The sequence below is a fragment of the Corynebacterium sp. AOP40-9SA-29 genome (assembly GCF_052377405.1).
Taxonomy (GTDB): Bacteria; Actinomycetota; Actinomycetes; order Mycobacteriales; family Mycobacteriaceae; genus Corynebacterium.
The window spans coordinates 114,031-169,226 of sequence record NZ_JBQSWR010000007.1; the positions used below are offsets into that span (position 1 = coordinate 114,031).

At 68.6% G+C, this 55,196-nt stretch carries 55 protein-coding genes and 1 tRNA gene (2 of these 56 only partly in view); 26 read left to right on the top strand and 30 right to left on the bottom strand.

Annotated features, from left to right (window positions below):
• The 9 genes from ACT3SZ_RS12915 to ACT3SZ_RS12955 all read left to right on the top strand — a co-directional run.
• Positions 1-271, top strand: the 3' end of a protein-coding gene (locus ACT3SZ_RS12915; protein ID WP_444619224.1) for a CarD family transcriptional regulator. 320 nt of this gene lie to the left of the window's left edge; 271 of the gene's 591 nt are visible here — the last part of the coding sequence; the start codon falls outside the window, past its left edge; its stop codon occupies positions 269-271.
• 5 nt (positions 272-276) lie between these two features.
• Positions 277-1,248, top strand: coding sequence for an IspD/TarI family cytidylyltransferase (locus ACT3SZ_RS12920; RefSeq protein ID WP_444619226.1), 972 nt, complete (start codon positions 277-279; stop codon positions 1,246-1,248).
• Positions 1,245-1,736, top strand: coding sequence for a 2-C-methyl-D-erythritol 2,4-cyclodiphosphate synthase (ispF, locus tag ACT3SZ_RS12925; protein ID WP_444619228.1), 492 nt, complete (start codon positions 1,245-1,247; stop codon positions 1,734-1,736). The genes ACT3SZ_RS12920 and ispF overlap by 4 nt, the downstream gene beginning before the upstream one ends.
• Positions 1,737-1,994: 258 nt before the next feature.
• The gene (locus ACT3SZ_RS12930; RefSeq protein WP_444619230.1) at positions 1,995-3,047 is read left to right on the top strand and encodes an intradiol ring-cleavage dioxygenase; all 1,053 of its coding nucleotides are present in this window, start codon (positions 1,995-1,997) and stop codon (positions 3,045-3,047) included.
• Positions 3,048-3,110: 63 nt separating this feature from the next.
• The gene (locus ACT3SZ_RS12935) at positions 3,111-3,392 is read left to right on the top strand and encodes a twin-arginine translocase TatA/TatE family subunit (protein ID WP_444619232.1); all 282 of its coding nucleotides are present in this window, start codon (positions 3,111-3,113) and stop codon (positions 3,390-3,392) included.
• On the top strand, positions 3,389-4,210 hold the full coding sequence (gene tatC, locus ACT3SZ_RS12940) for a twin-arginine translocase subunit TatC (RefSeq protein WP_444619233.1): 822 nt from the start codon (positions 3,389-3,391) through the stop codon (positions 4,208-4,210). Before ACT3SZ_RS12935 ends, tatC begins: the two co-directional genes overlap by 4 nt.
• A 1-nt stretch (position 4,211) precedes the next feature.
• Positions 4,212-4,778 carry a Sec-independent protein translocase subunit TatA/TatB gene (locus ACT3SZ_RS12945; RefSeq protein ID WP_444619235.1) on the top strand — a complete coding sequence of 189 codons (567 nt, stop codon included), beginning with the start codon at positions 4,212-4,214 and terminating at the stop codon, positions 4,776-4,778.
• 36 nt (positions 4,779-4,814) lie between these two features.
• Positions 4,815-6,074, top strand: a complete 1,260-nt coding sequence (locus ACT3SZ_RS12950) for a sensor histidine kinase (protein WP_444619237.1) — start codon at positions 4,815-4,817, stop codon at positions 6,072-6,074.
• Entirely contained in the window at positions 6,071-6,745 is a 675-nt protein-coding gene (locus ACT3SZ_RS12955) for a response regulator (RefSeq protein ID WP_444619239.1), read from the top strand. Before ACT3SZ_RS12950 ends, ACT3SZ_RS12955 begins: the two co-directional genes overlap by 4 nt.
• 36 nt (positions 6,746-6,781) lie before the next feature.
• Here the strand turns inward: ACT3SZ_RS12955 and ACT3SZ_RS12960 are convergent, their stop codons facing one another.
• Complete coding sequence (locus ACT3SZ_RS12960) at positions 6,782-7,348, bottom strand: neocarzinostatin apoprotein domain-containing protein (RefSeq protein WP_444619241.1); 567 nt, start codon at positions 7,346-7,348, stop codon at positions 6,782-6,784.
• A gap of 97 nt (positions 7,349-7,445) precedes the next feature.
• Entirely contained in the window at positions 7,446-8,333 is an 888-nt protein-coding gene (locus ACT3SZ_RS12965) for a fumarylacetoacetate hydrolase family protein (RefSeq protein ID WP_444619243.1), read from the bottom strand.
• A 28-nt stretch (positions 8,334-8,361) separates the two neighbouring features.
• On the opposite strand from ACT3SZ_RS12965, the gene cysS reads away from it, so the two are divergent.
• Positions 8,362-9,780, top strand: coding sequence for a cysteine--tRNA ligase (cysS, locus tag ACT3SZ_RS12970; RefSeq protein ID WP_444619245.1), 1,419 nt, complete (start codon positions 8,362-8,364; stop codon positions 9,778-9,780).
• A 143-nt stretch (positions 9,781-9,923) separates the two neighbouring features.
• Here the strand turns inward: cysS and ACT3SZ_RS12975 are convergent, their stop codons facing one another.
• Complete coding sequence (locus ACT3SZ_RS12975; protein ID WP_444619247.1) at positions 9,924-11,324, bottom strand: MFS transporter; 1,401 nt, start codon at positions 11,322-11,324, stop codon at positions 9,924-9,926.
• Between the two features lie 69 nt (positions 11,325-11,393).
• Between ACT3SZ_RS12975 and rlmB the strand changes: the two genes are divergently transcribed.
• Positions 11,394-12,344 (top strand): 23S rRNA (guanosine(2251)-2'-O)-methyltransferase RlmB, encoded by a 951-nt coding sequence (gene rlmB, locus ACT3SZ_RS12980; protein ID WP_444619249.1) that lies wholly within the window; start codon positions 11,394-11,396, stop codon positions 12,342-12,344.
• Positions 12,345-12,451: 107 nt separating this feature from the next.
• Here the strand turns inward: rlmB and ACT3SZ_RS12985 are convergent, their stop codons facing one another.
• Genes ACT3SZ_RS12985 through ACT3SZ_RS12995 form a run of 3 tightly spaced genes read right to left on the bottom strand, consistent with a single transcriptional unit; the run spans position 12,452 to position 15,105 of the window.
• Complete coding sequence (locus ACT3SZ_RS12985; protein ID WP_444619251.1) at positions 12,452-13,351, bottom strand: metal ABC transporter permease; 900 nt, start codon at positions 13,349-13,351, stop codon at positions 12,452-12,454.
• Positions 13,348-14,052, bottom strand: a complete 705-nt coding sequence (locus tag ACT3SZ_RS12990; protein WP_444619253.1) for a metal ABC transporter ATP-binding protein — start codon at positions 14,050-14,052, stop codon at positions 13,348-13,350. The genes ACT3SZ_RS12985 and ACT3SZ_RS12990 overlap by 4 nt, the downstream gene beginning before the upstream one ends.
• Positions 14,053-15,105: a metal ABC transporter solute-binding protein, Zn/Mn family gene (locus ACT3SZ_RS12995; protein WP_444619255.1), complete on the bottom strand. Its 1,053-nt coding sequence runs from the start codon at positions 15,103-15,105 to the stop codon at positions 14,053-14,055. It lies immediately after the preceding gene.
• A gap of 76 nt (positions 15,106-15,181) precedes the next feature.
• On the opposite strand from ACT3SZ_RS12995, the gene ACT3SZ_RS13000 reads away from it, so the two are divergent.
• The gene (locus ACT3SZ_RS13000) at positions 15,182-16,336 is read left to right on the top strand and encodes a LacI family DNA-binding transcriptional regulator (protein ID WP_444619257.1); all 1,155 of its coding nucleotides are present in this window, start codon (positions 15,182-15,184) and stop codon (positions 16,334-16,336) included.
• On the opposite strand, the gene otsB is transcribed toward ACT3SZ_RS13000, so the two are convergent.
• From otsB to thrE, 5 genes are all read right to left on the bottom strand, one after another.
• Entirely contained in the window at positions 16,311-17,219 is a 909-nt protein-coding gene (gene otsB / locus ACT3SZ_RS13005) for a trehalose-phosphatase (protein ID WP_444619259.1), read from the bottom strand. The two genes, ACT3SZ_RS13000 and otsB, sit on opposite strands and share 26 nt — an antisense overlap.
• Positions 17,220-17,244: 25 nt before the next feature.
• Positions 17,245-17,841 (bottom strand): hypothetical protein, encoded by a 597-nt coding sequence (locus ACT3SZ_RS13010; protein ID WP_444619261.1) that lies wholly within the window; start codon positions 17,839-17,841, stop codon positions 17,245-17,247.
• The gene (locus ACT3SZ_RS13015; RefSeq protein WP_444619362.1) at positions 17,838-19,427 is read right to left on the bottom strand and encodes an alpha,alpha-trehalose-phosphate synthase (UDP-forming); all 1,590 of its coding nucleotides are present in this window, start codon (positions 19,425-19,427) and stop codon (positions 17,838-17,840) included. Before ACT3SZ_RS13015 ends, ACT3SZ_RS13010 begins: the two co-directional genes overlap by 4 nt.
• A gap of 123 nt (positions 19,428-19,550) precedes the next feature.
• The gene (locus ACT3SZ_RS13020) at positions 19,551-19,907 is read right to left on the bottom strand and encodes a hypothetical protein (RefSeq protein ID WP_444619263.1); all 357 of its coding nucleotides are present in this window, start codon (positions 19,905-19,907) and stop codon (positions 19,551-19,553) included.
• Positions 19,908-19,959: 52 nt separating this feature from the next.
• On the bottom strand, positions 19,960-21,498 hold the full coding sequence (gene thrE / locus ACT3SZ_RS13025) for a threonine/serine exporter ThrE (RefSeq protein ID WP_444619364.1): 1,539 nt from the start codon (positions 21,496-21,498) through the stop codon (positions 19,960-19,962).
• A gap of 274 nt (positions 21,499-21,772) precedes the next feature.
• Here thrE and ACT3SZ_RS13030 point away from each other — a divergent pair.
• Together ACT3SZ_RS13030 and ACT3SZ_RS13035 are read left to right on the top strand one after the other, a co-directional pair.
• Positions 21,773-21,845 (top strand) — tRNA-Thr (locus ACT3SZ_RS13030).
• Between the two features lie 99 nt (positions 21,846-21,944).
• Positions 21,945-22,646 (top strand): hypothetical protein, encoded by a 702-nt coding sequence (locus ACT3SZ_RS13035; RefSeq protein ID WP_444619265.1) that lies wholly within the window; start codon positions 21,945-21,947, stop codon positions 22,644-22,646.
• Positions 22,647-22,826: 180 nt separating this feature from the next.
• Here the strand turns inward: ACT3SZ_RS13035 and ACT3SZ_RS13040 are convergent, their stop codons facing one another.
• The 3 genes from ACT3SZ_RS13040 to ACT3SZ_RS13050 all read right to left on the bottom strand — a co-directional run bounded on the left by ACT3SZ_RS13040 (position 22,827) and on the right by ACT3SZ_RS13050 (position 24,097).
• Entirely contained in the window at positions 22,827-23,126 is a 300-nt protein-coding gene (locus tag ACT3SZ_RS13040) for a hypothetical protein (RefSeq protein WP_444619267.1), read from the bottom strand.
• A 126-nt stretch (positions 23,127-23,252) separates the two neighbouring features.
• Entirely contained in the window at positions 23,253-23,678 is a 426-nt protein-coding gene (locus ACT3SZ_RS13045; RefSeq protein WP_444619269.1) for an ImmA/IrrE family metallo-endopeptidase, read from the bottom strand.
• Entirely contained in the window at positions 23,651-24,097 is a 447-nt protein-coding gene (locus ACT3SZ_RS13050; RefSeq protein WP_444619271.1) for a helix-turn-helix domain-containing protein, read from the bottom strand. The genes ACT3SZ_RS13045 and ACT3SZ_RS13050 overlap by 28 nt, the downstream gene beginning before the upstream one ends.
• Between ACT3SZ_RS13050 and ACT3SZ_RS13055 the strand changes: the two genes are divergently transcribed.
• Complete coding sequence (locus ACT3SZ_RS13055) at positions 24,044-24,229, top strand: hypothetical protein (protein ID WP_444619372.1); 186 nt, start codon at positions 24,044-24,046, stop codon at positions 24,227-24,229. The genes ACT3SZ_RS13050 and ACT3SZ_RS13055 overlap by 54 nt on opposite strands.
• Positions 24,230-24,329: 100 nt before the next feature.
• Here the strand turns inward: ACT3SZ_RS13055 and ACT3SZ_RS13060 are convergent, their stop codons facing one another.
• The 3 genes from ACT3SZ_RS13060 to ACT3SZ_RS13070 all read right to left on the bottom strand — a co-directional run bounded on the left by ACT3SZ_RS13060 (position 24,330) and on the right by ACT3SZ_RS13070 (position 27,768).
• Positions 24,330-25,553, bottom strand: coding sequence for an oxygenase MpaB family protein (locus ACT3SZ_RS13060; RefSeq protein WP_444619273.1), 1,224 nt, complete (start codon positions 25,551-25,553; stop codon positions 24,330-24,332).
• Between the two features lie 243 nt (positions 25,554-25,796).
• The gene (locus ACT3SZ_RS13065; protein WP_444619275.1) at positions 25,797-27,017 is read right to left on the bottom strand and encodes an MFS transporter; all 1,221 of its coding nucleotides are present in this window, start codon (positions 27,015-27,017) and stop codon (positions 25,797-25,799) included.
• 34 nt (positions 27,018-27,051) lie between these two features.
• Entirely contained in the window at positions 27,052-27,768 is a 717-nt protein-coding gene (locus tag ACT3SZ_RS13070; RefSeq protein ID WP_444619277.1) for an LppP/LprE family lipoprotein, read from the bottom strand.
• Positions 27,769-27,919: 151 nt separating this feature from the next.
• On the opposite strand from ACT3SZ_RS13070, the gene ACT3SZ_RS13075 reads away from it, so the two are divergent.
• Positions 27,920-29,020, top strand: a complete 1,101-nt coding sequence (locus ACT3SZ_RS13075; RefSeq protein WP_444619278.1) for a DUF418 domain-containing protein — start codon at positions 27,920-27,922, stop codon at positions 29,018-29,020.
• Here ACT3SZ_RS13075 and ACT3SZ_RS13080 read toward each other — a convergent pair.
• A complete protein-coding gene (locus ACT3SZ_RS13080; protein ID WP_444619280.1) occupies positions 28,981-30,111 on the bottom strand; it encodes a glycerol dehydrogenase in 1,131 nt (376 codons plus the stop codon). The two genes, ACT3SZ_RS13075 and ACT3SZ_RS13080, sit on opposite strands and share 40 nt — an antisense overlap.
• A 98-nt stretch (positions 30,112-30,209) precedes the next feature.
• Here ACT3SZ_RS13080 and ACT3SZ_RS13085 point away from each other — a divergent pair, with 98 nt between their 5' ends.
• The 3 genes from ACT3SZ_RS13085 (at position 30,210) to ACT3SZ_RS13095 (ending at position 32,975) form a co-directional block, all read left to right on the top strand.
• Positions 30,210-31,955, top strand: a complete 1,746-nt coding sequence (locus tag ACT3SZ_RS13085) for a dihydroxyacetone kinase family protein (RefSeq protein WP_444619282.1) — start codon at positions 30,210-30,212, stop codon at positions 31,953-31,955.
• A 92-nt stretch (positions 31,956-32,047) separates the two neighbouring features.
• Positions 32,048-32,455, top strand: coding sequence for a hypothetical protein (locus ACT3SZ_RS13090; RefSeq protein WP_444619284.1), 408 nt, complete (start codon positions 32,048-32,050; stop codon positions 32,453-32,455).
• Positions 32,456-32,465: 10 nt separating this feature from the next.
• Positions 32,466-32,975, top strand: a complete 510-nt coding sequence (locus tag ACT3SZ_RS13095; protein WP_444619286.1) for a GNAT family N-acetyltransferase — start codon at positions 32,466-32,468, stop codon at positions 32,973-32,975.
• Here the strand turns inward: ACT3SZ_RS13095 and ACT3SZ_RS13100 are convergent.
• Genes ACT3SZ_RS13100 through ACT3SZ_RS13110 form a run of 3 tightly spaced genes read right to left on the bottom strand, consistent with a single transcriptional unit; the run spans position 32,972 to position 38,655 of the window.
• Positions 32,972-34,678, bottom strand: a complete 1,707-nt coding sequence (locus ACT3SZ_RS13100; protein WP_444619288.1) for an ABC transporter ATP-binding protein — start codon at positions 34,676-34,678, stop codon at positions 32,972-32,974. The genes ACT3SZ_RS13095 and ACT3SZ_RS13100 overlap by 4 nt on opposite strands.
• Positions 34,678-37,227 (bottom strand): ABC transporter ATP-binding protein/permease, encoded by a 2,550-nt coding sequence (locus ACT3SZ_RS13105; RefSeq protein ID WP_444619290.1) that lies wholly within the window; start codon positions 37,225-37,227, stop codon positions 34,678-34,680. Before ACT3SZ_RS13105 ends, ACT3SZ_RS13100 begins: the two co-directional genes overlap by 1 nt.
• A 39-nt stretch (positions 37,228-37,266) precedes the next feature.
• Complete coding sequence (locus ACT3SZ_RS13110; protein WP_444619292.1) at positions 37,267-38,655, bottom strand: MFS transporter; 1,389 nt, start codon at positions 38,653-38,655, stop codon at positions 37,267-37,269.
• A 67-nt stretch (positions 38,656-38,722) separates the two neighbouring features.
• Here ACT3SZ_RS13110 and ACT3SZ_RS13115 point away from each other — a divergent pair, with 67 nt between their 5' ends.
• A complete protein-coding gene (locus ACT3SZ_RS13115) occupies positions 38,723-39,649 on the top strand; it encodes a phytoene/squalene synthase family protein (protein ID WP_444619294.1) in 927 nt (308 codons plus the stop codon).
• Positions 39,646-41,253 carry a phytoene desaturase family protein gene (gene crtI, locus ACT3SZ_RS13120; RefSeq protein ID WP_444619296.1) on the top strand — a complete coding sequence of 536 codons (1,608 nt, stop codon included), beginning with the start codon at positions 39,646-39,648 and terminating at the stop codon, positions 41,251-41,253. The genes ACT3SZ_RS13115 and crtI overlap by 4 nt, the downstream gene beginning before the upstream one ends.
• Here the strand turns inward: crtI and ACT3SZ_RS13125 are convergent.
• Both ACT3SZ_RS13125 and ACT3SZ_RS13130 read right to left on the bottom strand, forming a co-directional pair.
• The gene (locus tag ACT3SZ_RS13125; protein WP_444619298.1) at positions 41,198-41,719 is read right to left on the bottom strand and encodes a GNAT family N-acetyltransferase; all 522 of its coding nucleotides are present in this window, start codon (positions 41,717-41,719) and stop codon (positions 41,198-41,200) included. The two genes, crtI and ACT3SZ_RS13125, sit on opposite strands and share 56 nt — an antisense overlap.
• On the bottom strand, positions 41,719-42,516 hold the full coding sequence (locus ACT3SZ_RS13130; protein ID WP_444619300.1) for a L,D-transpeptidase: 798 nt from the start codon (positions 42,514-42,516) through the stop codon (positions 41,719-41,721). Before ACT3SZ_RS13130 ends, ACT3SZ_RS13125 begins: the two co-directional genes overlap by 1 nt.
• 251 nt (positions 42,517-42,767) lie before the next feature.
• On the opposite strand from ACT3SZ_RS13130, the gene ACT3SZ_RS13135 reads away from it, so the two are divergent.
• Complete coding sequence (locus tag ACT3SZ_RS13135; protein ID WP_444619366.1) at positions 42,768-43,451, top strand: response regulator transcription factor; 684 nt, start codon at positions 42,768-42,770, stop codon at positions 43,449-43,451.
• 5 nt (positions 43,452-43,456) lie between these two features.
• Complete coding sequence (locus tag ACT3SZ_RS13140) at positions 43,457-45,070, top strand: sensor histidine kinase (RefSeq protein ID WP_444619302.1); 1,614 nt, start codon at positions 43,457-43,459, stop codon at positions 45,068-45,070.
• A 10-nt stretch (positions 45,071-45,080) separates the two neighbouring features.
• Here the strand turns inward: ACT3SZ_RS13140 and ACT3SZ_RS13145 are convergent, their stop codons facing one another.
• The 6 genes from ACT3SZ_RS13145 to ACT3SZ_RS13170 form a co-directional block, all read right to left on the bottom strand.
• Positions 45,081-45,911, bottom strand: a complete 831-nt coding sequence (locus tag ACT3SZ_RS13145) for an esterase/lipase family protein (protein ID WP_444619304.1) — start codon at positions 45,909-45,911, stop codon at positions 45,081-45,083.
• 47 nt (positions 45,912-45,958) lie between these two features.
• Positions 45,959-48,469 carry an FtsX-like permease family protein gene (locus tag ACT3SZ_RS13150; protein ID WP_444619306.1) on the bottom strand — a complete coding sequence of 837 codons (2,511 nt, stop codon included), beginning with the start codon at positions 48,467-48,469 and terminating at the stop codon, positions 45,959-45,961.
• Positions 48,470-48,474: 5 nt separating this feature from the next.
• On the bottom strand, positions 48,475-49,221 hold the full coding sequence (locus ACT3SZ_RS13155) for an ABC transporter ATP-binding protein (RefSeq protein WP_444619308.1): 747 nt from the start codon (positions 49,219-49,221) through the stop codon (positions 48,475-48,477).
• Positions 49,222-49,225: 4 nt separating this feature from the next.
• A complete protein-coding gene (locus ACT3SZ_RS13160) occupies positions 49,226-49,777 on the bottom strand; it encodes a helix-turn-helix transcriptional regulator (protein WP_444619310.1) in 552 nt (183 codons plus the stop codon).
• Positions 49,778-49,937: 160 nt separating this feature from the next.
• Entirely contained in the window at positions 49,938-50,921 is a 984-nt protein-coding gene (locus ACT3SZ_RS13165) for an esterase/lipase family protein (RefSeq protein WP_444619312.1), read from the bottom strand.
• Entirely contained in the window at positions 50,921-51,361 is a 441-nt protein-coding gene (locus ACT3SZ_RS13170) for an HIT family protein (protein ID WP_444619313.1), read from the bottom strand. Before ACT3SZ_RS13170 ends, ACT3SZ_RS13165 begins: the two co-directional genes overlap by 1 nt.
• 32 nt (positions 51,362-51,393) lie before the next feature.
• On the opposite strand from ACT3SZ_RS13170, the gene purD reads away from it, so the two are divergent.
• Genes purD through ACT3SZ_RS13185 form a run of 3 tightly spaced genes read left to right on the top strand, consistent with a single transcriptional unit; the run spans position 51,394 to position 54,322 of the window.
• Positions 51,394-52,680 (top strand): phosphoribosylamine--glycine ligase, encoded by a 1,287-nt coding sequence (gene purD, locus ACT3SZ_RS13175; protein WP_444619315.1) that lies wholly within the window; start codon positions 51,394-51,396, stop codon positions 52,678-52,680.
• A gap of 52 nt (positions 52,681-52,732) precedes the next feature.
• Positions 52,733-53,464 (top strand): hypothetical protein, encoded by a 732-nt coding sequence (locus tag ACT3SZ_RS13180; RefSeq protein ID WP_444619317.1) that lies wholly within the window; start codon positions 52,733-52,735, stop codon positions 53,462-53,464.
• A 3-nt stretch (positions 53,465-53,467) separates the two neighbouring features.
• A complete protein-coding gene (locus ACT3SZ_RS13185) occupies positions 53,468-54,322 on the top strand; it encodes an Fpg/Nei family DNA glycosylase (protein WP_444619319.1) in 855 nt (284 codons plus the stop codon).
• A gap of 19 nt (positions 54,323-54,341) precedes the next feature.
• On the opposite strand, the gene ACT3SZ_RS13190 is transcribed toward ACT3SZ_RS13185, so the two are convergent.
• On the bottom strand, positions 54,342-55,196 hold the 3' portion of the coding sequence (locus ACT3SZ_RS13190) for an ABC transporter substrate-binding protein (protein ID WP_444619321.1). Its footprint extends 183 nt past the window's final position; 855 of the gene's 1,038 nt are visible here — the last part of the coding sequence; its start codon lies off the right edge, out of view; it ends in the stop codon at positions 54,342-54,344.

Here is a 55,196-nt window from a genome sequence, read left to right on the forward strand (position 1 = left end):
CGTGCGCGACCTGTGGCGTCGTGACCAGGACCGCGGCCTGTCCGCCGGCGAGAAGCGCATGCTGGCCAAGGCCCGCCTGGTGCTCGTCGGCGAGCTCGCCCTCGCCGAGGGTGTCGACAACAAGAAGGCGGATGACACGGTGCGTCGGATGGAAGAGACCATCGTGCGCCACCGTGAGGAGTCTGCCGCCCGCCGTGCCGCCGGCGTCGGGGAGGACGAGGCACCGCAGTCCGTCGACCTCGACGACGAGCTCGGCGAAGACGAGGACTGACACCGGTGACGGGAGCAGCGGGAGCCCCCGGGGGACGCAACGACGGCGGTGCCAACGGCGCCGACGGTATTGACGGTACCGACGGTGTCGGTAGCGTCGAGCGGGTTTTTGCCGTGGTCGCTGCCGCGGGCAGCGGCAACCGGTTGGGGGAGGTGCTGCCCAAAGCATTCGTCGAAGTTGACGGACGCTCGATCTTGGAGCGTTGTCTGGACGGGCTGGCCGCCTCACAGGCCGTGGGTCACACCGTGGTGACGGTGTCCAGCGACATGCTCGACCACACCCGCGACCTGGTCGCCTCCCAGTCCGGACTATGGGGCCCGATGGCGGTCTCCGTGGTCCTCGGTGGTGCCGACCGCGCCGACTCCGTGCGCGCCGGACTGGAGTCCGTCCACGCCCTGGTGGGCGATGCGGTTCAGGACCCAGCACAAGAGACCGGTCTCGACGGTGGCTCCGCCTGCGCCGAGCTCGGTGAGGTTCCTACAGGGTTCCTCGTCGCCGTTCACGACGCCGCCCGGTGCCTCACCCCGCCGGAGATGATCCGCGCCACCGTCGCCGCCGCCGCTGAAGGTGTGGAGGACGGCACGTGGGCCGGCGTGGTCCCCGTCCTGCCCGTGACAGACACGATCAAGGTGGTGGAGACCGTCTCCGGTGGGGCCGTGGACGGTGCGGAGGTCATCCGCTCTACCCCGGAGCGTCGCGTGCTGCGCGCCGCTCAGACCCCGCAGGTCTTCGCCTTCGACCGGCTGATGGCGGCGAATCGCATGCAACAGGCCCGGGAGGAACTGGACTCGGCGCATCCGACGGGCAACCCGCCGTCCGATCTCGCGCCGGCGGCGGTAACCGACGACTCCTCGCTGATGGAGATGGCCGGTGAGACCGTCGCCGCCGTGGCCGGGGATGAGCGCGCCTTCAAGATCACCCTGCCGGAGGACCTGGAACGCGCCCACCGTGCAGTCGGAAACGGGGGAGTGGCGTGATCGTCCCGCGGGTCGGTGTGGCCACCGACGCCCACCAGGTGGAGGCCGGCAAACCCTGCTGGATGGCGGGCCTGCTGTTCGAGGGTGCTGACGGGTGCGAGGGGCACTCCGACGGCGACGTGGTCGCCCACGCCGTCGTCGACGCGCTGCTGTCGGCGTCCGGCCTCGGCGACCTCGGCTCCTTCGTGGGGGTAGGACGCCAGGAGTACGCCGGGGTCACCGGCGCCCGTCTGCTCACCGAGTGCCGGGAGCTGCTGGCGTCCCACGGGTTCACGATCGGCAACGCCGCGGTGCAGATGATCGGCAACCGTCCGAAAATGGGTCCGCGCCGGCTTGAGGCGCAGAAGGTGCTCTCCGACCTCCTCGGCGCACCGGTGAGCGTGTCCGCCACCACCACCGACCACCTGGGGTTCACCGGTCGTGGCGAGGGCGTCGCGGCCGTGGCGACCGCCGTGGTGTGGCAGGACGCGGCGACGGCCGAGGCCTAAAACGGCGCTTTGACCGGGGGAAATGCTGGCTATTGGGGACCGGCACACATCCGCTGACGGTAGGCGGGGATACCGCCGATGGGGTACGCGAGTGACTGCGTAGGAGGGATTCGGCACGGGCCTGCGTCGACGAGACTTGGGAGCACGTTGTTGAACGGCAGACGCCCCGGATGACCCCGGGGAGCAGGACCGCCGTGAACACCGCGACACCGCAACTGTTCCCAGTCCCCGGGAAGCACCCCGGGAAAGGAGACCATCATGGCCACCCGAGTTCCCGACCCCATCTCCACCCCCGACGGCCCCGCCTACGAAGGCCGCCTGCTCGACCGCCCCGACGAGGAGGTCGTCGACCAGGGCGTCGGATTCGACCTGCGCACCCTGATGAGCCGTCGAGTGTTTATCGGAGCCGGCGTCGCCGGCGCCGGTGCCGTCGCACTCGCCGCCTGCTCGGACGGCTCCGGTTCGTCCTCCAGCGGGGTCACCACCACCGCGAACAGCGTCGACACCGCCGACCTGCCGGACGCCGAGATCCCCGACGAGACCGCCGGGCCCTACCCGGCCGACGGCTCCAACGGCCCGGACGTCCTGCAGGAGTCCGGCATCGTGCGCAGCGATATCCGCTCCAGCATCGGCGCCGACGACCCGGTGGACGGTGTGCCGCTGGAATTCACCTTCACCATCACCGACATGGACAACGACGACGCACCCTTCGCCGACGTCGCCGTCTACGCCTGGCATTGCGACGCCCAGGGGCAGTACTCGATGTACTCCGAGGGCGTGGAGGACGAGACGTGGCTGCGCGGCGTGCAGGTCGCCGACGCCGACGGCACGGTGACCTTCACCTCCGTGATGCCCGGCTGCTACACCGGCCGCTGGACCCACATCCACTTCGAGGTCTACCCGGACGTCGACTCCATCGACGACTCCGCCAACGCGATCGCCACCTCCCAGATGGCCTTCCCGGAGGACGTCCTCTCTGACGTCTACGAGCTGGACACCTACGACGGATCGTCGAGCAACCTCTCGCAGATCACCCTGGACTCCGACAACGTCTTCGGGGAGGACAGCGCCGCCCTGCAGATGGCGACGATCTCCGGCGACGTGGACTCCGGCTACATCTCCTCGCTCACCGTGCGCGTGGACACCACCACCGAACCGACCGGCGGCGACGCACCCGGCGGCGGTGGCGGCGAGGGTGGCCCCGGCGGCGAGGGCGGCGAGCCGCCCAGCGGCGGCATGCCGGACGGCGAAATGCCCGACGGCGCCCCCGACGCTGCCCCCGACGCCGCGTCCGACGCCACAGCGTCCTGACGCCCGAAACACCCCAAACCACACCCCAGAATTCACCGCTAGAACTCACCTAAGGAGTACGTCATGCTACAGAACCTCACCGGAATGCACGCCCTGGTCATCCTGGCCGTTGTCCTACTGCTCTTCGGGGCAGCGAAGCTCCCCGCTCTGGCCAAGAGCCTCGGCCAGTCCGTCCGGATCTTGAAGACCGAAGCGTCCGACCCCGCGCCCGCGGCGCCGGCCGCAGCGCCGGTCACCGAGGACGTTGCCGCAGCGACCACAGCGCAGGCACCCACGATCCACACCGTGAACACCGTCGACGACCTGAACGGCGTGAACGGTGCCGAGAGGAAGCTCACGTCATGACATCCGCGACCGCAGGACCGGCCGGCATGCCGCTGTCCGGCCACCTGCTCGAAGGACGCAGGAGGCTCACCCGCGTCGCGGCGGCCCTCGTGGTCGCAGCCGTCATCGCCTACCTGCTCTCTGACCAGGTGCTGGAGGTGCTGCGCGCGCCAGTCGTCGACATCGCGCAGACTCGTGCCGCCGCCATCAACTACGACAGCATCACCGGCGCCTTCGACCTGAAACTCCGCATCGCCCTGTTCGGCGGTATCGCCCTGTCGAGCCCGGTCTGGCTCTACCAGATCCTGGCCTACGTGGCCCCCGCGCTGACCCGCCGGGAGAAGCGCTACGCCTTCGGTTTCCTCGGCGCGGTGATCCCCCTGTTCGTCGCCGGGTGCGCCGCCGGTGTGGCGGTGTTCCCCCGCATCGTCGAACTGCTCGCCAGCTTCGCCTCGGCCGACGACAGCACTCTGCTGCAGGCGTCCTACTACTTCGACTTCGTTCTCAAACTCGTCCTGGCCGCCGGTGTGGCGTTCACGTTCCCCGCCTTCATCGTGGTCCTCAACTTCATGGGCGTGCTGTCGGCCCGCACGATCGCCCGCAGTTGGCGGGGGATCACCATCAGCATCGTGGTCTTCAGCGCCCTGGTCACTCCGGCGGCTGACCTGCTGTCGATGTTCCTGATCGCCGTCCCGATGGCGGTACTGTTCGGGATCTCGCTGGCCATCGCCTGGATCCACGACCGCCGGCACCGTACCGACGCTCCCGACTGGGCCGATCTTGCAGAGCAGGACGACCAGACAAGCACCCGGACGAGCACCCTGGAAGGAGTGTCCTGACATGTTCGGTCTCACCATCGAGAAGATCATCGTGATCGGCGTCGTCGCCGCGATCATCATCGGCCCGCAGCGGCTGCCGCTCTACGCGGAGAAACTCGCCACCTTCATCAGGAACTTCCGTAATTTCACCGACTCGACGCGACGCCGCGCGGAGGAGGAGTTGGGCGTCCCCGTCGCCGCGATGGACCCGAAGACGTGGAACACCCAGTTCCGTGCCTACGATCCGCGCAGGATCGTGCGCGACGCCCTGAACAGTGACGGCACCGCGAGCGCCGGCGCAGCACCGGACGCCGCAGTACCGGACGCTGCGTCCGACGTCGCAGCGTCCTCCCCGGAGACCGGGCGCGAGCCCGAACAGGAGCCGGTGCAGGAGTACCGGGAGCGCTGGGTCGTGGTTGGCGGCTCCTCCGGGCACCCGATCCGCCGCCGGATCGTCGAACCGGTCCCGCCCGTCGTCGATGTGCAGGACGCGCAGGACGTGCAGGACGAGACGCAGGACGCTCCGGCCGCCGCGGCGGCCCCCGAGCCAGCCGCCGCTGCTCCGGCTCCCGAGCCGGCCGCACCCTGAGCGTCGCCCCTCGCCCCGATACTGCACAATGGCCTCATGACCCAGGCAGAACCCCAGCCCCCGACCCCCACCGAGCGTCCGGCATGGATCCCGGTGTGGGTCGGGGATCTGGCGGTCATCGCGCTGATCCTCGCCTCCGTCGCCGTACCCGGCCCGGGCCCCGGACCTGCCGGGCCGGGTGGGGGGATGCCGGATCACCGCCTCGATCTCATCGTCACCGGGGCCGCGGTGCTGGCGGCGGCCTTGATGCCGCTGCGTCGACGGTGGCCGCTGCCGGTACTCGCCATCTGCCTGGCCGTGTACGTGGGAACCGTCCTGCTCGGTGTTCCCGCGCTGGGCCCCGGGATCGCCGCGATCGTCGCCGCCTTCGCCGCGGCGACCAGCGTCTCGCGTCCGGTGGCCCTGGGCTGCGGGGCGACGGGCGCGATCCTGGTGGCCGTGCTGAGCCTGTTCACCAATGATCGATTGACCCTGGACCCGCAGGTTTTCCAGATCGCCGCGGGCATCGCCATCGCCACTGCACTGGGGGACAGCGCGCGCTCCCGGCGGGAGTACGCTCGGGCGGCCACCGAGCGCGCTGAGCGCGCCGAGCAAACCCGCGAGGCCGAGGCCCGGCGCAGGGTGGCCGAGGAGCGGCTGCGCATCGCCCAGGACCTGCACGATACGGTGGCGCACCGGATCTCGGTGATCAGCCTGAACGCCGGGGTGGCGTCCAGTTCGCTGGACACCCGGCCCGACAAGGCGCGTGAGTCGCTCGGCACGATCCGTGAGGCCGCCCGCGAGGTGCTTGGCGATATCGGTGTGCTGCTGCGCTACCTGCGCGCCGGGGATAGTGGCGGGGCCGGTGCAGGGGATACCGGCGGCGGGTCCGTCCAACTCCCGCAGCCGGGCGTGGCGGACCTGGACGACCTGATCGCCTCCATCACCGGGGCGGGGCTCACGGTGCACCGCTCCACCGACGGCGACCTGGCCGGACTCGACGACACCACCGGACGCGTGGTCTACCGGGTGGTGCAGGAGGGCCTGACCAATGCGCACAAGCACGGTTCGGGCAACACCGCCGACCTTGCGACCAGCATCGCGAGTGTCCAGGACCGTCGCGTGGTGTCGGTGCGGGTCAGCAACCCGGTCTCCGAGGAAGGACGCAACCAGCCGGACGCCCCGCACGGCTTCCTGGGCCTCACCGGGCTGCGCGAGCGTGTGGCCGCCGTGGGCGGGGCGGTCACCGCCGTAGAATCGGACGGGACATTCACGCTCACCGCCGAACTACCACTTCCCCGGGAGGAACATCCGTGACCACCGTGCTCGTCGTCGACGACCAGGTCCTGATCCGTCAGGCCGTCGTCGACATCCTGTCCAGCGCACCGGACACCGACGTGGTCGGTGCCGCGTCCGACGGTCTGGAAGCGGTGTCCATGACCGCCGAACTGCACCCGGACGTGGTGCTGATGGACATCCGCATGCCCCGCCTCGACGGCATTGAGGCCACCGGGCGGATCTGCTCGGAGCCGGGCAACGCCGACAGCCGCGTGCTGATCCTCACCACCTTCGAAGAGGACGAGTACGTGGTCGCTGCCCTGCGCGCCGGGGCCAGCGGGTTCATCGGCAAGGGGGCCGAACCCGACGAGATCATCCGCGCGGTGCACTCCGTGGCGGACGGGGACGCGTTGCTGTCGCCCACGGCGACGCGCAGCCTGATCGCCCGCTACGTCCAGTCCCCGGAACCGCGTCCGGCGGTCTCCGAGGAGGCCGCCGGACGCCTGGGGCTGCTCACCGAGCGCGAGCGTGAGGTGCTGCAGCTGGTGGGCAGGGGGTTGTCGAACCAGCAGATCGCCGAGGAGTTCTTCATCTCCCCGCACACGGCGAAGACCCACGTGAACCGGATCATGACCAAGATCCACGCCCACGATCGGGCGCAGCTGGTGATCCTCGCCTACGAGGGTGGGTTGCTGGTCCCCGGGGAGTAGGACGCCCGGGGGACTGTTCGCGGCTTAGCTCGCGGCTTAGCTCGCGAAGGTCACCGGGACCGCAGCGACGTCCTCGAAGGGCGGCTGCGAGGAGTGGTCGGTGATCAGCTTCAGCGAGCAGGAGTCCGTGGTGCAGTCCACGGAACCGTCCTCGTTGGTGGCCTGGACGGTGAGATCGAACTCGGCGTTGCCCTCGGCATCGTAGGTGGCGGTGCCGCCTTCCTCGCCCTCGGGGACCACCCGTGCCCACTCCTGCATGGAGCCGGCGTAGGTCGCCGGGTCGGCGCTGGAACCGTCGGTGGTGCCGATGGCCACGTAGTAGCTGTTGGCGGTGTCGAGCCCCTCCAGGGTGACGGTGATCGAGTCGCCGTCGGAGAGGTCATCGGCCTTGTCTACGGTCAGCGCGCCGTCCGAGGCGCCTGAATCTTCGGCCTCATCTGCGCTATCCGTGCTGTCTGCGCCATCCGCGGCGCTGGCGTCCGTGGTGCTCGAGCTATCAGAGCTGTCAGAGTCATCGGAGCAGGCCGTGACGCCGAGGACGAGGGTAGCTGCGGCGGCCAGGGCGGCCGCACCCCGCAGCGAACGGGTGGTGCGAAGGGACATGGGGAGTCTCCGAAACGTGTAGGGCGGCATAAGTGTACTGAGCCGACCCTAGCAAAAGGCCCGCACGCGGGGCCGGCACTCGGGGACCCCCACGCGCTCACATCCGGATGGCGGACTCCACCGCGCCGAGACCGTCGACCTCGATGCGCACCACATCGCCGTCGGCCAGGAACCGTCCGGAACCTGCACCCACACCCTCCGGCGTGCCCGTGACGATCACGTCGCCGGGCTCCAAGGTGGCGAAGTTGGAGATGTAGCGCACCAGATCCACCGGAGGGAACACCAGGTCCGCGGTGGAGTGCTCCTGGCGCAGGTCGCCGTTGACCCAGGTACGCAGCACCGCGCCCTCGGCCACCGGGTCGTAGTCGTCAGCGACGGTCAGCCACGGGCCGAAAGCGGAGGAGCGGTCGAGGTTCTTGCCCTGCAACCACTGCTGGGTGCGGTACTGCCAGTCGCGCTGGGAGAAGTCGTTCATCACCGCATAGCCGCCGATCGCGGCTCGGGCCTGTGCCGCGCTCGCCCCACCCTGGGCACCGGGCAGTCGCGAGCCGATGATCACGGCGAGCTCGCCCTCGTAGTCGGCCTTCTGCGTCATGCCCTCCGGCACGGTGACCTCGGCGTACGGGGCAGCCAGCGCCGAGGGGTACTTCACAAACAAGGTGGGATGATCGGGGATGGGGTGGCCCATCTCCTCGATGTGCTCGCGGTAGTTCAGGCCCACACAGAAAATCTTCGAGGGGGAGGGGACGACGGGGAGCAGGTCGGCGAAGGGGACGGTGACCTCGTCGCCGTCGCGGCGCAGCCCGGCCTCCACCGCACCTCTGATGCCGGAGGAACTACCCGTGGCGCTGCCGGTGAGCAGCGCGCCGAGTCCGCGGCGGTCCACGATGCGTCCGGTCACTTCACCCCCATCCGGTGCGTCGTCGACCCCGTCGACCTGGATGGTGCATCGCGAACCGTCGATCTGGACCGTCGCAAGTTTCATGGGGCCTCTCCCGTCTAGACTGTCTGTTGTGACTCTGCGAATCTTCGATACCGCGACCCGTGAACTCCACGACTTCGTTCCTCTGCAGGAGGGGCATGCCTCGGTGTACCTGTGTGGTGCGACCGTGCAGTCCGTCCCGCACATCGGTCATGTGCGCTCCGGCGTGGCATTCGACGTCCTGCGCAATTGGCTTGAAGCCAAGGGGCTGGACGTTGCGTTCGTTCGCAATGTTACAGACATCGATGACAAGATCCTCAGCAAGTCCGCCGAGAACGGTCGTCCCTGGTGGGAGTGGGCCGCGACCCACGAGCGCGAGTTCTCCCGCGCCTACGACCTGCTCGGCGTGGCCGCCCCGTCCGTCGAACCCCGCGCGACCGGGCATATTCCGGAGATGATCGCCTACATCCAGCGCATCATCGACGCCGGGCTGGCCTACGCCAGTGAGGACGGCTCGGTGTACTGCCGCACCGCGCAGGTGCCCGAGTACGGGTTCCTGTCCCACCAGAAGCTCGACGAGCTCGACCAGGGGGAGGACGCCGCGCCGGGCAAGGAGGATCCGCGCGACTTCGCCATGTGGAAGGCCGCGAAGCCCGGCGAGCCCGGGTGGGACACCCCGTGGGGCTTCGGGCGTCCCGGTTGGCACATCGAGTGCTCGGCGATGTCGCGCAAGTACCTCGGCGCGCGGTTCGACATCCATGCCGGCGGCATGGACCTGCAGTTCCCGCACCACGAGAACGAGGCGGCCCAGGCGCACGCCGCGGGCGACGGCTTCGCCAACCTGTGGATGCACAACGGGTGGGTGACGATGTCGGGCGAGAAGATGGCGAAGTCGCTGGGCAACGTGCTCTCGGTGCCGAACGTCCTCACCCTGGTGCGTCCGATCGAGCTGCGCTACTACCTCGGCTCGGCGCACTACCGCTCCATGCTGGAGTACTCGGAGACTGCGTTGCAGGAGGCCGCCGCGGGCTTCCGACGTATCGAGAAGTTCCTGACCCGCGCGGTCGAGGTTCTCGGCACGGTGGACACCGGCACCTGGCTGCCGGCGTTCGAGGAGGCGTTGGACGATGACCTGGCCGTCCCGCAGGCGCTGGCCGTCATCCACGACGCGGTGCGCGGGGGAAACAGGGCCTTAGAGGCCGGTGACCACGCCCAGCTCGCCGAGATCGCCGGTGCTGTGCGTGCGATGGTCGGTGTGCTGGGTGTGGACCCGCTGTCGGCGACGTGGTCCGGCCCCACCGCCCAAGGCCGTGGAGTGGGGATCGGTGCTGGTTCGTCGGACGCTGCGACCGCGGCGTTGGACGTCCTGGTGAAGGCGGAGTTGGAGCGGCGTGCCTCGGCGAAGGCGGAGAAGGACTACGCGACGGCCGACGAGGTGCGCGACCGGCTGAAGGCCGCCGGCGTGGCCGTCACCGACACCGCCGACGGGGCGACCTGGTCGCTGGGGTAGGTGCTCCCACCGTCGTCTGCTCTGGCATCATGCGTGATTTTCCAACCCGATTCTGTCGTCTCAGGACACTCGCGGTGACCGAATCGGCCTGGATTCGTGCATTCGCGCTGGGTTAGGCATCCGGGGAAGCGGTCACAGCGAACCTATCGCTCTGCCAGCCGCGTGCCCTTGAGTTCCGGCAACGCGAGCGCGGCCAAAGCCGCCACCGCGAAGGCCACCCCGAACAAGGCGAACAGCACGGGCAACCCACCGAAGACCAGCAGCGGCGGCACGATCAGCGGGGCGAGAATCGAGGCGAGCCGTCCGAAGCCGGTTGCTGCTCCCGTGCCTCTCGCTCTCATGGTGGTGGGGTATAGCTCCGGCCCGATGGCGTACAGCGCACCCCACGCGCCCAGGTTGAAGAAGGACAGCAGACAACCCGCGGCGATGATCTGCCACTCCACACCGGCGAAACCGTAGAGGGCCGCGGCCACGGCCGAGCCGGCGAGGAATGCGGCCAGTGTCGTCCTGCGCCCCCAACGTTCGATGAGGTAGGCCGACACCGCATACCCCGGCAGCTGCGCCAGCGTGATGATCAGGGTGAAGGTGAAGGACTTCACCAGCGTGTAGCCCTGGTCCACCAGGATCGACGGGATCCAGGTGAAGGCACCGTAGTAGCTGAGGTTGATGCAGAACCAGATCGTCCACAGCGCGGTGGTGCGTGAGCGCAGCGCCGGCGACCAGATGCCGGACGCTGCGGCGTCGGAGGCATCGGACGCCCCGGCGCCAGCCGCGGCACCAGCCGCGCCGCCTGCGGCGTCCGGTGCGTCCTGCGCCTGTTCGCCCTGCGTACGCAGGCTGAACTTGGCCGGCTCGGACTCCTCGAAGCCGACGACGATCCGCTCGGCCTCCTCGTGGCGTCCCTTCGACTCCAGGAAGCGCACGGACTCCGGCAGCGACATGCGCACGTACAGGGCGTAGAACGCCGGCACCATGCCGAGCGCCAGCGCCCACCGCCACCCGTTGTCGCTCAACGGGATGATGAACGCGCCGATCACCGCGGCGGCCAGCCAACCCACCGCCCAGAACGCCTCCAGCACCACGACCATGCGTCCCCGGACCCTGCGCGGCGCGAACTCCGAGACCAGGGTGGACGCCACGGGCAGCTCCGCGCCCAGGCCCAGTCCCACCACCACGCGCAGCGCGATGAGCACCGCCAGCCCACCGGCCAGGGCGGACGCCCCGGTCGCCAGCCCGTAGACCAGCAGGGTGGCGGCGAAGACGTTGCGTCGGCCGAAGCGGTCGGCGAGCAGCCCACCGAAAGTCGCGCCTAAGGCCATACCGATGAAACCGGCGGAGGCCAGCCACGAGGTCTCCGTGTGGCTCAGCCCCCAGTGCGTGGTCAGCGCGGCCATGATGAAGCCGATCAGGCCCACATCCATGGCGTCCAACGCCCACCCGATGCCGGACCCTCCCAGCAGTTTCACGTGCCGGCGGGTCACCGGCAGGGCGTCGAGACGTTCGGTACGGGACAGGCTTGTGCCCGCGGGATCCGGAGGGGTCATAACCAGCAGAGGATACCGTGCAGACACGGCGTTGTGAACAGGGGGAACGCGCGGGGTAGTCTGGTCGCCATGGCAGGAAACGACAAGCGCCGCGGCGCGGTACGGAAGACGGCGCGCAAGGGCTCCGACAAGGGCTCGGGCGGCACCAGGCGACGGGGACTCGCCGGCAAGGGGCCCACCCCCAAGGCCGAGGACCGCGTCTACCACGCGAAGTACAAGGCGAAGAAGACCAAGGAACGGCACGACTCCGGGCGTCAGCGCCCCAGGGACGCCGACGACCAGCCGGAGCTCGTCGTCGGACGCAACCCGGTGATCGAGTGCCTGCGGGCGGACGCACCGGCGACCGCCCTGTACGTCGCCGTGGGCACCGGCAACGACGACCGCCTCTCCGAGGCGGTGCACACCTGTGCCGAGCGTGGCATTGCCGTGCTCGAGGTCAGCCGCGATGAACTCGACCGCATGACCGGAAACGGCATGCACCAGGGCATCGGGCTGCAGGTCCCGCCGTACAAGTACGCTGAGGTCGAGGACCTCATCGAGGCCGCGCAGACCTCCGGGCGTCCGGGCATGATCGTGGTGCTCGACAACATCACCGACCCGCGCAACCTGGGTGCGGTCATCCGCTCGGTCGCCGCCTTCGGTGGCCACGGTGTGGTCATCCCGGAGCGCCGGTCGGCCTCGGTGACCGCGGTGGCATGGCGCACGTCCGCCGGTACCGCCGCACGGCTGCCCGTGGCCCGGGCGACGAACCTGGTGCGCTCGCTGAAGCAGCTCCAGCAGTCCGGCTACCAGGTCGTGGGCCTGGACGCCGGCGGTCAGCACACCCTGGACACCTACGACGGGACGACTCCGGTCGTGGTCGTGGTCGGTTCCGAGGGCAAGGGACTGTCGCGTCTGGTGGGGGAGACCTGCGACGACATCCTCTCGATCCCGATGGCCGGACGGGTGGAGTCGCTCAACGCCTCCGTCGCCGCCGGTGTGGTGCTCAGCGAGTTCGCCCGCCAGCGCCGGGTCGGTTAGGTCGGTTCTTCTGGGTTCTTCCCGGTTCATTCCGGGGTGCGAGGGGTCAAGGTGTTACCACCTTGACCCCTCAGGTCGTTTAGGAGCCCGGGAAGCGACCTAAGGGCTCAATGTGCCGCGTGGTGAGGGTCGGCAATTCCCTCGGTGGAGCCCGGCAGCGAACCCACGGCGGATCCCTTGCGCGCGGTCTCGTCGCGGACGGCCCGCCGGCCCCGGGCCCACCCGATGGTCCGGCACGCCAGGTAGATCACGAAGCTGATCGTGGTCACGAACGGGCTCACCGGCAGACCCGGGCCCAGCGACAGCACCAGCCCTCCGGCTGAGGCCGTGGTGGCGAAGATCGCGGACAGCACGACCGCCAGCAAGGGGTTCGAGGTCACCCGCACCGCCGCGGCGCCCGGGGTGATCAGCAGCGCGAGCAGCAACAGTGCGCCCACGATCTGCACGCCCTGGGAAGCGACGATGCCGATGAGCACGGCGAACGCGGCGGCCAGCAGCTTCACCGGCACACCGGAGGCCGCGGCCATCACCGGATCCACCGTGGCGAACAGCAGAGGACGCCACAGTACTGCTACGGCGGCGGCCACCAGCACCGACATCAACGCCAGGACCCCCAGCGACGCACCAGAAACACCCACGATCTGGCCGGTGAGCAGGGCGTAGGCCTCGGAGGTGCGCCCGGGGTACAGGTAGATGAACAGCACGGACAGGCCCATGCCGAAGGCGAGGACCACGCCGACGGTGGCGTCCTGCTCTTTCAGCCCCAGCAAGGCCAGGACCACGGCGGCCAGCACGGCGCCGAGGACCGCACCGGTGGTCACGCTCACCCCGAATAGCAGGGCTGCGGCGGCTCCCATCAGGGCGAGTTCGCCGGTGGCGTGGGCGGCGAAGCTCATGCGGCGCATCACGATCAGGGGTGCCAGTGCCCCGGACACCAGTCCGAGCAGCAGTGAAGCGAGCAGGGCATTCTGGACGAAGTCGACCTGCAGCAGATCCCAGGTACTCATACGACCACCATCCGTCCATTGACCTCGGCGACGTCGACGGGCGTGCCGTAGAGGCGGGAGAGCACCGGACCGGTCATGACCTCGTCCACGGCACCGGTGACGTGTCCGTCGGGCCCGAGGTAGAGGATGCGGTCGGTCACGCCGAGCACCGGGTTGATGCTGTGGGTGACGAAGACGACGGCGGTATCGTGCTCGCGTCGGCGCTGGTCCAGCAGCTCGACGGCGGCGCGTTGGGCCGAGAGGTCCAGGCTGAGCAGCGGTTCATCGCACAGCAGCAATTGTGGGTCGGTGGCCATGGCCTGTGCCTGGCGGACGAGTTGCTGCTGCCCGCCGGACAGCGTGCCCACCCGACGGTCCGCCAGGCCGGACGCGCCGACCTCGGCGAGGGCGGCGTCGATGGTGGCGCGGCGGGGGCGTCGACGCGAGAGCATCCCGTGCTCGATCGAGAGCCCGACGAGGTCGCGAACCCGGATCGGTAGGTCGGCGTCGAACATGCGCTGCTGCGGGATGAACCCGACACGTTCCGGGGCGTCGATGCTGCCGGAGGTCAGGGCACGGGTGCCGAGCACCGCGTTGAGCAGGGTGGACTTGCCCACCCCGTTGGGGCCGAGCACGGTGAGGAACTCCCCGGGCTCGACGGTGAGGTCCAGGTCGTGCCACAACGGGTCGACGCTGGCACCGGTGAAGGTCAGGGCGGACATCTAGCTGAGCGCATCCTCAAGGTCGGTGATGACGGCGTCGACGTAGTCGGCGTAGTCCTGCTGGCTGCCCCCGCTGGTGCCGGGGGTTTCGGTGACGTTGATGACCGGGACGTCGTTGTCCTCGGCGGCGTCGGTGAGCTGGCGCGATGCCTGGCTCTCCGACTGGGTGTTGGTGATCAGGGCGTCCGCCTCACCGTCGGCGACGAGGTCGCGGGTTGTCGCCAGGTCGGCAACGGAGGGCTCGCCCTCATTCAGGACGGTCTGGGCGAAACCCTCGGGGGTGACGTCGTGAACCTCGGACCCCTTGAGCAGCAGGCCGGCGACCGGTTCGGTGAGCACCACGTGGGCGTGCGGCAGCTCGGCGATGCGCGTGGTGAACTCGTCGGTCATCTCGCGCACGCCGGTGGCCTCGGCGGGGAAGCTGTCGTCGAGGTCGTTCAGGTGGGCGGCCAGGTCGTCGGCGAAGTCGGCGACGAGGTCCATGTCGAACCACACGTGCGGGTTGTCCTCACCCTCGAGGATGCCGCTGCCGTGGTCGTGACCATCGTCGGACGCATCGGCGTCGTCGGATGCTTCGGACGCCTCGGACGCCGCAGCGTCCGTAGCGTCCTGCGTGTGCTCGTCGCCGTGATCGTGGTCGTGGTCGTCGCCGAGGGGGGCGGCGGTGATGACCTCGGAGTCGTCGCCGGCGTTGTCGGTGAGCCAGTTGTCGTAGCCGGCGCCGTTGCCGACCACGATGTCGGCGTCGCGGATGGTGGCGATGTCGCGGGCGGTGGCCTCGTACTCGTGCGGGTCGTCGTCGGTGCCGGAGAGGATCGTGTCCACAGTGATGTCAGCAGCGTCGGCATCCCCGTCGGCAGCGTCAGCAGCGTCGTCGACGACCTGCTGGGCGATATCTCCCCATGTCGAGGTGGAGGCGACGATGCGGATGCCGCCGTTGTCGGCGGAGGCACTGTCCGCACCCGAGCAGGCGGTGAGCCCCAAGGTGAGCGAGGTGGCCGCGGCAAGGGTCAGGGCGGTGACGGTGCGGGGGGTGGGGCGACGTCTGGGCATGCGGCTGACTCTAATCCTTGTTGGCAACGATTGCCAATTAGGGTAACCAGAGTCACAGCAAGGCAGGTCGGATACCATGGTTGACGTGAATCGCTCCAGCAACCAGGCCCGTCAGGGACGACGGGGGACACTGGCCTCCATCGCCGCGGAACTGGGTGTCTCCCGGACCACGGTGTCCAATGCCTATAACCGTCCCGAGCAACTTTCGGTGGACCTGCGCGAACGCATCATGCGTACCGCCGAGCGCATGGGCTACTCCGGTCCGGACCCCACGGCCCGCTCGCTGCGCACCCGTCGCGCTGGGGCGATCGGCGTGCTGCTCACCGACGATATGACCTATGCCTTCGAGGACCAGGCCTCCCTGGAGTTCATGTCCGGGGTGTCCGAGGCGTGCGTGGGCATGGACACCTCCATGCTGCTGATTCCCGCCGGTGCAGAGACCGCCGAGGAAGATCGGCCGGCCTCCTTGGTGAATCAGGCCGTGGTAGACGGCTTCATCGTCTACTCCGTCGCCGCGGACGACCCCTTCCTCGCCTCGGTCACCAACCGCAACGTGCCGACCGTGATCTGCGATCAGCCGGCCGACGACCACGGTGTGAACTTCGTGGGCATCGACGACCGGGAATCGATCCGTCCGGCCGCCCAGGCGCTGGTGGACGCCGGGCACCGCCGTATCGGCGTGCTGTGCATCCGCCTGGACCGGCGTCCCAACAACGGCCCGGTCAGCGCAGAGCGCCTGGCGGACGCACAGATGCACGTGCAGAAGGGCCGCGTGCTCGGCGCGCTGGCCGTCCTCGAGGAGGCCGGTGTGGACCGGGCGGATGTGCCGGTGATCGAACGCCACCTCAACAATCCCGATACTGCTCGTAGTGCCGCCGCGGAACTCCTGGAGACCCATCCGGACCTCACTGCGGTGATCTGCACGACCGACAGTCAGGCGCTCGGCGTGCTGGACTACGCCGAGGACAAGGGCATCGACGTGCCCGGTGATCTCTCCGTGGTCGGTTTCGACGGCATCGCCCGTGCCCGTGACCGCGGCTTGGCCACCGTGGAGCAGCCCAACCGTGAGAAGGGTTTCACCAGCGGAAACGTCCTGGCTGCCCTGATCGGACGCAACTCCGAGCCGACGCGCCGGCAGCCGACGATGGCCTGGGCGGAACCCGAGCAGCGCATCATCCTGCCGACACATTTCCTTCCGGGGCGGACTATCGGTCCTCCCGCAGTTCGCTGACCGCGGCCACGGAGGCGGCGTCCACCACGCCGCCGTCCCGGTCGCCCTGGCGCAGCAGGCGGGCCTCGGCCAGCCGGGCGAGCACATCGGCCACCGCGACGGGGTCAGCCAGGCGTCGGTGTGCCGCGGTGTCCCCGTCGCCGACGCGGATTCCCAGGTCAGGACGTGCCGGTACGCCGTCCCCGTCCGTCGCCAGCCCCTGCTGGTCGAGGACAGCCAGGGCGGTCTCGTCGGTGACGTCATCGCCGGCGAATACCACGGCATCGGGTTCGGTGCGGTCGATGAACGCCGAGAGGTAACTGCCCTTCGTCACCGGGGAGACCGAGACCTCCACGATGCTCTTGCCGGGGGTCACGGTTACTCCCTCGATTTTCTGGGCGGCCAGGCGGAACTCCTCGTAGGCGGTCAGTCCCGTGCGTTCGTCGGAGGCACCGCGGATGTGCAGACCCACAGCGAAAGGCTTGTGCTCCACCCACATGCCGGGGTCGCGGTCGGCGTACTCCTGGGCCATCGCCGACAGTGTGTCGAGCAGTTCGCGCTGGTCGTCGTCGAGCCCGGAGCTGGTGGCGTCGGCGGGTTCGGCGCCGTGACTGCCCACCAGCAGGATGTCCCCGGGGCCGGGGTGCGCGATGGCGGTGGCTTCGGTGACGGGTTCGAGGACCTCGAGGTTGCGTCCGGACAGCAGCATCACGGTGGTGCCGGCGCACCCGGCAAGCCGGTCGATGGTGGCACGGGCGCCGGGCACCATGCGTACCGATAACGGGTCGGTGGAGAAGCCGGAGAGGGTGCCGTCGAAGTCCAGGGCGACGAGCAGGTGCGGCACTTCGGCGAGGTACTGGATGTCGTCGGTGGAGACGGCGGGGAGGGTGGTGGCGTCGGTCATGGCCCCCAGCGTAGCGACACCGGAATCACGGTGTGGCGAGGAACTCCACGAAGCGTCCCGTCTGCCAGGCTGAGGGGGAGTCGTCCGCACGGGTCAGCCGCAGTTCGTCCTCACCGGGGGTCTCCCAGCGCAGCGTGGGGGTCTCGTCGTCGCCCTCGCCGTCCTCGTCGCCCTCACCCTCGCCGAGGATGGTGACGAGCCGTTCGGCGAGTTCGCGGTCATTTGGCAGGCACTGGGTGCCCTCGGACTCGCCGCTGATATCGCGGGCGCTGAGTCCGGGGAACTGGACGCGGTCATTGTCGAGCCATTCCACGTCGCCACTGATCGACATGCAGCCGGCCCCGCCGGTCACGGTGCTGCCGCCGAGAGCGAGCCACGTCCGCGCCTGGTCGGTCTCCGAGAGGCTGGACGCCACGGCCGTACCGGAGTCGGCGAGGCCGGCGTCCTCGATGCGTCCGACCTGCCAGCGCACGTCGGCGAGTTCGCCGGGGATGTCGGAGCCGCACGCGGTGAGGAGGAGCCCACCGGCGAGAACGACCGCGCCGAGCGCGGTGCGTGAGCCGGTGCGTGCGGTCGAGCGCCAAGTCCTACGCAGGACGCTGCGGGGGTGCTGCCGGCTCACTCGCCGTCCGCCCCGGTATCGGCGTCGCTGTCGGCGGCGTCGGGAGCGGCGTCGAGCACCTCCGGATCCAGCACCGCGAGGAAGCGGCGCGCCCACCCGTGCACGTCGTGGGTGCGCACCTCCTCCCACATCTCCGCCATCCGGGCCTGCTTGTCCTCGTCGGGGGAGTCGATGGCCTTCATGATTGCCGCCGCGGTGGACTCCACGTCGTAGGGGTTGCACAGGTAGGCGTTCGGCAGCTGGGTGGCGGCACCGGTGAACTCACTGAGCACCAGGGCGCCGGAGCCGTCGGAGTGGCTGGCGACGTACTCCTTGGCGACCAGGTTCATGCCGTCCTTCAGGGCGGTCACCAGCATCACGTCCGCCGCGGCGTACAACGACACCAGCTGGGCGAAAGGCATGCTCGCGTGGGAGTAGTGCACCACCGTGTGGCCCAGGCTGCCGTAGGCGCCGTTGATCCGGGAGACCGTGCGTTCCACGTCCTCACGGGTGCGGGCGTAGGAGTCGAGGCGTTCGCGTGATGGGGTGGCGACCTGGATCAGGCAGACCTCGTCCGGGTTCAGCAGGCCCTGGCTGAGCAGCTGCTCCAAGGCCTTGAGGCGCTGGTGGATGCCCTTGGTGTAGTCCAGGCGGTCCACGCCGGCGAGCAGGATCTTCGGGGAGCCGACGCGACGGCGCAGCGCCGTGGCGGCCGAGACCGTCTCCGGGGCGGTGGCCTTGGCCTGCACTCCCTCGGTGTCGATCGAGATGGGGAAGACCCCCACCTTCACCTCGCGTCCGTCATCGGTGCGTACGGTCCCGGCCACGGCGTCCCTGCGCGGCAGCCGGGCCCCACGGATATAGGAGACGCCGGACTCGTCGGTGCCCGCGGCACCGTCGTCGGTGAACGTGCCCTCGCCGTCGGCACCGCAGGCATCGCCCTCGCCGACCTTGCTGAAGGTCACGTCGCCGCCGAGCGCGCGCAGCGTGTACAGGAAGTTCCAGGCCGAGTCCGGGGTGTGCAGGCCGATGAGGTCAGCACCCAGGGTGCCCATCAGCACGTCCCAACGCCACGGGAGCTGACGGAACAGTTCCGGGGAGGGGAAGGGAATGTGCAGGAAGAAACCGATTTTGAGGTCCGGGCGCATCTCCCGCAACATGCCGGGCACGAGGTGGAGCTGGTAGTCCTGCACCCACACCGTGGCACCGGGGGCGGCGGCGTCCGCGGCGGCCCGGGCGAATCGCTCATTGACCGTGCGGTAGGCGCGCCACCAGGAGCGGTGGAACTCCGGGTGCACGATCAGGTCGTGGTACAGCGGCCAGAGGGTGTCGTTGGAAAATCCCTCGTAGTAGGTCTGGAACTCCTCGGTGGAGATGTTGACCGGGGACAGGGTGATGCCGCCGTCCATCTCCGGGAGGTCGGCGGCGTGGATCTCCTCGTCGGGGGAGTCCGCGGTGGCGCCGGGCCAGCCCACCCAACTGCCCTGGCTGGATTCCAGCACCGGACGCAGGGCGGTCACCAGACCGCCGGGGCTGGGGGACCAGGTGACGTTGCCGTCGCGGTCCACGGAGCGGTCGACGGGCAGCCGGTTGGCGACCACGACCATGTCGCTTCCGGTGTCGCTCCCCGTGTCGATCACAGTGTCGGTGGTGCTGTCATCTCCGGCAGTCACGGCGTGGTCTCCCCTTGGGTCGCGGGTCGGTCTTCTCGGATGTCTGTGACCTACAGACTACTCGCCGGAATCCTTCTTCGCGGTGGTGGAGGTGGCCGCCTTCTTTGCCGTGGTCTTCTTGGTGGCCTTCTTCGCCGGGGCCTTTTTGGCCGTCTTCTTGGTGGCCTTCTTCGCCGTGGTCTTCTTGGCGGGCTTGGGGTTCTTGGCCTCCTCCTCGGCGGCGGCGTCCGCGGCCACCTTGCGGTGGATGAGACCCTCTGGTTCCACGCCGAGCATGCACATCAGCGTGGCGGCGTCGAGGAAGTCGTCGGCGTAGGTGGCGACGATGCGCTGCGCGGCCTTGGCGGTCTCCTCCTCCACGGTGTGCAGGGACTCTGCGCTGGTGGTGTGGTTGTCGCTGACCTTCGGCGGCACTTATTGCTCCCTTGCAAGACGATGTTCGGCCTGAGACCCGTAAGCCTTCAGTTTAACTCCCCTGACCATCCGGCGCACCTTCCCGGTCCTTCTTGCGCTGATGCGAGCGGGTGGGGTCCGGCAACCAGGGGGTGCCGCGGCGCCGCTGGCGCAGGACGCCCCAGTGTATCGGCGGGGTCGCCGAGCCGCCGGGGCGGCGTCCTCGCGAACGGCGTGCCGGAGGACGCCGCAGGTCGTTGTAGCGGTACAGGATGCGCGGACGGCGCAGCCGCCGCGCCACCCACTCGCCGAGGACCACGCCGGCGGCCAGCGCGGTGGCGGTGGCCAGGGCGATACCCAGGTTCGAGATGCCGACCACGAACTGGTCGGTCAGCATGGAGTACATGCCGCGGTACAGCGCCAGGCCGGGCAGCAGCGGGGTGATGCCCACGATGGCGGTGATCTGCGGGGGGATGAGGTAGCGGCGGGAGAGCAGACCACCGGCCAGGCCGACGAAGGTGGCGGTGATGCCCGCGGCGGTCACGTCGCCGGTGCCGAGCTGCACCTGCAGGAACCGGTAGAGCGAGTAGGACACCAACGCGGTGAGCGTGGCCACGATCAGGGCGCGTCGTTCACAGAAGGACGCGATGGCGAAGAACAGCGCGGCGCCGACGCCGCCGAGGATCTGCACCGCGGCACCGCCGAAGGTGCCCTGCGTGCTGGACGTATCGATCGGCGGCAGGGTGACCCCCAGCCGGCTGGTCAGCATGAGACCCATGGCGATGCCGGAGATGATGCCACCGGTCATCAGCACGGTCTCGAAGAACCGTGCCGAGGACGTCACCGGCGCGCCGGTGACCCCGTCCTGCAGGGCCTGGACCAGTGTCAACCCGGCGAGCATGGCGACGATGCACGAGGCGATCACCAACGACGGCGACAGATAGTGGTTCAAGGCTCGGGCGAAGCTGAACGTGAGCGCGGCCGGGATCGTGGCGATGATGCCGCCGGTGAGGTTCTGGAAGAACAACGGTAGAGACTTCGACGCCAGCCACACGTTCGTGGCCATGATGATGATCGATGTGATCGTGGCGATCAGGGCCACGAGCGGCTCACCGCCGAGCATCAGGGCCACCGCGCCGGCGAAGCCGCCCCAGGCCAGGGTGGCCCAGCGGATGCGGTAGGGCGGGGGACTGGTCTCGATGTCGGTGAGGATCTTGCGGGTCAGCTCGAGTTCGGTGGCACCGTTGACGATGGAGCGGATCAACCGGTCGACCTCGGTGAGCCGGGAGAAATCGCTGTTGAGCGCGTGCACCACCCGGAAGCAGCTCATCGGGGTAGTGCTGTCCGTGGACGGCGAGTAGATCGTGATGGTGTTCAGGGTGATGTCCACGTGGCAGCCGTACAGGCCATAAGCCGAGGTGACGGCCTTGACCTGGGCCTTGGCATCGGTGTTGCCGGTGCCGGCGGACAGCAGCAGGTCGCCGATGCGTGCAGCGGTGTCCATCACCAGGTGGACCTGGGCGGAGTCGGTGAGGTTGACCGGTGCCAGCGGCGAGGGTGGCGGCGCGGTGCGGATCGTATCGATCGTGGACCGGTTGCCGCTGAACAGCATCGCCGAGATCTTGTTCCTCACGGCGGTGAGGCCCCTGCTTCCGGCGCTAGTGCCGGAGCTGCTCCCGGAGTTCGTTCCGGCGCTGGTTCCGGCCGTGCTCTCACCGTTCACTCGGCACCCCTCTTCCTCACTGTCTGCCGTGGTCGACGTTTTTCTACCGGGCACACTCTACGGTAGAGGATCCGGATTCGATCAGGCGGCTGCGCTGCTGATAGAGTCGTCGGCTGAAACCCGGTGGAGACACCGAGGACGGGGCTAGGTGCCGTCGGTTTCCGCTGGAGTGGCGCAATTGGTAGCGCAACGGTCTTGTAAACCGTAGGTTGCGAGTTCAAGTCTCGTCTCCAGCTCATTGAGCAGGGAGATTATAGATGTCCGGCCAGTCAGGCTCTCCGAGGTTGATACAAAGTCGATATCTTTCCCCGCGCTAAGAAACGGAGCTGGTCGGCATGCCTGACGTCGTGTCCCTTGCGTCGGGCGTCGGTATCGGCTCGATTATCGGAGCGGTCCTGACCTATATTTCGGCTCATGCGGTCCGTGTTGACTCATCCGAGGAGCGGCAGCGCAGGGCTGTCTCCGAATTCGTCAAAGCGGTAAGACTCGCCTTGACTAACCGGAAAGAAGTCGATCATGCAAACAAGGCAAAGCGGGATCAGTATATCTTCATGCTGAAGGGGGTCGATGCAGGTAAGGTACCGAACTCAGCTAACGCCACACCTCAGTACTTCAGTGAGCTTCAGGAGGGGTTTCGCCGGTACGAGATGAGGTACCGGCTGTACATTGCTGACCTTCAAATAGCCCTGGAAGAACTAGAGATCGACATATCGCGACCCGAGCTGCGAGAGTTTCTGCCCGTACTTCGAAAGACGATTGGTGGCATGGCATCCGCTGTTGCACACGCGGACGCAACGTTGGGCACCTTCGATTGGTTGTATCCCGCAGGTGAAGTGGATTCCGAGCAACGGCGTACCGAGGATGTAGAACAGGAACTTCCCGGGGATTTTGGTGAAGATCTCACACGAGACCTACGTCAACTCACCGAACGTGCAAACCACTACCTGAGCCCTCGCGGTCCCGTAGTACGCTTTGCCGACTACCTGGGTTGGTTCAGGCCGGGGACGACAGGTAACGAGTTTTCCCCACGTGGGTAAACCCCCACGTGCCCGTCGCCCCGTGGGGCCGAAAGGTTACGTCCTCTAGCGTGGTGTATCTGTAACCGCCGGTGACCAAGCCGTCAACGACGACGGCGAGTTTCAGCGCCCCCAGCTACCCGCGCAAGGCGAAGTGCCGCAGAGGGCCTGTGTCGAACACTTACTGTTGCCCGCCCTCGCTCAACTGACGTACTCCCAGGCAGCGCTCTCATCCTCGATCGGCGGTTCGGGGAGGTCTTCGTCGTCCACCAGGTCCCACAGAAGTTCCCGCCCACGTTCCCGGCTGATCCTCTCATCGCGGATCAGATGAAGAATCGCCTGCTGGTACTTCCGCGGCTGCGTGACCCTCGACAACTCGTCGGCAGGGTTGAGGTCCAATTCGATGATGTCTGCCTGGGTCGTCCGGAAAGAGCGGATGTCTCCGGCTGTCGTCGGATCAACGTGGTCCATATCCTGGAGGCGTCGTGCGAGGGTGGACATCCCCACCCGGTAGGTACTCGACACCACCACCGCCGCGGTGCGAACCCCGGACGCGGCGTGCGTCCGGTTCCACAGCTCGGTGACCCCCGCCGCGGGCAGCAGGACAGCGCGTGCGGTGTAGTCGAATCAAGCCTCTGTTTGATCCGTGTTGTCTGCTACCCGCCAGTCGACGGTGTAGTCGTCGCCAACTAAGAAGTGGCAGAGTTCGTGCACGGCAGTGAGGCGTCGGCGGCCCACTTTCCGGGAGGAGTTGATGATGCTTACCCCACCACGTTCCAGTAGGACGGTTCCACCGTCGGCTGTGTCGTCGCCCAGCGGTCGCGAGAAGGCGAGGAAGTTGACGTTCTCCAATCGGTCGACCAGCCCGGTCACGGGGGCATTGACGTTCAGTTCGCGTCGGATACGGGCGGCCATCTTCTCGGAATCTGCGCCGGTGCTTGGTTTGTCCCACGTGTTGGGTGTGACTGGGGCGTCAGCCAAGGACGTGAGTCGTTGAACAAGCTCGACGTCCTCCACGAGTTCATTCAGCAGGTCATCGACGTTGGAGTCCACGGTGTCCGGCCCCTGGGAGGACCGATGGGACACGATGGGGGAAATCGGATCGCGGAAAAGGAGGCCATCTGGACGCCAAGAGAGTCGGCTATTGCTGACAGCTCAAGGGCCGTTACTTTTCGGCTTCCAGCCTCGATCTTGTTGAGTATGGTGCGGTCGATGCGGACCCACTGCGCAAGGTCGACCTGGGTAAACCCTCGGCGTTCGCGGGTATCGCGGAGCCGTAGACCCAAGTCTGCCGCAGGCAGCAGCGCTGTTGGCTCTCGCCGAGGTGGTGGTGTTTCTGCTGGCGATCGCACGGTGGCAGGCTGAGCTGTTCTTTCGGCGCGCTCAGTGGGCCGTTGGCGGATCTGGTGCCGCGGAACGTGGAGCACGCGAATGCCGGGGCTGCCTCCGGCCTGTTCGATACCGCTGTTCATCTGGGTATGGCCCTGGGAACGGCGCTGACCGGTGTGGTGATCTGGGCGTTGATGTTCCTGATCCCTGGTCGGACAGTGTCTATGGCGAAGGAAAATGCCGTGGTCTCGGGAGAGCAGAAAGTCTCGGGATAGAACTCATGGTGCGGGGTGATCGGACCAAGCCAGATCGCCGGGAAGTCAGGAAACCCCCGCTACGGTCCTGCGTAGCGGGGGTCATTCCTAGCTGAGGTGTTTAGCCGGCCTTGTGCACCTCATATGCTTTGGTGCTGTCGAGCGCTTCTTCGGCGGTTTCCGGAGCGTCCGCTGCCCGGAACTCCAGGATCTGGTCGGTGTGGTTGTGGTCGTAGGCCTTCTGGCCCGTGCCTTCCTGCCGCTTCTTCAGTAGCTCCTCGCGCTGCTCCAACGGGGTCAGCGGATTGCCGTACATCCGGCGGGAAACCTCCGGGCTCAGCACCCGGGGGCTTTCGGCGGGGATGTTCAGCAGAGCGGGCTCGTAGTAGCGCAACGCCCGCGGGCAGATGCGCTTGATCAGCCACAGGAAAAGCTTGGGCTGTGCGGCGAGCACCTTGTAGATCGGTTTCCAGGCGGCGATCGACAGGGTGTCCATGAGCCGGGACTGTTTCACGCCGAGCATCGGGCGCATCCACCGCGGGTACGTTGCGATGATGCTCGTGCGCAGCAGCGGGCGACCGAGTTTCTGCAGCCACTTCGGCAGGTCAGGCTCAATGGTGACGAAGCCATCGAGGATGACGTCGACGTTACGGATCGCCGCCTCGGAGGCTGACAGCTTCTCCCGCCAGTCATCGAGGTACTTCTGCACCTCGCCGCGGGTGCGCGGTACATCTTCCTGGCGGATGGGCTGTGTGGCGGCCGCGGTGACCATCTGCGACCAGTACTCGTTCTCCTCGTCCCGGGAGAGTTTTCCGGGGCCGAACGTCTCGTACACGTAGAGGATCGAGTGCCAGGCGGTCACGTGGATCCAGAGCTGTGACTCCGGCTTGTTGGCCTCGTAGTTGTTGCCGGTCACCGGGTTCACGCCGTACGAGCGGTCGTGGACCTTCATCAGGATGTCCGCCATCCGGATCACGGTCTGGGAGTCCGCGGTCATCCAGGACACGAAGTACTCCATCGTGCGGTCGTACCGGGCCGGCGTGCGCTTGTACACCTGGCCGGACGCATCGACGGCGGCAACCAGGTCCGGATCCAGGTGCTCGATGGTCACGGCGCGGGCGAAGCCCTGCAGCGCGGCCGTCGGGTAGAGCCAGACCTTCCAGGCGACAGAGCCGGGGCCGAACCAGCCTTCGTCGGCGCGGGTGATCTTGTCGTCTTTTCCACCACGGCGGAATGCCTTCGAGCTGGTGGAATCCGACTTCTGATCGTCAGCGGCGGCACCGGGGATCGATGCCTCGGCCAGGCCGAGAGTGTTGTTCTCGTCGCCGGTAAAGGGGCAGGACATGGTGATCTCCTTCGGCAAGTAGCGCAAAAATGTATCGTGTGTCACACAAGGTTAGTCGAAGGGGATTCGTCTTGGAAGTGAAATGGTCAACAAGAGCGCGCCTGTCGGGGGATGGAGTCGAACGGTGGGGGTTCAGGCCCGTCCCACCTCGTCCTATGACCCCACGAAATCGTTGGTCCGGCGAGTGACGACCAACATTTCCGTGGGGTACTGGGAAAGCGGACGCCTAACCGACGCGTGAGGTTAGTCGCTCTGAGCCATCTGGCGTCGGCGCAGTACCCCGGACAGGGCGATGACGATGACCCCGGCGAGGGGGATCACCAGCAGACCCACGCGCAGGCCCGCGGCGTCCGCCACCAGTCCGACGAGCGGAGGCGAGGCCACGAACCCGAGCCTCATCAGCCAGGACACGACGGTGAGTCCGGTGCCGGGGCGCAGCCCGGGCAGTTCATCGGCGGTCTGCATCGCCGCCGGGATCAACGTGGCGACGCCGAAACCGGCGGCGGCGAAGCCCATGATCGTGCCCGGGACCGTGGGGAACGCCAGCGCGAGGCCCATTCCCACCGCCGCCACCGCGCCGCCGAGACGCGCCACGGTGCGTTGACCTAGGCGGTCGACCATGCCGTCGCCGAGGATGCGTCCTACGAACTGCGCGGCGACCAGCGCCACGTATCCCGCCGCGGCGACCGAACCGGGAGCGTCGAGGGAGGTGATGTACAGCGACGCCCAGGACATGCCGGCGTCCTCGACGAGTGAGCCGGCGATGGCGATGATGACCAGGGCGCTGAGCACCACGACCAGGTGGCCGGTCAGTGGACCTCGGCGCGCAGCATCCGGCCCCGCGGACTCGTGGGTGGCATCGGCGGACGCAGCGTTCGGAGCAGCATCCGGACCAGAGTCGGTAGCAGGAAGGCAGAAGCGCAGCGCGACGATCGCCACCAGGGAGAACACCACGGCAGACAGGCCGAGATGGATCTGACGTGGCAGGTCCACGGCGATGGCCGCCGCCGCCATCGCCCCGCCGAGCACCGCCCCGAGCGACCAGATCGCGTGGAAGGAGTTGATGATCGTGCGGCCGTAGCGGCGCTGAACCTGCAGGCCGTGGTCGTTCTGGGCAACGTCGGTGACGGCGTCCATCGCCCCGCCGACGAGGAGGCCGGCGACGAACATCCAGAGCGTGGGGGACGCACCGGCACCAAGCACGCCCAGGGCGGTGCCCATCGTGCCGGCGACCGCGACGCGGGCCGAGCCGAACCGTCGGATCAGCGGGGCCGCGGCCAGCCCGGCGATGATCGCGCCGACCGGGAAAGCGATGACGGCGAGACCGTAGATGGCATTGCTCATCCCCAGTTCGGCCTTGATCTCCGGGTAGCGGGGGATGAGGTTGGCGAGCACCGCGCCATTGGTCAGGAACAGCGCGGCGACGGCCCGGCGGGCGCGCCGGTCGGTGGGGGTGGGAGACATTGCGGCGAACTCTACAGCTAACTACCCCAGCGGCCTACGCCAGCGAGGACAGGTCCAGTGTCTCCGCCGACTCATTGAGCTCGGTCGGGATCGAGTTGTCGCTGACCTGCACCTCGGAGCCGTCCCAGTGGAATGTCGCCGAGCCGGACACCGTCTCGTTGGCGGCGGCCGGTTGGTCGCCCAGGAACTCGTAATTGACCTGCACGGTGCTGTCGTCGATGCGGTCCACCGACTCGATATACCTCGCCAGGATCGGTGCGGGCTCGGTCACCAGCTCACCATCGGCGAACAGGGCGACGGTCTGGTTGCTGCTGCCGGCCGTGCCATTCGAGTTGTCCTGCGTCCCGTTGCCGCCGTTGAGCACTACCCACGACAGCGGTTGGCAGGCGTCCATCTCGTCCTCGGAGACGGTGTAGTGGAAGTAGACGCCTGAGTCGTCTGTATCCTCGCCGGCGAAACGCACCGGCAGCGGATCGTCGCCGGTCAGCGGGTTATCACCCGAGTCTTCCTCACAATCCGGTGCGGCAGTACTCGACGAAGTCGTCGTCTCCGTCTCAGTCTCGGTCGGAGTCTCGGCCGCCGTCTCCGTCGGCGAGCCGGTCACCGTCGACGTCGCGGTGTGCACCGCCGTCTCGGTCACGGTCGCCGGGTCGTCCTGCTGCGAGCAGCCCGCCAGGAGCACGGCCGCTGCCGCGGGGACGGCGACGACGGCCGCGAGGGAACGGGCACGGGCACGACTGCGGGAATCCATGGCCGCCAGGGTATCGCGTCAGTCATACCGTGGGCGGAGTCGGCCGCGCGCCGAGGAGCTGATGTTCAGACCTGGGGCCGATGTGGACACGCCACCGGCGGACATAGTCTCCATAGAGTCAGCAATCATCACCTCTTCAGGAGAAACCCCGGTGACCACCCCGAACGCACCCACCCGCTACGCCTTCCTGGACGTGCTGCGCGGCGTTGCCTTGTGCGGCATCCTCTTCGTCAACCTGCGTGACCTGCTTTACCGCTGGACGGAGCACGCCGACCTGCATCACCCCGTCCTGCGCTTCTACGATGTGGCGATCCAGGGACGGTTCGTGCCGATCTTCGCTTTCCTCTTCGGTGTGAGTGCCTGGCTGCTGTACAGCTCCTCGGCGCGGCGCACCACCGTGCGCTCGGCACGCTGGCTGATGGTGCGACGCTTCGCCACGCTGCTGCCCCTCGGACTGCTGAACCTGTTCCTGCTGTACAGCGGCGATATCCTCACCATGTACGCGATCATCGCGCTGGTGCTGGTGGTGCCGGCGATGTTCCTGCCCCGCGGCCCCGTGCTCGCCGCCGGGGTGCTCGGCACGCTGGTGGCCTACTGGATGTGGGGCAACAGTCCGCTGATCGCGGCCACGTTGATGGTCGCCGGTTTCGGCGCCGCCCAGTATGGGCTGCCGGGCTGGCTGGAGTCGACGCGAAGCCGCGACCGGACGCTCGCCGCGGTCGTATTCGTGCTCGCCGCTGCCGCGGGCGTCGCGCTCAGTGTCGTGCAGAAGGGCATGTTGGACGCTGCGACGCTGCCGGACCCGGACGTTCTCGACCGGGTGGCGGGTTTCGCTGGGTTGTTCACCGCCGTTGCCATCGTCACCGGGCTGTCGCTGGTCTGGCGCCTGCTCGCTGCTTCTTCAGCGCGTGCCGCGCTCACCGCCCCCTTCGCCGTACTCGGACGCACTGCGCTGACGAACTACCTCGGTGCGTCCGCCCTGGCGCAGGTGCTGCTGCACGTGGCGCCGGACGTGGAGCTGACCAATCTGTGGCTGCTGCCGGTGGCCACCGTGGCGATCCTGGTGGTCCAGGTCCTGGCCAGCGCCCTGTGGCTGCGGTACTTCCGTTACGGCCCGGTGGAGTGGCTGTGGCGGTGCGCGACCAGGTGGGAGCTGGTCGCGCTGCGCCGGGGCACGGAACCGGCCCCGGAACCAGACCCGGCCACCGACGATCAGGAGCGGGAGGTGCGCTCCTTAAGGTCGCGGGCGTAGAGGTCGGCGGCCCTGATCGCCTGGACGACGTCGGTGGGGGAGTACTCGCCGGGCATCTGCTTGAGCGTCTCGCCGTCGGAGCAGGCGAGCTCGGCGATGCGCAGCAGGTCGGCGTCGTCGGCGTCGCCGAGGTGGATCTCTTCCAGGGTCGTCGGCAGGTCCACGGACTGCAGGAAGCCGATGTAGCGGTCGGCGTCCGGCTCGGGAGCGCCTTCCAGCATCAGCTGCACGCCGATGCCGAAGGCGACCTTCTCACCGTGGGTCATGTGGTGGATGTCGCCGTCCAGCGCGGTGAAACCGTTGTGGATGGCGTGGACCGCGGCCAGGCCGCCGTTCTCGAACCCCAGCCCGGAGAGCAGGGTGTTGGCCTCGCAGATGTTCTCCAGCGCGCGGCTGACCACGTGCGCCTCGTTGTCGCGCAGTGCCTGGTGGGCGTAGTCGAAGAGGGTCTCCTCGCACTTCTCCGCCAGGGCCAGGCCGGCCAGGGTGGGCCGGGCGGTGTCGTCCATGCGTCGGGAGTTCGCCCGGTCCACCGCACGGGCCTCGATGGAGGTGGCCAGGGCGTCGCCGATGCCGGAGCGCAGGGTGCGCACCGGGGCGTTGGCGATGACCCGGGTGTCGACGGCGATGAGGTCGGGGTTGCGGTCGTAGAAGAGGTAGGAGTCAAAGACACCGTCCTCGGTGTAGATCACCGACACCCGGGCGGTCGGGGCGTCGGCGGACACGGCGGTGGGGAACACCGCGACCGGCAGGGAGGCGTGGTCGGCGACGGCGCGGGCGGTGTCGATGGTCTTGCCGCCGCCGAGCCCGATGATCACGTCGTTACCGCCGGAGCGGGCCTTCTCGGTGATCCGGTCGATCTCCTTGAGTGAGGCCTCGCCGCCGAAGATCTCGTGGGCGGCGTCCAGCCCATCCCCGGAGAGCGACTCCTGCAGCTTCTCCCCGGCGATGCCCCAGACGATCTCGTCGGCGATGATCAGCGGGGAGGTGCCCAGCGGGCGCAGGTAGCCAGCGGCCCGGTCGATCAGGTCGATGCCCTGGACGTAGCGCGACGGGCTGGTGAACAGTTTGTCTGTCGTTTTGTCTGTCATGGGGACATTCCTCCTGTGAGGGGTTCGGTTTTCGCCACCACCCTAGGCCCGCTTCCGGGCGAGTGTGGCGGCCGTGACCTTTGGCTACAGTGGCGTGCATGTCCGACTCTCACTCGCAGCAGGTTCCCCTCCGCTCCTTCCGCAACGATCCTGCGGACTTCCTCCCCGAGGCCCTCGGTGGCTTCATCGCCTCCCACCCGGACGCCGAGTGGCACGACAGCGGTTTCGTCGCCCGCTCATCGGCGGTGGTCACCGATGCCGGTGAGCCGGCCGTGGCCGTGGTCTCCGGCGGCGGCTCCGGCCACGAGCCCATGCACGCCGGTTTCCTGGGCTCCGGCATGCTCGCCGCGGTGTGTCCGGGGCTGCTGTTCACCTCCCCGAACGCCGTGCAGATCGCCGAGGCCACCCGGTGGGCTGACCAGGGTTCGGGCGTGGTGCACGTGGTGAAGAACTACACCGGCGACGTCATGAACTTCACCGTCGCCCGCCAGGCGCTGGACGACGTCGACACCCGTGTTGTCCTCGTCGACGACGACGTCGCCACCGATCTCGCGTCCGATTCCTCTGACGGTTCCTCGGACGGCCCGGGACGCCGCGGTACCGGCGCGACGATCATCGTGGAGAAGGCCGTCGGTGCCGCCGCGCAGCGCGGCGATGACCTCGACCGCGTCGCCGATATCGGCCAATGGGTGGCGGACAGTTCCCGCAGCATGGCCGTGGCGCTCGCGCCCGGGCACCTGCCGACCAGCGGGCGCGACACCTTTGACCTGCCCGAAGGCAAGATGGAGGTCGGCGTCGGCATTCACGGCGAACGCGGCGTGGACCGCGTGGACGTGGAGACCGCCGATGAGGTCGTCGCCCGGCTGATCGACGGCATCGGCGGCTCGCTCTCGCTGGAGGACGGCTCCGAGGTCGTGTGCCTGGTCAACGGCCTGGGCGGGACCGCCCCGCTGGAGCTGAACCTGATCTTCGGCGAGGTGCTGCGCCAGCTCGCCGAGAAGGGCGTGGTGGTGCGCCGGGCCATGGTCGGCACCTACGTGACCTCGGTGAACATGGCCGGGGTGTCGCTCACGCTGACCTCGGTGGGTGATGCCACCGAGCAGCTCGTGGAGCTGCTCGACGCCGCCACGGACGCGCCGGGCTGGCCGCGGGTGCTCGGCGGGCAGGACGCACCGGCGTCCTACCGTCCCGCCGTGACCAGTTTCGACGACGACCTGCCGGAGTCGGGGGAGGAGAACCGCTGGCTCAGCGACTTCGTCGCCCGCGTGCAGGGCTCCGTCGACGACCTCACCGAACTCGACCGGTTGGCCGGCGACGGTGACTTCGGGCAGAACATGGACGCCGCTTTCGGTGGGGTCGACCTGCCGCTTCTCGGCCCGGACGCCGGCGTGCTCGAGGCACTGGGCCACCGCCTGCTCATCCGTGCCGGCGGCACGTCCGGCGCGGTGCTGGGCACGCTGTTCCGCGAGCTCGGCCAGGCGATGGAGGACGCCGATTCCCCGGTCGCCGGGCTGGCGGAGGGGCTGGAGGCTGCCCACCGGGCGATCACCGACCTCGGTGGGGCACAGCAGGGCGACAACACCTTGATCGATGCGCTGATCCCCGCCGCAGAGGCGGCAGCGTCGTCAGCGTCGTCGGCACAGGACGGCTCCTCCGATTTCGCCGCGGTCCTGGAGGCCTGCCACACGGCCGCGGCCGAGGGCGCGGAAAGCACCCGGGAGATGGTCGCCAAGAAGGGCCGCGCGAGTTACGTCGGCGAGGCTTCGCAGGGTGTGGTGGACCCCGGTGCGATCCTGGTGTCCTGGATCTTCGGCGGCTCTGGCAACGTCAGTGACTTCCACTAGTCGCGGAGGAGTAGAGTCGTCGACGAAGAAGTTGTCAGATCAACTACATGGTTGACCTGCACGCACACCAAGAAGAAGTAAGGACTTACCCCATGAGCCTGTCCACCACCATCCTGCGCGGCGTCAGCGGCGCGTACTTCCTGCAGTCCGGCATCGGCAAGCTCGGTATGCCCGCCGAGGCCGCCAGCGGTCTGCAGCAGTTCGCCGCCACCGGCGTCCCGCAGGTCTCCAGCCTCGAGCCGGGTGTCTTCGGCAAGGTCGTCTCCTGGTCCGAGATCGGCGTCGCCGCGTCCCTGCTGACCCCCGTGGTCTCCAACCGCGTGGCTGGCCTGGCCCTCGGCGCGATCAACGCCGGCTTCCTGTCGATCTACTTCCGCAATGACCAGATGACCCAGAAGGACGGCATCCGCCCGTCCGAGGCCGGCACCGGCCTGTCGAAGGACCTCTTCATCGCCGCCATCGCCGGCGCCCTGATCGCCTCGCCGAAGAAGTCCAAGTAGTCTCGTCGGCGTGACTGAGCCCAACACCCGGATCACCATCCGCCCGGCCGCCGAGTCGGATATCCCCACGATCACCGCCATCTACAACGATGCCGTGCGCACCACCGTCGCGGTGTGGAATGACGAGGTCGTCGACGAGGACAACCGCCTGGCCTGGCTGCGCAGCTATCAGCAGCCCGGTACCCGGGCCATCGTCGCCGAACAGGACGGCGCGGTGCTGGGCTATGCGACCTACGGGGAGTTCCGTCACTACGACGGATTCCGCCATACCGTGGAGAACTCCATCTACGTCGACGGCACGCGCCGCGCCGGGGGAGTGGGCACCGCCCTGCTGCAGGCGCTGGTGGCCGACGCCCGGGAGGCCGGCAAGCACGTGATGGTGGCCGCGATCGAGGGTGGCAATACCGCCTCGTTGAAACTGCACGCCAAGGTCGGTTTCCAGGAGTGCGGCACCGTGCGTCAGGTCGGCACCAAGTTCGACCGGTGGCTCGACATGACGCTGATGCAGGTCATCCTCTAGCCCCGCACCCGCCAGGACGCCGAGGCGTCCCACTCGGCCACGAGCCGGGCGTACGCGCCATCGGCGGCGGCGAGTTCGGACGGGGTTCCCTGCTCCACGATGCGTCCGTCGTCGAGGACCACCACTTTGTCGGCGACGGCGAGCGTGGCCGGGCGGTGGGTGACGACCACGGTGGTGTAGTACGGACGCACCGTGCGGATCGACGAGACCACCGCGGCCTCATTGTGCGCGTCCAGCGCCGACGTCGCCTCGTCGACGAGGAGGACGTGGGAGGGCTTAGCCAGTGCGCGGGCGATGCCGACGCGTTGGCGTTCACCGCCGGAGAGCCGGTTACCCAGCTCACCGACGGGAGTGTCCCACCCGGTGGGGATTTCCTGCAGCACGCCGCGCAGCCCGGCGGCATCGGCCACCCGGTCCAGCGCGGCGTCGCTCAGATCCGGGTTCACGGCCAGCAGGTTGTCCTTCACCGTGCCCGCGCCCAGCGCGGTCTGCTGGAAGACGACGGAGGCGTTGCCGCGCAGGACGGAAGTGTCGGCGTCCCGTCCGTCGAGGGTGACGCTGCCCGCGGCCGGCTCCACCAGCCCGGCGAGGGTGCGCAGCAGGGTGGTCTTGCCCGATCCGGAGCGTCCGACGACCACGGTGACCGTGCCCGGGGTGAGTTCCAGTGATGCCCCGGACAACCCCGTGGTGCCGTCGGGGAAGCGCACGTCGACGTCTGACACCTCGATGTGTGGCGCGACCGGGGCGGGATGTGCCGGCACGACGTCCGGCGCGGTGACGACCTCGACGGCCTCGGTAAGGGTGCGGTCCAGAGAGCGCAGGCCCACGGCCAACCGCGATACCCCCGTGACCTGCTCGACGACGCGCAGCATCACGATCACCGTCACGGCGGCGGACACGGCACCCAAGGTGCCGGCATCGAAGGCCAGCCACACGGTGACCCCGTAGCCGATGAGCACGGCCTGCAGCACCAGGCTGAACAGAATCTCGCCGGGGACCTGCCAGAACAGCAGGCGCAGGCTCCGGCCGCGCGCGTCGATCAGGGTGTCGTCCACCAGACGGGCACCTGCGGAGACCTGCCGTGCGGTGCGCAGTGACGGCTGGGCGTGGGCGTAGTCGGTGAGCCGGTCGTCGAGGTTCTCGTTCGCGGCGGTGAACTCCTCGTCGGCGCGGGTGACCATGCGGCTGGACGCCAGCAGCGCGAGCATCATCAGCACACCTCCGGCCACGGTGACCAGGGCTGCCGGGACAGTGAAGAACGCCAGGCCCACGCCGAGGGCGAAGGTGAACACCACCGCGGTGACCAGCGGGCCGACCAGCAGCACCGGGGCGGATGTGACCTCGTTCGCCCCGGTGGCCAGCAGGCTGCGCAGCCGGGCCGCCTTCGCCGTGGTGATCACCGGCGTCGGCCAGGACAGGACCGCGCCGGGGGTGTGTCGTTGGATCGAGTGCATCAAGGACAGCCCCACGGCCAGGCCCTTGTGGGCGGCGAGGATGTCGATCCCCCACGCGGCGGCGATGAGCGCGACCATGAGAAGCACCCACGGCCAGGCATCGGCCGGGGTGCCGCCGAAGAGGTCGTCGAGCAGGGGGTAGAGCACGATCACCGCTGCCGCCTGGATGACTGAGGAGACGATCGTGAACAGGATGAACAGGCGGAGGTCACGGCCGCCGCCGCTGATGGTGCGGATCTTCGTGAGCATCAGCGCGACTCCTTTCCGGTCAGGCCGGTCAGGTTGCCGGCGTTCTCGTGGGCGTCCCACAGCGCGGCGTAGGCACCGCCGTCGGCGAGGAGCTGCTCGTGGCGTCCTGCCTCCACCACGCGCCCGTGGTCCATGACCACGATGCGGTCGGCATCGGCGATGGTGTGCAGCCGGTGGGCGATCATCAGCACCGTCTTCCCGGCGAGCAGGCGGTCGAGCGCGGTGAGGATGGCCCACTCGCTGTCCGGGTCGGCCGAGGCGGTGGCCTCGTCGAGCACGATGACGGGGGTGTCGGCGAGCAGGGCGCGGGCGATGCCGATGCGCTGGCGTTCGCCGCCGGAGAGCCGGTCGGAGTCGACCACGGTGTCGTAGCCCTCAGGCAGCGCGGTGATGGTGTCGTGGATGTTCGCCGCCTCGGCGGCGGCGATGACCTGCTCGTCGGTGGCGTCCGGGGAGGTGAGCGCGATGTTGTCGCGGATGCTGGTGTGGATGAGCTGCACGTCCTGCAGCAGGATGGTGACCTTGGCGTAGAGCTCGTCCTGCGTGAGGTCGCGCACGTCGGTGCCGTCGATGCTGACCGAGCCGTCCAGCGGGTCCCATAGGCGGGCGAGCAGCGCGCCGACCGTGGACTTTCCGGCGCCGGACGGCCCGACGACGGCGGTGACCGTGCCGGGCTCCAGAGCGAGGGAGAAGTCCGTGAGAACGTCGCGATCCGGGGTGTAGCCGAAGCGGACGCGGTCGAGGACCACGTGGCCGGCCGGTGCGCGGCGGTCGGCCGGGCCGGGCAGTTCCGGGGTGGTCAGCGCCAGGTCGAGGCCCGCGCGGCCATCGAGGGAGACCAGTAGTCCGCCGATGCCACCGGTGATCGCCACGAGCTGGGCGCCGAAGGACGGCCCGAGCACCAGGAACGGGATGGCGTCGGCCACGCTGACCCAGCCGGGCAGCATCAGTAGCCAGGCGGCCACGACCAGCAGGCCGAGCACCGTGGTGGGGCGGTTGATCATCACTGCCATGATCTTCGCCGCACCGGTGTCTTTCTGGAGTTTGTCGACGAAGGCACCGACGCCGCGCAGGGTGCCGGGCAGGTCGACTACGCTGCTGTCCCCGAAGACCTGGGAGACCTCCCGCTGGGCGATGAAGCTTTGCGCCTGGCCGGTGACTGTGGAGATATTGCGCTGGGCGATCACCACCCGGTCGCGTTCCTTGCGCTGGATGGTGACCATCACCGTGATGAACGCGGCGATCGGCAGCAGCAGCACCAGGCCCAGCCGCCAGTCGACGGTGAAGAGGTAGACCAGTGCGGCCAGGGGTGTGACCACCGCGCCGACGAGGTCGGGGACCGCGTGGGTGACGATGTAGTGCATGCCGGCGACGTCGTCGGCCACGAGCTTGCGGACCTCCGAGGACTGCCGGTGGGTGAACCATCCCAGTGGCAGGCGGGCGAGTTTGTCCATGAGCCGTCGGCGCAGCGCGGCGGAGTAGGTGGCGTCGTAAAAGTGCATGGCCAGCATCAGCAGCGTGGTGCCGAGTGCGGAGACACCCATCACCACCAGGGCGGCGACCCCGGTGGACAGCATCTGGTCGCGTCCGGCATCGTCGAGGAACTGGCGGCAGAGCTCGGCGAAGAGGATGAAGGGCACGATGCCCAGCACCGACAGTAGAGCCTGGATCACTCCGGCGATGATCATCGGGGTGCGCGCCGGGGCGAGCACACCGGCGGACGGCGTGGGTTCAGAGTCTTCAGCCTGCCCGCTCTCCTCCGTGTGTTCGGCCTCGGCGCGTTCGGCCTCCATCTCCTCCAGGACCCGCGATTTGCCCATCGCGCGCCCGGCGGCCCAGTAGCCCTGGGCGTGCAGCGTGGCCTTGTTCAGATTGTGTTCACGCTGCAGGACGGTCCGGGCGTGGCGGGTGGCGGTCACCTCACCGGTGACCCAGGCGTACCAGCCGTCCCAGTCGCCGCCATCGATGGCCTGCGCGAGTGCGCGGCCCTCGGGCAGTTCGTCGACCCACGCGGCAGTGATGTTCGGGCCCTGCGGCAGCGGCGCCTCGGTATCGCTGTCATGGTGCTTCTCCAGGTAGACCACCACGGGGACGTCGGCGGGCACGGCGGCGGCGATCTGGGTGATCGCCGGGTAGGACGCCAGGTCCCCGAGTAGGAGGTACCCCCGCGGTGCGGGGTCGAGCAGTTCGAAGTCCTGCTCGCCGAACCGGGTGGCGACGAGAGTGTCGCCGGCGGTGCAGTTCTGCGCCCACCAGGACGCCGGGCCCATGGGGTGGTGGATCACGAAGTCCATGGCCAGGGTGCTGGCGGCCGGGTCGGCGGCGGCGAAGGTGTAGCCGCGTTGGAACTGCTTCGACCCGCCGTCCGGGTCGGGGAACCAGGCGCGCATCCACGCGGCCGGTGCCTCGCCGTCCGACGACAGGATCGTATCGGAGTGGAAGTGGACCCGCACCATGGTGCTGGTGCGCCATTCGGTGCTGGTCACGGTCAGGACGTGGTCCTTGGCGCCGAGCCCACGCAGCACGGCCCCCTGGAAACCTCTGCTCACGGTACAGCCTCCTTTAAGTGAGATGAGGCTTACCGTACCTTACCGGGAGGGGGTACCGGCACCCCTTGCCTTCGTGAGCAACAGCAGGCCGACGAGCAGCACCACACCGATGCCCAGGATGCCGAAGCGGTCCTCGCCGGTGATACCGGTGAACAGGGCGAAGGCGGCCGGGGCCATCCAGCTCACGCTGCGTCCGGTGGTGGCATACAGGCCAAACATCTGGCCTTCACGCCCCGGCGGGCAGATCCGGGCCAGGTAGGAGCGCGACGCACTCTGCGCGGGGCCGACGAACAGGCACAGCAGCAGCCCGAAGATCCAGAACATCGCCGGGCCGTCGACGAAGAAGAGCACGAAGGCGTCCAGCACCAGCAGGATCAGGGACACCATGATCACCGGTTTCGGCCCGACCTTGTCGTCGAGGTAGCCGCAGGCCAGGGCGCCGATCGCGGAGACCACGTTCGCACCGACGCCGAACAGCAGCACATCCGCCGGACTGAGCCCGTAGACCGAGACCGCGAGCACGGCACCGAAGGTGAACACGCCGGCCAGCCCATCGCGGAAGACCGCCGAGGCGATGAGGAACCACACGGCCGAGCGGTCGGTGCGCCACAGGTCGGCAATGTCGCGGAATAGTCCGCGGTAGGACTCCGCCACCGAGGAGGTCTGTGCGGAGGGGTCCGGGGTGTTCTCCGGAACCTTGAACATCACCGGGATCGCCGAGGCCAGGAACCATACGGCGGCGATGACGGCGACGACACGCACATTCCAGCCGTCCTCGACCGGGACGTTGAACAGGCCGCGGGTGTCGCCGTCGCCGGCGATGAACCCGAGGTAGCAGAACAGCAGCAGGACGATGCCGCCGAAGTAACCCATCGACCAGCCGAAGCCGGACACCCGGCCCACGTTGGCTCGGGTGGAGACCTGCGAGAGCATGGCGAAGTAGCTGACTTCGGCGAACTCGAAGGTCACCGAGGCCACGGACATGATGACGATGCCGGCCCAGAAGTAGCCGGGAGCGTCGTTGCCGATGCCGACCAGGCTGAACATCAGGCCCACGGTGACCAGCGTCCACACGGTCACGGAGCGACGTCGGGTGCCGCGGGCATCGGCGCGGCGTCCCATCACCGGGGCGATGAGGGCGATCGTGACTCCGCCGGCGGCCATCGCCCAGCCGTACCAGGTGGCGGGGCTGGTACCGTCGCCGAACCCGCCCTCGATGGAGCCACCGACGGAGTCGGTGAGGTAGACGGAGAAGATGAAGGTCACGAGCACGGCGTTGAAGGCCGCCGAGCCCCAGTCCCAGAATGCCCAGGCGAGGGTGGGGCCGCGGTAGATCCCGGTGAGCGCGGCGGTGTCCTGCGCGGTGTCGTGCCCGGTGTCGGTCGCGGTGTCGGGGTCGCGGGTATCGTCAGGTTGCGAGGTCGCCATAACCAACAGACTATTGCCCTGGTGAACATACTGGGGACCCGGGTGTGGCGGGGTACTCTGTCTGTCGATGAATACTCGCAGTCGCAGCACCGCCGCCGGGGCGTACGCGGCCCTGGCCGAGCATGTTTCCGCCACCGTGATCGGACGCTACTCCACGTCCTTCTCGCTGGCCACGCGGTTGCTGCCCGCCGGGGTGCGCGACGATATCCGTAACCTCTACGCCGTGGTGCGCATCGCCGACGAGATTGTCGACGGGGCTGCCGGGGGTTGCGACGCACATGACGTGCGCGACGAGCACGCCGTGCACGACGTACGCAGCGTGCTTGATGACTACGAGGCCCGCGTGCTCGCCGCGCCGGGCACCGGATTCCACACCGACCTGGTGCTGCACGCGTGGGCGTCCACCGCGCGTCGTTGCGACATCGACCCGGAGCACATGCGCGCCTTCTTCGCCTCGATGCGCAGCGATGTGCAGCAGGTGGTGCACGACCGCGACAGCCTGGCCCGCTACATCCACGGGTCCGCCGAGGTCATCGGCCTGATGTGTCTCGACATCTTCCTCGCCCACGCCGAACCTGTGAGCGGACCGGTGAGCGAGCCGCAACGCGCCTGGCTGCAGGACGGCGCCGCCGAGCTCGGCGCGTCCTTCCAGAAGGTCAATTTCCTGCGTGACCTCGCCGACGACCGGGACGTCCTCGGGCGGCTGTACCTGCCGGAACTGCAGGACGGCCCGCTGACCGTCGCGGTGCGCGACCGCATTCTCGACGAGGTGGACGCCGGGATCGCCGCGGGGCGTCGCCGCATTCCCGCCCTGCCGTCGGGGTGCCGCGCCGGGGTGGCGTCCGCCGCCGCGTTGTACGCGGAGTTGTCCGCGCGCCTGCGGCGCTGCACCCCGGAACAGATCGTGCGTACCCGCGTGCGGGTGCCGGCACCGGTGAAGGCCTCGCTCACCGCCCGCGCACTCGCCGGCTCAGTCACAGGAGCATACCGGTGAGCGCGCCGCGCGCCGTCGTCATCGGCGCCGGGATCGCAGGTCTGGCCACCGCCGGCCTGCTGGCACGCCAGGGTTACCAGGTCACCGTGCTGGAACGTGGGGACACCGTCGGCGGGCGCGCCGGCTCACTTCGTGTCGATGAGGCACCGGGATTCCGGTGGGACACCGGCCCGAGCTGGTACCTCATGCCGGAGGCCTTCGACCGGTTCTTCGACCTGATGGGCACCTCCACCGCCGAGCAGCTCAACCTCACCGACCTCACCCCCGGCTACCGTCTGCTGCCGGAAGGCCTGGACCCGGTGGACGTGCCGGTGGGGGAGGACGCCGTGGCGGAGCTCTTCGAGTCACTGGAGCCCGGAGCCGGTGAGAAAGTGCGCCGATACCTGCACGAAGCGGGGGACACCTACCGCATCGCCGTGGAGCGATTCCTCTACACCGACTTTTCCTCCCCGGCACCGTTCCTCGCCGCCGGTGTGCTGCGCCGGGCGGGACGTCTGGCCCGGCTGCTGACCGGCTCGCTGGAGTCGCTGGTGGACGGGCGGTTCGCCGATCGTAGGCTGCGCCAGATTCTGTCGTACCCGGCGGTGTTCTTGTCCTCGCGCCCGTCGCAGACTCCCGCGCTCTATCAGTTGATGAGTTATACCGACCTGGTCCAGGGTGTGAAGTACCCGGTCGGCGGGTTCACCAGCGTGGTCGAGGCGCTGCACCGGCTGGCCGTGGAGCACGGCGCGCAGGTCCGCACCGGCGTGGACGTGACGGGCATCGTCACCGACACCGACCGGGCGAATCCGCTGCGTACGGCCCCCGGGATCGGACGCCTGGGCGCGGCGGTGTCCTCGGGGCGGGCGCGTGGTGTCACGGTCGCCGGCGGGGAGTTCATCCCCGCCGACGTGGTGGTCAGTGCCGCCGACCTGCACCACACCGAGAACGTCCTGCTGCCGCCGGGGTTGCGCACCTACCCGGAGCCGCGGTGGCGCAAGGCTGATCCGGGGGTCGGTGCGGTGGTGGTGATGCTCGGGGTGCGCGGGGCGCTACCGGAGCTGGCGCACCATACGTTGATCTTCAGCGAGGACTGGACGCCGGACTTCGCCGCCGTCTTTGATGGGGCAGGTACCGGCAAGACCAACTTCTCGCGCTCGGTGTACGTCTCGCGCCCCTCGGCGACGGATCCGGACGTGGCACCGGCAGGTCATGAGAACCTGTTCATCCTGGTGCCCACCCCCTGCGACCCGACGATGGACGCCGCCAGCGTGGAGGCAGTCGCCGAGGCGACGGTGCGTCTCGTCGCCGAGCGCGCCGGCATCCCGGACCTCGCCGAGCGGGTGGTGGTGCGTCGGACGCTGGGTCCGGCGGACTTCGCCACGCGCTACAACTCCTGGCGCGGCTGGGCGCTGGGCCTGGCGCACACGCTGACGCAGTCGGCGTTCATGCGCGGCACGAACCGCTCGCGGGCAGTGTCGAACTTGTACTACGCGGGCTCCACCACGACCCCCGGGGTGGGGGTTCCGATGTGCCTGATCAGTGCGGAGAACGCCGTGCGGCGCCTCGTTAGAAACGGTGCAGCATCACGTGGCAGCGACCGCTGGGGTCGAGGCCACCGTTGACCTCGCTGTCCACGTAACCGAGCTTGGCGTAGACGTGGCGGGCCCGGTCATTGCCGAGGTCCACGGCCAGGGAGACGCCGGGGTAGCCGGCCTCTTGGGCGACGCGCAGCAGTTCGGCCATCAGTGCGGTGCCACGACCGTGACCGGAGTACTCCGGGCGCACCGCGATGGCGACCTCGGGGAATTCGTCGGCCACGTAGCCGGCACCGGGGTCGTCGGCGGTGAAGGTGCGCAACCACGCGCCACCCACCGGCACCCCAGCGTCCGGCCCAGCGTCCGTCTCGAGAATCACTCCGCCCTGTTCCGGGGTCCAACCGTTGACGTAGGCCTCGATCTCAGCTTCGATGCCGTCGCTGACGGGTTGGCACTCATCACCCCACTGATCGGTGAGGATGTAGAGGGCCCGCAAGAACTCCCGGTCGGCCTCGACGGCCGGTCGGTAGCGCAGTGCAGTGGTGTCGTTCATCAGTAGATGAAGACTTCGTCGCCCGGGTTGAGGGCGTCGAAGTAGGTGATGGCGTCCTGGGTGTTCAGGCGCACGCAGCCGGCGGACAGGGCGTCCAGCGTGCCCTGGTGGAAGGCGTGGCCGTTATTGGTGAAGTACACCGCGTAGGGCATCGGCGCGTTGTTGAACTCACGGCTGATCTCGTCCTTCACCTTGTACTGCACCGTGAAGTTACCGCGCGGGGTGTCCTGGCCGGCCTTGCCGGGGGACATGCTGACCGGGCCGTAGGACGTGTCGCCGTCGCGCTGCAGCCAGGTGCGCTTGCCGTCGATGTCCACGCACACGCGGGCGGACGCCGGGCAGGGCGTGTTGGTGGTGCTGGCGGCACGCTGCTCGGCAGCGGCGCGGGCCTCGCGCTCGGCGGCGGCGGCAGCGGCGGCGCGGTCCGCAGCGTCCTGCTCGTCCTGTCGATCCTGGACGGCACCCGGGGCGACGAGGTCGGCGAGATCGCGGACGCCCTGCTCGTAGGCATCGCGGAACTGCTCGGGGACCTGGCCGGCCTGCAGCAGGGCGGCGTCGTGCGCGTCGAGGACGCCGTCGCGGACCATCTCGTTGATCTCGTCCGGTCCGGGCAGCTCGATGTTGCCGAGCGAGGGCAGGTTGGCGGCGGACGGCGCGGCGACGGCCGGTGCAATGCCGGCTCCGCCGATGCCGATCGCGGCGACGGTGGCGACACCGAGGGCGGCCACCCGGCGACGGAAGGTGCGTGCGGTGCCGGCGGTGCGGGTGTGGTGTACTGGCTCTCTCCGAATGTTCACGGGCGCCATCCTATCCCCTGGCAACGTAACTGGGAAACTTTTGTAGGGCCGTGTGTCCCGCAGTATTCACCGAACGGTTACGGGAGTCGCTAGCTAAGTCACAGGTATCCTGGATGTGCCGAGCATGAAAAATCCGGGAAGCCGGGCCAGACTAGGGAGATATGAACGTGCCTGTGTCGAACAATTCCAGCAACACCAGCAGCGGACAGCATGGTGCACACAGTGCACACGGTGCCCATTCCGCCCAGCCGGTGAAGGTCCTCGTCGTTGATGACGAGGCGAATATCGCCGACCTGATCAAGGCGCGGCTGGAGTTCCAGGACTTCGAGGTCCGCACCGCCGCGGACGGGGCCACCGCCCGCGAGATCGCCAAGACCTTCCACCCGGACGCCTTCATCCTCGACGTGATGATGCCGGGGATGGACGGCTTCACCCTGCTCAACAAACTGCGCGAGGACGGCCACGAGGCCCCCGTGCTCTTCCTCACCGCCAAGGACGGGGTGGACGACCGCATCCACGGCCTGACCATCGGTGCCGACGACTACGTCACCAAGCCTTTCGCCCTGGAGGAGGTCATCACCCGGCTGCGGGTCATCCTGCGCCGCGTGCAGCCCGTCGAGGAGGACGACCCCTCGCTCATCAGCTACGCCGACATCACCCTCAACGACGATATGCACGAGGTCACCAAGGCCGGCAAGGTGGTTGATCTGTCTCCCACCGAGTTCAAGCTGCTGCGCTACCTGTTGGTGAACTCCGAGGTCGTGGTGCCCAAGTCGAGGATCCTCGACGCGGTGTGGGAGTACGACTTCGGCGGCGACGGCAACGTGGTGGAGTCCTACGTCTCCTACCTGCGCCGCAAGATCGACACCCAGGACCCCCGTCTGATCCACACCGTGCGTGGTGTGGGCTACGTGCTGCGGCTGCCGCGTAGCTGATGGCGGTGACGGACAGGATCGCCGGTCGCGCCCGGCGTGCGGGACGCGCCTACCCCGGTGTCTTTCTGTCTCATTATCCCCTGAGGTTCTCCCTGGTCCTGGTGATCACGGTGCTCACAGCCCTGGGGCTGGCGGTGTCCGGCACGGTGGTGACCGGGATGATGCAGCGCTTCCTCACCGAGCGGGTCGACGAGCAGCTGCAGGACAGTGCCGCCTGGGCGGCAAGCATCACCGAGTCGCCGTGCCGGGAGACTTACCAGTCCCACGACCAGCTGGTGATGCAGCGTCCCCCGTCGAAGATGTACTGGGGTCTGCCGGGCGACGCCTGCCAGACCACCGGCCCGAACAGCGTCAACGACTCACTGCCGGACGTCTCGTCGATCACTGAGTCGACGCGTCCGGTGACGGTTCCGGCCGCGGACAACTCCGCGTCCCAGGCGCCGTGGCGCGCCGCGGCGGTGACGAATGAGGACGGTGGCGTGACCGTCTTCGCCCTGCCGATGGACGGCGAGTCGAAGATCATGGACGGCATGACCACGATGCTGATCATCATCAGCCTGCTGATCCTGGCCTCTGTCACCGCGGCCAGTCTTTTCCTGGTCAGACGCGCCTTGCAGCCGCTCTACCAGGTGGAACAAACCGCCGGACGCATCGCGCGCGGTCATCTCGACCAGCGCGTGCCCAATTGGTCGCCGAAGACGGAGGTCGGCCGGTTGTCGGTGGCGCTCAACCGGATGCTCGCGCAGATCCAGGGGGCGTTCATCGCGGTGAACGACTCCGAACGCCAGGCCCGTGAGGCCGAGTCGTCGATGCGCCGGTTCATCGGGGACGCCTCCCACGAGCTGCGCACCCCGCTGACCAGCGTGCGCGGCTACGCCGACCTGTACCGCTCCGGTGCCACGAATGACCCGGACATGGTCATCGACCGGATCTCTGCGGAGGCCGGCCGGATGAGCCTGTTGGTCGAGGATCTGCTGACGCTGGTGCGTATGGACGAGGGACGTCCGATGCGTGAGGACCCGGTGGACATGCTGGAGATCTGCCTGTCGGCCGCCGAGAATGCGCGCGTGGGATTCCCGGGACGCACGGTCAGCGTGCGCAATGAGGCCCGGTCGGTCCCAGTGACGATGGGCGACAGCGCCCGGCTGCACCAGGTTGTCGGCAACCTGGTGACCAATGCGATGCGCCATGCCGGTGAGGATGCCTCGGTGGTGATGCGGCTGAGCCGGCCCGACGAGGACCACCTGGCCGTGGAGATTATCGACGACGGTGAAGGCATCGCCGCCGATGATGTCCCGCACCTGTTCGAGCGTTTCTACCGTGCCGATGTCTCGCGGTCCCGCCAGTCCGGCGGGTCGGGACTGGGGCTGTCGATCGTGAAGCGGTTGATCGAGCTACACAATGGCACGATCACCGTGGAGAGCGAGCTGGGGGAGGGGACCACCTTCCGGATCCTGTTGCCGGTGTGGCGCGACGACAGCGACGACGTTGACGATGAGATCGATGACGTCGACGAGGTTGATGAGATCGACGAGGTTGCCGACGGTGATGCGGAGGATCCGAACGCCCCCGACGAGGACTCGGATCCGGGTTCGAGCCGGGACACCTGGGGCGGCTGAGCCGGTCGGCCTAAGTGCCTGGAGCCCCGGGCGGGGCGTCGAGCGCCTCGACGACGAGCGTGCCGACGATGCGGTGGTGGGGGATCACCGCGTGGCTGATCCGCGCATCCGGGAATCGATCCTGGATGGTGACGAAGCGCAGCGGGCCGCGGTGGGCGTCCAACCCGGTCAGCGTGTCGTGTGACCCCAGCGCGAGGGCCCGGTCGCGCGGGACGATCCAGTCGCCACGGGTGATGACCTGGGTGACCGGCACCGTGGAATCCACAGTATGGGCCAGCACCTCGCGCAGCACCGGGGATCCGACGAGCTGATCGGCCAACGCCGGGGAGAACGCCCGGTCCAGCCGGTGCAGGACGCGGTGCTCGGGCGGTCGGAACCACGGGCGTGCCACCCCGCGGAAGTCCGCCGCCAATCCCACGACATGACGCACCGCCCCGGCATCGAGCCTGCCGGAGGAGGCCAGCGCCAACAGCCCGCCCTGGGAGTGTCCAACGAGGTCGACAGGGCCGTGGGTCTCGACGATCCGGGACACATGCCCGGTGACCTCCTCGAGGGAGTCGCACAGCCCGCCGGTCCCGCGGTGGCCGTAGGACACCGACAGCACCGGGCGTCCCGACTCCCGGAGGGCGGGGACGATGCGCTCGAAGTTCCCCCGGCTGCCGGCGGTGCCGTGCACAAGGACGACAGGACGCAGGGTGGTGCTACCGGCACCGGCAGTGACGCCGGTGCCGGCAGTGACGTCGGTGCCGGCCGGTGCGTCCGGCGCGTCCTGCCAGGGGTCCGCCGCCTGCGGTAGGCGGTCGAGCAGGCGGCATAGCAGCGGGGGACGTGGTGCGGGCATCCCCCTACTCTGCCACCGGGACGGCAGACTTGGCGGACGGGATGCCGCTACCGCCGCCGGACCGGGGAGCGGTCACGCGAGGTGACCGCGCCGATGATCGAGCCGGTAATCCAGGCCAGCAGCGGTCCGACCACCACGGTCAGGCCGAGGGCCAGCCACTGGGACGGGGTCAGGAAACCGGTGTAGAACTCGGAGTGGCCCAGTACGTCCCGTACGAACTGACTGAACGTGGGCAGGACGCCGACGACGACTCCGAGCACGGTCCCGGGAAGGGCGAGGAACAGTGCCTGCGCGGCGGAGAACTTGCGTAGCAGGCCGGGGCCCGCGCCGATCGCCGTGATGGTCGACATGTCACGCCGTGACTCCGTCGCCGCCAACATCACCACCAGCAGCACCGTGCCCAGGGTGAGCAACCAGCTCAAGGCGACGGGAATGGTGACCCACATTGCCCGTTCGCCGTCGACCGCAGGGGTCTCAACGCTGACGTAGGGGGTGTTCGTCGGCCAGATTCCCATGGTCGTGCCGGCGGCCGCGAGGAGGGACGGCCGCGAATCGAGGAGGAAGGTCTCACCCTGGTACTCCGACTCGAGGTTGAAGGACGCCGCAGTGCTTGGGCTCAGCGCCACCTGGTCACTTCCGGTGTCACCCGTGAGACCGGGGACGACGACCGCCGGAATCCGCAGCGTGTCATCCGGGGGTCCAGGTTCGTCGTCGGAGTAGCCGGCCGAGTAGCCGTAATACGGATCGTATTCGCGCAGATCGAGGGGAAGCTCATCGCCGTCGAGAAGATCCGGGTTCGAGACCACGGCCTTGCCCTCGGCGAGAGCGTCGACCGCAGTGCGGACAGTACGTTCGTCGATGTCGGAGTAGGTGGAGAACAGGTTCCCGTCGGTGACCCGAATATTCGCCCAGTCATAGAACGGGTAGGAGCCGGACGAGTATCTCTCGTCGTCGAAGCGCAGACTCACGTTGAAGGTGCTGCCGTCGACGGTGCGGTACTCGACGTCCGCGAGCGGGTAGTGGGACAGGGCGCCCAGTCGGTCCCCGATCTTGTCGATCTCGTCGGTGTAGAGCGACTCATCCCCGCCCTGGTACGTCGACATCACCGCCACGTTGTCGCGGTAGTGCGTCTGGACCTGCGTGTTATAGGACAACGTGAGCACGGAGGCGGCGAGGAACGTCGTGCCCGCGATGGCGGCGATGGCCGGCACCGTCCGGTGGTTATTGCGCAGACTGTCGCGCACCGCCAGCCGTCCAGCGGTGGGCAAAATGGTTCCGAGGCGGGACAGCAACCACACGCACAGACCGCTGCTGAGGACGACACCGATACCTGCGACGGCGATGCCGAGGAGCGCGAAGTTGTTGGAAGCCGCGATCAGGACGACACCGGGGATCAGGAACAGTGGGCCGATGAGCATCCGGAGCCGGAAGCCTGACATGCGCTGGCTCCCACCATCCGCCAGCGCCTGTACGGGATCTTCCTTGCCCGCGCGGATGGCAGGGACCAGTGCCGATGTCACCCCGCAGATCAGGGCGACGGCCCCGGTGACCGCAGCAGCAATCCAGGACCAGTAGAACGACCCGGCGCCGTAGAGGGATGTCAGCGCAGCGCCGACTCCCACGGACAGGACGAGACCCAGGGCCGTGCCGATCAGCCCGACGAGGAGGCCCTGCGCGAGCATCGTCAGTCGTAGGTCGCGGGCAGCGGCGCCGGTGGCGCTCAACAGCCCCATCGCGCGGCGTTGACGTCGCGCGGAGACGGCGAACACGGGGGTGACCACGGCGGACACCAGCAGGATTCCGAGAGCGAGGAACCCGAGGGATGCCGCCGTCGCGGGGCCATCGAAGTACGTGGATCCGAAGTCCCCCTGGTGGTGGACACTCGGGGCAGAGGGGAACTCCCCTGTGGAGGACTCGACTGCCTCCGCAATCTCCTCGGCGCGCTCAGAATCGTGCGGCATGTACCAGGTCACGTTCATCGCGGAGCGGTTAACCGGGACGTCGTTGGCGCTGACGACGGACCCCTGGTAGTCGGCGCTGATGACGGCCGTCAGCTCGGCGCCGTCCACGGTGACGGTGTCGCCGTCCTCGGCGTCCAGCAGGAAGGCAGCCTGATTGTTGAGGTGCACGGTGCCGGAGTCGACCTCGGGGCCGGTGCCGTCCGCCGAGGGGAGCACAGTGATGGCAGTGAGGTCGACCGACCTGTCTCCCTTGCTGAACTCGGACTCCTGGAGGGTTGCGGGGGACAGTGAGTCCGCGAGGTCGCCGATGGCACCGCGGAGCTCCGCGCCCTGGGCGTCCACGGTGTCCATGGTCGTGTCCTGTGCCTCCTCCCTCTCGAACTGCAGCGAACTGGCACTGTTGATCGGGGAGTTCTGGGAATCACGGTCGTAGCCGAGCGCCATCGAGGCGAACCCCACGATCAAGGACACCGGCAGGGCGAACAGCAGGAGGGCAACGACGGTGCGCACCTTGTGGGAGGCGAGGTCGCGCCGGGCGAGGCGGAAGGCCACGCCGGCCCGGGCGGTGGGGGAGGATCTGGTGGTGGGTGTAGTCATGGCAATCACTCCACGATCCGGCCGTCGCGCAGGTGCACGGTGCGGTCCGCCCAGGCGGCGAAGCGGGGCTCGTGGGTGACGAGCAGGCCGGCAGCACCGTCCTTCACCCGGTCGCGCAGCAGCGACATCACCGACTCCGCGGTGACCGAGTCGAGCGCGCCGGTGGGCTCGTCGGCGAGGAAGAGGTGACGGTCGCCGATCAGCGCGCGGGCCACGGCCACGCGCTGCTGCTGGCCGCCGGAGATCTCCGACGGGAACCGGTCGGCGGTCTGGGCGAGGTTGATCTCCTCCAGTGCCGCGACGGCGGCGGCGCGGGCGTCCTTCCGCTTCGTCCCATTGAGTTCCAGGGGAAGGGAGACGTTCTCTGCCACGGTGAGGGTGGGGATCAGGTTGTAGTCCTGGAAGACGTAGCCCACGTGGGTGCGGCGCACCTCGGCGCGGGCCTGCGGCGAGAGGTGGGAGACGTCCACCCCGGCGACGAGGACGCGTCCGTCGCTGACGGTGTCCAGCGTGCCGGCCACGTTGAGCAGCGTGGACTTGCCGGAGCCGGACGGGCCCATCACGGCGACGAGTTCGCCCGGCTCGATGGTCAGACTGACCTTGTCGAGCGCGGTGACGGTGGTGGGGCCATCCTGGTGGAACCGGCTGACCTGGTCGAGGTACAGGGCGGCGGCGTTGGTCGTCGCGTCCTGCGATCGGTTGCCGGAGAGGCGCCGGGGGGACAGGGGTGAGGTGTCGTTGGGGCGAGTCATGGCGTCAGTTCTCCTCGGTAGTGGTGGCGGGCGGCAGTGATTCGACCTGGTCGAGCCAGCGGATCTGGGACTCCATGTCGAAGATCCGGCGCTCCAGCTGCAGCCGGTCGGCCGCGGTGGACGGTGGAACCTCCGCTTTGCTCTTGGTGAGCGTGCGGAGTTCGTCGAGGACGGCGAGACGTTGGTTGTGTAGGACGGAGGCGAAGTCCATGCCGTCCGGCAGGCGGCCGGTGGCGGACGCCGCCATCGCGGTCTTGATCACCAGGTCGTCGCGGTCATTGGGTGGCGGCAGGATGGGAGAGTGCCACCAGGCGGTCAGCTCGGCACGGCCGGTGTCGGTGACGGCGTAGACCTCGGTATGCCGTCCGGATTCCCCGGTGTCGGACCCGGTGGGTTCGACGAGGCCGTCGCGGGTGAGGCGTTGGATCGTCTGGTAGACCTGTCCGACGTTGACCGGCCAGGTGGCGCGCGTTCGGTCCTCGAAGTCGGACTTCAGCCGCCCGACGCTGCGGGGTTGCTCGGCCAGCAGGCTGAGCAGTGCGAACTTGATGGACATAGTGCAGGTTCCTTGCTGGAATCGGGGTGCTTACTCGGTAAGTTCCCCTGAGGTTACCGGGTAAGTTACCGGGTAAGCAAGGGGGTGGGCGAGTTGCGTACAGAAGGCCCCGTGTCCCTGTCCCCTGTGCCCCAGCGTCCCCTGCGTCCCCCGCGCGACCTCAGTCGCGCAGCCCCTCCTCCAGGATCTTCACCACCAGTTCCTGGACCTCCGGGTGCGCGGGCATCTCATCGTGACGCACCCGGCTGACCCCCTGGTCCTGCAGGAACGCATTCCACACCCGTGCGGGGCCACCCTCGCCATCGCCGGAGTCCGGCTCCAAGAACGCGGTCTCATAGGGGACCACGGTGGTGTCATTGCGGGTGGCCAGGCAGGAGTACCGGATCCCTGGGCGGGTCTCCGGCGCGGTCGTCATCGTGTCGATCAGCGGCGAACCCACCACCTGCTGCAGTCCTGCCGGACCCATCATCTTGCTGATCACCGTCTCGGCCACGCGCACGGTGGTCTCGCTGGCGGTAATCACCGAGGCCATCAGCCCGCGCACCGTGGTGCCGTGGTGCGGGGAAGAGAGCGTGACCAGGTGGTGGATCCGGTCGGCACCGCCCATCTCGTTGATCCAGTAGCGGGCGATCAGACCACCCTGGGAGTGTCCGACGATGTCGATCTTCTCCGCCCCGGTGGCGGCGAAGACCTGGTCGATGTAGGCGGCGATGTCCTTCGCCGAGGTGATCACGTCTTGCGTGCCGTGCACCCCGTAGTCCGGCGCGAACACCACCCACCCCTTGTCACGCAGGGAGACCACGAGGTTCTGCCACGCATTCTTCGACGAGATCGTGCCGTGCAGCAATACCACCGGATACGGGTGTTCCTCGGTGGGGCGGGCGTGCCAGAGGTCGTCGACGAAACCCACCGTGTACTGGCGCGCGCCAATCGGCAGAGTGGTTGACCCCCCTGGCAGCTGCGGGGTGCGTGGCAGCAGCCGGGAGGGGAACTCCAGGGTATTGCGCACACCATCGGTGAACTGGGAGAGCTGATTGAGCAGCGCCTTCCCGGGAGCCTCCAGGAACTGGCCCTGCTGTGCTTGCTGGGCCTCCTCCTCCGCTTCGGCGATCGCCTTGGCGATGGCTTCGATCTCGTCCTCCATCAGTCTGCGCTGACGTCCGAACCGGTATCGACGCCGCGTGCCCGCAGCCCCGCACGGATCTTCTCCGCCGCCTCGTCCATCTTGTCGGCGTCGGTGTCGCCCATGCCCAGGGCGTTGGAGAGGTCGTAGCCGGACATGTCGGAGGCCGGGAATACGTGGATGTGGGCGTGGGGGACCTCGAAGCCGGCGATGAGGTAGCCGGCGCGCGGTACGTCGAAGGTGTCCACGATTGCCGCGCCCACATGCTGGGCGACCTCGTTGAGGTGAGCCCACAGTGCGGGCTCCAGGTCGGTCCACCGGTCGACCTCTTCCACCGGCACGACCAGGGTGTGGCCGTAGGCCACGGGCTCGATGGTGAGGAACGCCGCCACGGTCTCGTCACGGTAGACGAACCGGCCGGGGAGGTCGCCGGAGATGATGCTGCTGAATACGGAAGACATGGCGTCGATCGTAGCGGCTAAACTGGTCAGCCATGCGCACACTCGTCATCGGCAATGGAGCCCGCGAACACGCCCTGGCCTACTCACTGTCCACTGATCCCGAGGTCAGCGAGGTGCACGTCGCACCCGGCAACCCCGGCCTGGCCGGTGTTGCCACGCTGCACCCCGGCCTCAAGGCCGACGACGGGGAGGCCGTCGTTTCCCTCGCCCGGGAACTCACCGCGGACCTGGTCATCGTCGGCCCGGAGATCCCCCTGGTCGCCGGCGTCGGCGATGCGCTGCGTGAGGCCGGGTTCCCGGTCTTCGGCCCCTCGGCTGCCGCCGCGCGCATCGAGGGCTCGAAGGCTTTCGCCAAGGAGATCATGGCGTCCGCCGGCGTGAAGACCGCCCACGCGGAATCCGTACTGCCGGGCGCCTCGTCCGACGAGATCGCCGCGGCCGTCGACCGTTTCGGCCCGACGTGGGTCGTGAAGGACGATGGGCTCGCAGGCGGCAAGGGCGTCGTGGTCACCCCCGATCGGGAGGAGGCGTTCGAGCACGTGCGCCACGTGCACGCCGCCGGTAACCCGGTGCTGCTGGAGAGCTTCCTCGACGGCCCGGAGGTGTCGCTGTTCTGCCTGGTCGACGGGGAGACCGTGGTCCCGCTGCTGCCCGCGCAGGACCACAAGCGCGTCGGCGACAACGACGAAGGTCCCAACACTGGCGGCATGGGCGCCTACACGCCGCTGCCGTGGCTGCCGCAGGACGGTGTGCAGACCATCGTCGACGAGGTCGTCGCCCCCGTCGCCGCGCAGATGGTGAAGGAGGGCTGCCCGTTCTCCGGGCTGCTCTACGCCGGCCTGGCCTGGGGTGCCGACGGCCCCGCCGTGGTCGAGTTCAACTGCCGCTTCGGTGACCCGGAGACCCAGGCCGTCCTCGACCTGCTGACCACCCCGCTCGGCGGCGTGCTCAATGCGGTCGCCACCGGCACCCTCGCCGAACTGCCCGCCCTGCAGTGGAAGGACGGCTACGCGGTCACCGTCGTGCTCGCCGCGGAGAACTACCCGGGCACCCCGGTCACGGGCGTGGAGATCTCCGGTGCCGCCGCCGGCGACGAGGCCCGCGGCATCCGCGCCGCCGGCGTTGCCGCAGGGCAGGACGGGACGCTGGTCTCCGCCGGAGGCCGCGTCCTGAACGTCATCGGCACCGGTGCGACGCTGGAGGGCGCCCGCGCCGCCGCCTACGCCGAACTGGACAAGGTCTCGCTGCCCGGCGGGCACTTCCGCACCGACATCGGCCTCGCCGCGGTCGAGGGACGCATCGCGGTGCCGGGACAGTAGCCGGTCGGTAGCCGTCACTGTTCTGTAAAGGGCGAGCGGATAGTCTGGACGGATGATCAACAGAACTCTCCGCCGCACCTGCGCGGCCGTCACCACGGCAGGCCTCCTGCTCGGTGCGGCCGCGTGCTCGTCCGACAGTGAGTCCGACTCCGGTGACGCCACGTCGGGCGACCCGGCGGACATGATGCTCACCGACTCCGACACCCCCGCCGGCTGGGAGTGGAGCGACGCGGCCGAAGTCTTCGAGGATGGCAACGACGACGACATGTCCGAACTGCTGGACGCCGCCAACGCCGTGGTCACCGACCCCGAGCAGTGTGCGTCCATTGCCCCATCCGTGGTCTCGATGCTCGCGGAGCTCTACGACAACCCCGACACCACCGCCGCGGCCGGATTCCTCCCGCAGGAGGACTCGAACCCCGGTGTGGTCAACGCGATGATCTCCACCGACCCGGAGAACACTGGGATGGCATTGCCGGACGATCTGTCGGAGTGCGAGTCCTTCACACAGCGTTCGGAGCTGGAACCTGAGCGTCCGACGGTGAACTTCCAGGCGGACGCCACCGACGCCGAGATCCTCGGTGCCGAGAACGTCCACGTGATCACCGTGGTCAATGACGCGGATTCGGAGCAAGGCGACAACCCGCTCTCGGTGGTCGTCGGCACCGTCGACGGCGTGGCCTTCCGAGTCGATGCCAGCGGTATCGACGAACCCCAGATTCTCATGGATCTCGCCGACCGCCAGGTCGACCGGATCCGCGGCACTGACCCGGACGCGAAGTGACCGATGCCTGAAGGCCATGTGATCCACCGGCTCGCCGACGAACTCACCACCCGATTCGCCGGACGGCCCGTCAACGTCTCCTCCCCGCAGGGACGCTTCGCCACCGAGGCCGCCGCGCTCGACGGACATCTCTTCGCCGGTGCCGAGGCATGGGGAAAACACCTCTTCCTGCACTTCGGCGACCCCTCCACGCCGGACGCCCGGATCATCCACATCCACCTTGGCCTGATCGGGACCTTCACGCTCGAACCATTCGCCGAACCCCGCGGCCAGGTGCGCCTGCGCATCGACGACGGGGACGTTGCCGCCGACCTGCGTGGCCCGCAGCGCTGCGTCGTCGTCGGACCGGCGGAGGAGGACGCTGCGTTGGCGAAGCTCGGCGTCGACCCGCTGCGACCCGTCGACGCGACGACGCCGGACGCCGTCCTGAACGAGGAGAAGCGGCAGCGCGCGTTCGCGCGCACGCGGCGCTCGTCGAAACCGATCGGCGCGCTGCTGATGGACCAGTCGATGTACGCCGGGGTGGGCAGCATCTACCGCACCGAGGCACTGTTCCGCGCCGGCATCGACCCCACGCTGCCGGGATCGTCGCTGAGCGAGGGCGAGCTCTCGGACATCTGGGACGACATGGTCGTACTCATGGACTACGGGCTGGAACACGGCCGGATCGACACGGTGCGCGACGAGCATACCCCGGAGGCGATGGGGCGCGAGCCGCGCAAGGACGACCACGGCGGCGAAGTGTACGTCTACCGTCGCGCCGGCCTGCCGTGCTTGGTGTGCGGCACGCCGGTGGAGCTGGGGGAGATGGCCGCGCGCAAGATCTACTGGTGCCCGGTGTGCCAGGCGGGGCGGTAGCCGGTTCTGATGTACCGGGTCACTCGCCGTCGACGTCGAAGATATCGGCGACGTCGGTGAGGATGTGGTCGGCACCGATCGGACTGACCGAGGTCATCCATGTCCCTTCGTCGACATCGACCTTGCGTCCGGCGAAGGCCTTCCACGTGGCGGTGTCGAGGACAGCGTCCGAGATTGCCGCCCACTCCGCCGCCTTCGCGGTGCCTTCTTCTGGCACTGCGACGAGCAGGAGGTTGGCCTCGGCCTGGTCCAGGTTCTCCCGCGAGACCACGTACATCCCGTAGTCCTGACCGGGGTAGCCGGACTCTTGGTTGGCCGGACGGGGCAGCCCGACCATCGCCAGGACCGAACCGGAGAACGTGTCCTCGCCGTACAGCCTGATCGTGTTCTCGTCCTTGATCCGCACCACGCTGACGTCCGGCACGCCGTCGCCGTCGCCGTCACTGGCGCTGTCGGCGTCGCGGACGCGATCGCCGATGCGTCCTGCGCGCTCTGTGATCGCGTCGAGCCGCTCGCGGGCCTCGTCGGCCTTTCCGAGGGCCTCACCCGTGAGCAGGTAGTTCTCCTGCCACGTGTCGCCGGTGTCCTCGCTGAAGATGGTGGGGGCGATCTCCTCCAGCTGGTCGTAGTACTGGGCGTGCCGGACGTCGGACGAGAGGATGAGATCAGGGTTCAGCGCGGCGATCTTCTCCAGCTGCGGTTCGGAGATGTCACCGACCGACTCCACGTTCGTCGCGCGTGCCGCCTGCTCGTCGTCGAGGTAGGACGGAACAAGGTCCGCGCCGATGTCGGAGACACCGACGACCGTCCCGCCGAGGTCTACCGCGTAGTCCAGGAAAGCGTTGTCGAGCGCGATGATGCGTTGAGGCGCTTG

Coding starts and splice junctions, on each gene's coding strand:
- ACT3SZ_RS12930 (WP_444619230.1), top strand. CDS start 1,995: ATGGCCACCCGAGTTCCCGACCCCATCTCCACCCCCGACGGCCCCGCC.
- ACT3SZ_RS12935 (WP_444619232.1), top strand. CDS start 3,111: ATGCTACAGAACCTCACCGGAATGCACGCCCTGGTCATCCTGGCCGTT.
- tatC (WP_444619233.1), top strand. CDS start 3,389: ATGACATCCGCGACCGCAGGACCGGCCGGCATGCCGCTGTCCGGCCAC.
- ACT3SZ_RS12945 (WP_444619235.1), top strand. CDS start 4,212: ATGTTCGGTCTCACCATCGAGAAGATCATCGTGATCGGCGTCGTCGCC.
- ACT3SZ_RS12950 (WP_444619237.1), top strand. CDS start 4,815: ATGACCCAGGCAGAACCCCAGCCCCCGACCCCCACCGAGCGTCCGGCA.
- ACT3SZ_RS12960 (WP_444619241.1), bottom strand. CDS start 7,348: ATGTCCCTTCGCACCACCCGTTCGCTGCGGGGTGCGGCCGCCCTGGCC.
- ACT3SZ_RS12965 (WP_444619243.1), bottom strand. CDS start 8,333: ATGAAACTTGCGACGGTCCAGATCGACGGTTCGCGATGCACCATCCAG.
- ACT3SZ_RS12975 (WP_444619247.1), bottom strand. CDS start 11,324: ATGACCCCTCCGGATCCCGCGGGCACAAGCCTGTCCCGTACCGAACGT.
- rlmB (WP_444619249.1), top strand. CDS start 11,394: ATGGCAGGAAACGACAAGCGCCGCGGCGCGGTACGGAAGACGGCGCGC.
- ACT3SZ_RS12985 (WP_444619251.1), bottom strand. CDS start 13,351: ATGAGTACCTGGGATCTGCTGCAGGTCGACTTCGTCCAGAATGCCCTG.
- ACT3SZ_RS12990 (WP_444619253.1), bottom strand. CDS start 14,052: ATGTCCGCCCTGACCTTCACCGGTGCCAGCGTCGACCCGTTGTGGCAC.
- ACT3SZ_RS12995 (WP_444619255.1), bottom strand. CDS start 15,105: ATGCCCAGACGTCGCCCCACCCCCCGCACCGTCACCGCCCTGACCCTT.
- ACT3SZ_RS13000 (WP_444619257.1), top strand. CDS start 15,182: ATGGTTGACGTGAATCGCTCCAGCAACCAGGCCCGTCAGGGACGACGG.
- otsB (WP_444619259.1), bottom strand. CDS start 17,219: ATGACCGACGCCACCACCCTCCCCGCCGTCTCCACCGACGACATCCAG.
- ACT3SZ_RS13015 (WP_444619362.1), bottom strand. CDS start 19,427: ATGGTCGTGGTCGCCAACCGGCTGCCCGTCGACCGCTCCGTGGACCGC.
- thrE (WP_444619364.1), bottom strand. CDS start 21,498: ATGCTGTTCAGCGGCAACCGGTCCACGATCGATACGATCCGCACCGCG.
- ACT3SZ_RS13035 (WP_444619265.1), top strand. CDS start 21,945: ATGCCTGACGTCGTGTCCCTTGCGTCGGGCGTCGGTATCGGCTCGATT.
- ACT3SZ_RS13040 (WP_444619267.1), bottom strand. CDS start 23,126: ATGTCCACCCTCGCACGACGCCTCCAGGATATGGACCACGTTGATCCG.
- ACT3SZ_RS13050 (WP_444619271.1), bottom strand. CDS start 24,097: ATGAACAGCGGTATCGAACAGGCCGGAGGCAGCCCCGGCATTCGCGTG.
- ACT3SZ_RS13060 (WP_444619273.1), bottom strand. CDS start 25,553: ATGTCCTGCCCCTTTACCGGCGACGAGAACAACACTCTCGGCCTGGCC.
- ACT3SZ_RS13065 (WP_444619275.1), bottom strand. CDS start 27,017: ATGTCTCCCACCCCCACCGACCGGCGCGCCCGCCGGGCCGTCGCCGCG.
- ACT3SZ_RS13070 (WP_444619277.1), bottom strand. CDS start 27,768: ATGGATTCCCGCAGTCGTGCCCGTGCCCGTTCCCTCGCGGCCGTCGTC.
- ACT3SZ_RS13080 (WP_444619280.1), bottom strand. CDS start 30,111: ATGACAGACAAAACGACAGACAAACTGTTCACCAGCCCGTCGCGCTAC.
- ACT3SZ_RS13085 (WP_444619282.1), top strand. CDS start 30,210: ATGTCCGACTCTCACTCGCAGCAGGTTCCCCTCCGCTCCTTCCGCAAC.
- ACT3SZ_RS13090 (WP_444619284.1), top strand. CDS start 32,048: ATGAGCCTGTCCACCACCATCCTGCGCGGCGTCAGCGGCGCGTACTTC.
- ACT3SZ_RS13100 (WP_444619288.1), bottom strand. CDS start 34,678: ATGCTCACGAAGATCCGCACCATCAGCGGCGGCGGCCGTGACCTCCGC.
- ACT3SZ_RS13110 (WP_444619292.1), bottom strand. CDS start 38,655: ATGGCGACCTCGCAACCTGACGATACCCGCGACCCCGACACCGCGACC.
- ACT3SZ_RS13115 (WP_444619294.1), top strand. CDS start 38,723: ATGAATACTCGCAGTCGCAGCACCGCCGCCGGGGCGTACGCGGCCCTG.
- ACT3SZ_RS13125 (WP_444619298.1), bottom strand. CDS start 41,719: ATGAACGACACCACTGCACTGCGCTACCGACCGGCCGTCGAGGCCGAC.
- ACT3SZ_RS13145 (WP_444619304.1), bottom strand. CDS start 45,911: ATGCCCGCACCACGTCCCCCGCTGCTATGCCGCCTGCTCGACCGCCTA.
- ACT3SZ_RS13150 (WP_444619306.1), bottom strand. CDS start 48,469: ATGACTACACCCACCACCAGATCCTCCCCCACCGCCCGGGCCGGCGTG.
- ACT3SZ_RS13155 (WP_444619308.1), bottom strand. CDS start 49,221: ATGACTCGCCCCAACGACACCTCACCCCTGTCCCCCCGGCGCCTCTCC.
- ACT3SZ_RS13160 (WP_444619310.1), bottom strand. CDS start 49,777: ATGTCCATCAAGTTCGCACTGCTCAGCCTGCTGGCCGAGCAACCCCGC.
- ACT3SZ_RS13165 (WP_444619312.1), bottom strand. CDS start 50,921: ATGGAGGACGAGATCGAAGCCATCGCCAAGGCGATCGCCGAAGCGGAG.
- ACT3SZ_RS13170 (WP_444619313.1), bottom strand. CDS start 51,361: ATGTCTTCCGTATTCAGCAGCATCATCTCCGGCGACCTCCCCGGCCGG.
- purD (WP_444619315.1), top strand. CDS start 51,394: ATGCGCACACTCGTCATCGGCAATGGAGCCCGCGAACACGCCCTGGCC.
- ACT3SZ_RS13180 (WP_444619317.1), top strand. CDS start 52,733: ATGATCAACAGAACTCTCCGCCGCACCTGCGCGGCCGTCACCACGGCA.
- ACT3SZ_RS13185 (WP_444619319.1), top strand. CDS start 53,468: ATGCCTGAAGGCCATGTGATCCACCGGCTCGCCGACGAACTCACCACC.